This is a genomic window from Aeromonas allosaccharophila, assembly GCF_016026615.1.
GTDB classification, from domain to species: Bacteria; Pseudomonadota; Gammaproteobacteria; order Enterobacterales; family Aeromonadaceae; genus Aeromonas; species Aeromonas allosaccharophila.
Window position 1 is genome coordinate 2,824,280 of record NZ_CP065745.1, and the last position, 56,148, is coordinate 2,880,427.

At 59.7% G+C, this 56,148-nt stretch carries 54 protein-coding genes (2 of these 54 only partly in view); 27 read left to right on the top strand and 27 right to left on the bottom strand.

Annotated features, from left to right (window positions below):
* The 4 genes from I6G90_RS12800 to I6G90_RS12815 form a co-directional block, all read left to right on the top strand.
* Positions 1–1,771: the 3' portion of an exoribonuclease II gene (locus tag I6G90_RS12800; protein WP_197927779.1), read on the top strand. The gene continues 266 nt to the left of window position 1, outside the view; the window shows 1,771 of its 2,037 coding nt (coding positions 267–2,037); its start codon lies beyond the left edge, outside the window; it ends in the stop codon at positions 1,769–1,771.
* A 255-nt stretch (positions 1,772–2,026) separates the two neighbouring features.
* Positions 2,027–3,667, top strand: a complete 1,641-nt coding sequence (locus tag I6G90_RS12805) for a sensor domain-containing diguanylate cyclase (protein ID WP_197927781.1) — start codon at positions 2,027–2,029, stop codon at positions 3,665–3,667.
* A 5-nt stretch (positions 3,668–3,672) separates the two neighbouring features.
* Positions 3,673–4,776 carry an EAL and HDOD domain-containing protein gene (locus I6G90_RS12810; RefSeq protein ID WP_197927783.1) on the top strand — a complete coding sequence of 368 codons (1,104 nt, stop codon included), beginning with the start codon at positions 3,673–3,675 and terminating at the stop codon, positions 4,774–4,776.
* A 66-nt stretch (positions 4,777–4,842) separates the two neighbouring features.
* The gene (locus I6G90_RS12815; protein WP_197927785.1) at positions 4,843–5,433 is read left to right on the top strand and encodes an HAD family hydrolase; all 591 of its coding nucleotides are present in this window, start codon (positions 4,843–4,845) and stop codon (positions 5,431–5,433) included.
* Positions 5,434–5,565: 132 nt separating this feature from the next.
* Here the strand turns inward: I6G90_RS12815 and hfq are convergent, their stop codons facing one another.
* Entirely contained in the window at positions 5,566–5,925 is a 360-nt protein-coding gene (gene hfq, locus I6G90_RS12820; protein WP_005335772.1) for an RNA chaperone Hfq, read from the bottom strand.
* A gap of 176 nt (positions 5,926–6,101) precedes the next feature.
* Here hfq and I6G90_RS12825 point away from each other — a divergent pair, with 176 nt between their 5' ends.
* Genes I6G90_RS12825 through I6G90_RS12835 form a run of 3 tightly spaced genes read left to right on the top strand, consistent with a single transcriptional unit; the run spans position 6,102 to position 9,581 of the window.
* Positions 6,102–7,373, top strand: coding sequence for a PqiA/YebS family transporter subunit (locus I6G90_RS12825; RefSeq protein WP_197927786.1), 1,272 nt, complete (start codon positions 6,102–6,104; stop codon positions 7,371–7,373).
* A complete protein-coding gene (gene pqiB / locus I6G90_RS12830; protein WP_182969780.1) occupies positions 7,366–9,015 on the top strand; it encodes an intermembrane transport protein PqiB in 1,650 nt (549 codons plus the stop codon). Before I6G90_RS12825 ends, pqiB begins: the two co-directional genes overlap by 8 nt.
* The gene (locus I6G90_RS12835; RefSeq protein ID WP_197927787.1) at positions 9,012–9,581 is read left to right on the top strand and encodes a PqiC family protein; all 570 of its coding nucleotides are present in this window, start codon (positions 9,012–9,014) and stop codon (positions 9,579–9,581) included. Before pqiB ends, I6G90_RS12835 begins: the two co-directional genes overlap by 4 nt.
* 263 nt (positions 9,582–9,844) lie before the next feature.
* Here the strand turns inward: I6G90_RS12835 and rlmD are convergent, their stop codons facing one another.
* Positions 9,845–11,197 (bottom strand): 23S rRNA (uracil(1939)-C(5))-methyltransferase RlmD, encoded by a 1,353-nt coding sequence (gene rlmD, locus I6G90_RS12840; RefSeq protein ID WP_075113190.1) that lies wholly within the window; start codon positions 11,195–11,197, stop codon positions 9,845–9,847.
* Positions 11,198–11,470: 273 nt separating this feature from the next.
* Between rlmD and I6G90_RS12845 the strand changes: the two genes are divergently transcribed.
* Entirely contained in the window at positions 11,471–13,195 is a 1,725-nt protein-coding gene (locus I6G90_RS12845) for a proline--tRNA ligase (protein ID WP_197927788.1), read from the top strand.
* A 92-nt stretch (positions 13,196–13,287) separates the two neighbouring features.
* Here the strand turns inward: I6G90_RS12845 and I6G90_RS12850 are convergent, their stop codons facing one another.
* The 3 genes from I6G90_RS12850 to I6G90_RS12860 form a co-directional block, all read right to left on the bottom strand.
* Positions 13,288–13,968 (bottom strand): SDR family oxidoreductase, encoded by a 681-nt coding sequence (locus I6G90_RS12850; protein WP_197927789.1) that lies wholly within the window; start codon positions 13,966–13,968, stop codon positions 13,288–13,290.
* Positions 13,969–14,085: 117 nt separating this feature from the next.
* Positions 14,086–14,715, bottom strand: a complete 630-nt coding sequence (locus tag I6G90_RS12855) for a TIGR04219 family outer membrane beta-barrel protein (RefSeq protein WP_182938266.1) — start codon at positions 14,713–14,715, stop codon at positions 14,086–14,088.
* Positions 14,716–14,809: 94 nt separating this feature from the next.
* A complete protein-coding gene (locus I6G90_RS12860; RefSeq protein ID WP_197927790.1) occupies positions 14,810–15,259 on the bottom strand; it encodes a copper chaperone PCu(A)C in 450 nt (149 codons plus the stop codon).
* A gap of 90 nt (positions 15,260–15,349) precedes the next feature.
* On the opposite strand from I6G90_RS12860, the gene I6G90_RS12865 reads away from it, so the two are divergent.
* On the top strand, positions 15,350–16,099 hold the full coding sequence (locus I6G90_RS12865) for an enoyl-CoA hydratase-related protein (protein ID WP_197927791.1): 750 nt from the start codon (positions 15,350–15,352) through the stop codon (positions 16,097–16,099).
* Between the two features lie 17 nt (positions 16,100–16,116).
* Here I6G90_RS12865 and I6G90_RS12870 read toward each other — a convergent pair whose 3' ends face one another.
* A complete protein-coding gene (locus I6G90_RS12870; RefSeq protein ID WP_197927792.1) occupies positions 16,117–16,545 on the bottom strand; it encodes a DUF2753 family protein in 429 nt (142 codons plus the stop codon).
* Between the two features lie 283 nt (positions 16,546–16,828).
* On the opposite strand from I6G90_RS12870, the gene I6G90_RS12875 reads away from it, so the two are divergent.
* On the top strand, positions 16,829–17,488 hold the full coding sequence (locus tag I6G90_RS12875) for a CatB-related O-acetyltransferase (RefSeq protein WP_197927793.1): 660 nt from the start codon (positions 16,829–16,831) through the stop codon (positions 17,486–17,488).
* A 94-nt stretch (positions 17,489–17,582) separates the two neighbouring features.
* Here I6G90_RS12875 and I6G90_RS12880 read toward each other — a convergent pair whose 3' ends face one another.
* Entirely contained in the window at positions 17,583–18,290 is a 708-nt protein-coding gene (locus tag I6G90_RS12880) for a ParB-like protein (RefSeq protein ID WP_197927795.1), read from the bottom strand.
* Positions 18,291–18,474: 184 nt separating this feature from the next.
* On the opposite strand from I6G90_RS12880, the gene I6G90_RS12885 reads away from it, so the two are divergent.
* The 3 genes from I6G90_RS12885 to I6G90_RS12895 all read left to right on the top strand — a co-directional run bounded on the left by I6G90_RS12885 (position 18,475) and on the right by I6G90_RS12895 (position 22,199).
* Positions 18,475–20,079: a peptide ABC transporter substrate-binding protein gene (locus I6G90_RS12885; protein WP_197927797.1), complete on the top strand. Its 1,605-nt coding sequence runs from the start codon at positions 18,475–18,477 to the stop codon at positions 20,077–20,079.
* A gap of 130 nt (positions 20,080–20,209) precedes the next feature.
* Positions 20,210–20,509, top strand: a complete 300-nt coding sequence (locus I6G90_RS12890; RefSeq protein ID WP_042062966.1) for a hypothetical protein — start codon at positions 20,210–20,212, stop codon at positions 20,507–20,509.
* A gap of 130 nt (positions 20,510–20,639) precedes the next feature.
* Positions 20,640–22,199, top strand: a complete 1,560-nt coding sequence (locus tag I6G90_RS12895) for a methyl-accepting chemotaxis protein (RefSeq protein WP_197927799.1) — start codon at positions 20,640–20,642, stop codon at positions 22,197–22,199.
* Between the two features lie 66 nt (positions 22,200–22,265).
* On the opposite strand, the gene dusA is transcribed toward I6G90_RS12895, so the two are convergent.
* Entirely contained in the window at positions 22,266–23,252 is a 987-nt protein-coding gene (gene dusA, locus I6G90_RS12900) for a tRNA dihydrouridine(20/20a) synthase DusA (protein ID WP_197927801.1), read from the bottom strand.
* Positions 23,253–23,389: 137 nt separating this feature from the next.
* Here dusA and zur point away from each other — a divergent pair, with 137 nt between their 5' ends.
* Genes zur through I6G90_RS12915 form a run of 3 tightly spaced genes read left to right on the top strand, consistent with a single transcriptional unit; the run spans position 23,390 to position 24,534 of the window.
* Entirely contained in the window at positions 23,390–23,848 is a 459-nt protein-coding gene (gene zur / locus I6G90_RS12905) for a zinc uptake transcriptional repressor Zur (RefSeq protein ID WP_182969788.1), read from the top strand.
* On the top strand, positions 23,838–24,299 hold the full coding sequence (locus I6G90_RS12910; RefSeq protein ID WP_042656408.1) for a chemotaxis protein CheX: 462 nt from the start codon (positions 23,838–23,840) through the stop codon (positions 24,297–24,299). The genes zur and I6G90_RS12910 overlap by 11 nt, the downstream gene beginning before the upstream one ends.
* A 4-nt stretch (positions 24,300–24,303) precedes the next feature.
* Positions 24,304–24,534: a hypothetical protein gene (locus I6G90_RS12915; protein ID WP_042656409.1), complete on the top strand. Its 231-nt coding sequence runs from the start codon at positions 24,304–24,306 to the stop codon at positions 24,532–24,534.
* Between the two features lie 73 nt (positions 24,535–24,607).
* Here the strand turns inward: I6G90_RS12915 and brnQ (I6G90_RS12920) are convergent, their stop codons facing one another.
* The 3 genes from brnQ (I6G90_RS12920) to I6G90_RS12930 form a co-directional block, all read right to left on the bottom strand.
* Complete coding sequence (gene brnQ / locus I6G90_RS12920) at positions 24,608–25,885, bottom strand: branched-chain amino acid transport system II carrier protein (protein ID WP_232254460.1); 1,278 nt, start codon at positions 25,883–25,885, stop codon at positions 24,608–24,610.
* Between the two features lie 442 nt (positions 25,886–26,327).
* Positions 26,328–27,587, bottom strand: coding sequence for a branched-chain amino acid transport system II carrier protein (gene brnQ, locus I6G90_RS12925; RefSeq protein WP_232254359.1), 1,260 nt, complete (start codon positions 27,585–27,587; stop codon positions 26,328–26,330).
* A gap of 236 nt (positions 27,588–27,823) precedes the next feature.
* A complete protein-coding gene (locus I6G90_RS12930) occupies positions 27,824–28,534 on the bottom strand; it encodes a tRNA1(Val) (adenine(37)-N6)-methyltransferase (RefSeq protein ID WP_182932959.1) in 711 nt (236 codons plus the stop codon).
* Between the two features lie 119 nt (positions 28,535–28,653).
* Between I6G90_RS12930 and srmB the strand changes: the two genes are divergently transcribed.
* Positions 28,654–29,877, top strand: coding sequence for an ATP-dependent RNA helicase SrmB (gene srmB / locus I6G90_RS12935; protein WP_197927805.1), 1,224 nt, complete (start codon positions 28,654–28,656; stop codon positions 29,875–29,877).
* A gap of 72 nt (positions 29,878–29,949) precedes the next feature.
* Here srmB and I6G90_RS12940 read toward each other — a convergent pair whose 3' ends face one another.
* The 4 genes from I6G90_RS12940 to rnr are packed head-to-tail and all read right to left on the bottom strand — an operon-like array spanning position 29,950 to position 34,178.
* Positions 29,950–30,405, bottom strand: a complete 456-nt coding sequence (locus I6G90_RS12940; RefSeq protein WP_197927807.1) for a GNAT family N-acetyltransferase — start codon at positions 30,403–30,405, stop codon at positions 29,950–29,952.
* 56 nt (positions 30,406–30,461) lie between these two features.
* Positions 30,462–31,031: a Crp/Fnr family transcriptional regulator gene (locus tag I6G90_RS12945; protein WP_197927809.1), complete on the bottom strand. Its 570-nt coding sequence runs from the start codon at positions 31,029–31,031 to the stop codon at positions 30,462–30,464.
* Between the two features lie 7 nt (positions 31,032–31,038).
* Positions 31,039–31,788, bottom strand: a complete 750-nt coding sequence (gene rlmB / locus I6G90_RS12950; protein WP_042062953.1) for a 23S rRNA (guanosine(2251)-2'-O)-methyltransferase RlmB — start codon at positions 31,786–31,788, stop codon at positions 31,039–31,041.
* Positions 31,785–34,178 (bottom strand): ribonuclease R, encoded by a 2,394-nt coding sequence (gene rnr / locus I6G90_RS12955; protein ID WP_042062952.1) that lies wholly within the window; start codon positions 34,176–34,178, stop codon positions 31,785–31,787. The genes rlmB and rnr overlap by 4 nt, the downstream gene beginning before the upstream one ends.
* 134 nt (positions 34,179–34,312) lie before the next feature.
* Between rnr and I6G90_RS12960 the strand changes: the two genes are divergently transcribed.
* Positions 34,313–35,335: a GGDEF domain-containing protein gene (locus I6G90_RS12960; protein ID WP_042062951.1), complete on the top strand. Its 1,023-nt coding sequence runs from the start codon at positions 34,313–34,315 to the stop codon at positions 35,333–35,335.
* A gap of 130 nt (positions 35,336–35,465) precedes the next feature.
* On the opposite strand, the gene ompA is transcribed toward I6G90_RS12960, so the two are convergent.
* Both ompA and I6G90_RS12970 read right to left on the bottom strand, forming a co-directional pair.
* On the bottom strand, positions 35,466–36,503 hold the full coding sequence (ompA, locus tag I6G90_RS12965; protein WP_197927811.1) for a porin OmpA: 1,038 nt from the start codon (positions 36,501–36,503) through the stop codon (positions 35,466–35,468).
* A 267-nt stretch (positions 36,504–36,770) separates the two neighbouring features.
* A complete protein-coding gene (locus I6G90_RS12970; protein ID WP_042062948.1) occupies positions 36,771–37,808 on the bottom strand; it encodes an SGNH/GDSL hydrolase family protein in 1,038 nt (345 codons plus the stop codon).
* Positions 37,809–38,062: 254 nt separating this feature from the next.
* On the opposite strand from I6G90_RS12970, the gene I6G90_RS12975 reads away from it, so the two are divergent.
* Positions 38,063–38,449: a YgiW/YdeI family stress tolerance OB fold protein gene (locus tag I6G90_RS12975; RefSeq protein WP_197927813.1), complete on the top strand. Its 387-nt coding sequence runs from the start codon at positions 38,063–38,065 to the stop codon at positions 38,447–38,449.
* Between the two features lie 85 nt (positions 38,450–38,534).
* Here I6G90_RS12975 and mltC read toward each other — a convergent pair whose 3' ends face one another.
* The 3 genes from mltC to mutY all read right to left on the bottom strand — a co-directional run bounded on the left by mltC (position 38,535) and on the right by mutY (position 41,091).
* Entirely contained in the window at positions 38,535–39,638 is a 1,104-nt protein-coding gene (mltC, locus tag I6G90_RS12980) for a membrane-bound lytic murein transglycosylase MltC (RefSeq protein ID WP_111806250.1), read from the bottom strand.
* Positions 39,639–39,757: 119 nt separating this feature from the next.
* Entirely contained in the window at positions 39,758–40,030 is a 273-nt protein-coding gene (locus I6G90_RS12985) for an oxidative damage protection protein (RefSeq protein WP_058056466.1), read from the bottom strand.
* Between the two features lie 8 nt (positions 40,031–40,038).
* Complete coding sequence (gene mutY / locus I6G90_RS12990) at positions 40,039–41,091, bottom strand: A/G-specific adenine glycosylase (RefSeq protein ID WP_197927815.1); 1,053 nt, start codon at positions 41,089–41,091, stop codon at positions 40,039–40,041.
* 237 nt (positions 41,092–41,328) lie between these two features.
* On the opposite strand from mutY, the gene I6G90_RS12995 reads away from it, so the two are divergent.
* Entirely contained in the window at positions 41,329–42,567 is a 1,239-nt protein-coding gene (locus I6G90_RS12995) for a multifunctional CCA addition/repair protein (RefSeq protein WP_197927817.1), read from the top strand.
* Positions 42,568–42,684: 117 nt separating this feature from the next.
* Here the strand turns inward: I6G90_RS12995 and I6G90_RS13000 are convergent, their stop codons facing one another.
* Entirely contained in the window at positions 42,685–44,283 is a 1,599-nt protein-coding gene (locus tag I6G90_RS13000; protein ID WP_197927819.1) for a BCCT family transporter, read from the bottom strand.
* A gap of 9 nt (positions 44,284–44,292) precedes the next feature.
* Positions 44,293–44,820: a hypothetical protein gene (locus I6G90_RS13005; RefSeq protein WP_197927821.1), complete on the bottom strand. Its 528-nt coding sequence runs from the start codon at positions 44,818–44,820 to the stop codon at positions 44,293–44,295.
* 163 nt (positions 44,821–44,983) lie between these two features.
* Here I6G90_RS13005 and I6G90_RS13010 point away from each other — a divergent pair, with 163 nt between their 5' ends.
* Positions 44,984–45,463, top strand: a complete 480-nt coding sequence (locus I6G90_RS13010; RefSeq protein WP_021231719.1) for a MarR family winged helix-turn-helix transcriptional regulator — start codon at positions 44,984–44,986, stop codon at positions 45,461–45,463.
* A 71-nt stretch (positions 45,464–45,534) separates the two neighbouring features.
* Here I6G90_RS13010 and I6G90_RS13015 read toward each other — a convergent pair whose 3' ends face one another.
* A complete protein-coding gene (locus I6G90_RS13015) occupies positions 45,535–46,116 on the bottom strand; it encodes a YjaG family protein (protein ID WP_182969802.1) in 582 nt (193 codons plus the stop codon).
* A 162-nt stretch (positions 46,117–46,278) separates the two neighbouring features.
* On the opposite strand from I6G90_RS13015, the gene I6G90_RS13020 reads away from it, so the two are divergent.
* On the top strand, positions 46,279–47,223 hold the full coding sequence (locus tag I6G90_RS13020; protein WP_058052328.1) for a D-2-hydroxyacid dehydrogenase: 945 nt from the start codon (positions 46,279–46,281) through the stop codon (positions 47,221–47,223).
* 72 nt (positions 47,224–47,295) lie between these two features.
* Here I6G90_RS13020 and mepM read toward each other — a convergent pair whose 3' ends face one another.
* Positions 47,296–48,633: a murein DD-endopeptidase MepM gene (gene mepM, locus I6G90_RS13025; protein WP_042656426.1), complete on the bottom strand. Its 1,338-nt coding sequence runs from the start codon at positions 48,631–48,633 to the stop codon at positions 47,296–47,298.
* A gap of 260 nt (positions 48,634–48,893) precedes the next feature.
* Here mepM and I6G90_RS13030 point away from each other — a divergent pair, with 260 nt between their 5' ends.
* Together I6G90_RS13030 and I6G90_RS13035 are read left to right on the top strand one after the other, a co-directional pair.
* A complete protein-coding gene (locus tag I6G90_RS13030) occupies positions 48,894–50,192 on the top strand; it encodes a LapD/MoxY N-terminal periplasmic domain-containing protein (protein WP_139407284.1) in 1,299 nt (432 codons plus the stop codon).
* Positions 50,189–51,130 (top strand): TAXI family TRAP transporter solute-binding subunit, encoded by a 942-nt coding sequence (locus I6G90_RS13035; protein ID WP_139407286.1) that lies wholly within the window; start codon positions 50,189–50,191, stop codon positions 51,128–51,130. The genes I6G90_RS13030 and I6G90_RS13035 overlap by 4 nt, the downstream gene beginning before the upstream one ends.
* Here the strand turns inward: I6G90_RS13035 and I6G90_RS13040 are convergent.
* Together I6G90_RS13040 and znuA are read right to left on the bottom strand one after the other, a co-directional pair.
* Positions 51,125–51,799 (bottom strand): transglutaminase-like cysteine peptidase, encoded by a 675-nt coding sequence (locus I6G90_RS13040; RefSeq protein WP_042062932.1) that lies wholly within the window; start codon positions 51,797–51,799, stop codon positions 51,125–51,127. The two genes, I6G90_RS13035 and I6G90_RS13040, sit on opposite strands and share 6 nt — an antisense overlap.
* Positions 51,800–51,866: 67 nt before the next feature.
* The gene (znuA, locus tag I6G90_RS13045) at positions 51,867–52,820 is read right to left on the bottom strand and encodes a zinc ABC transporter substrate-binding protein ZnuA (RefSeq protein WP_197927823.1); all 954 of its coding nucleotides are present in this window, start codon (positions 52,818–52,820) and stop codon (positions 51,867–51,869) included.
* 93 nt (positions 52,821–52,913) lie between these two features.
* Here znuA and znuC point away from each other — a divergent pair, with 93 nt between their 5' ends.
* Complete coding sequence (znuC, locus tag I6G90_RS13050) at positions 52,914–53,690, top strand: zinc ABC transporter ATP-binding protein ZnuC (protein ID WP_005354861.1); 777 nt, start codon at positions 52,914–52,916, stop codon at positions 53,688–53,690.
* Between the two features lie 21 nt (positions 53,691–53,711).
* Positions 53,712–54,491, top strand: coding sequence for a zinc ABC transporter permease subunit ZnuB (gene znuB / locus I6G90_RS13055; RefSeq protein ID WP_005354863.1), 780 nt, complete (start codon positions 53,712–53,714; stop codon positions 54,489–54,491).
* 9 nt (positions 54,492–54,500) lie between these two features.
* Here znuB and I6G90_RS13060 read toward each other — a convergent pair whose 3' ends face one another.
* Positions 54,501–55,391, bottom strand: a complete 891-nt coding sequence (locus I6G90_RS13060; protein ID WP_005354865.1) for a LysR substrate-binding domain-containing protein — start codon at positions 55,389–55,391, stop codon at positions 54,501–54,503.
* 91 nt (positions 55,392–55,482) lie between these two features.
* Between I6G90_RS13060 and I6G90_RS13065 the strand changes: the two genes are divergently transcribed.
* Positions 55,483–56,148, top strand: the 5' portion of a protein-coding gene (locus I6G90_RS13065) for a DMT family transporter (protein ID WP_042656431.1). 192 nt of this gene lie beyond the right edge of the window; only the first 666 of its 858 coding nucleotides appear in the window; its start codon is at positions 55,483–55,485; its stop codon lies beyond the right edge, outside the window.

The window sequence follows — 56,148 nt, forward strand, 5'->3', positions numbered from 1 at the left end:
GGTCAAGATGTTCCGTGACCGCCTCAACGTGGTCGCCGATCACCCGCTGATCAAGGATGCCATCAAGGCCCGCGTCAAGAAGGGTCTGGATGAGAAAGAGTTCAAGGAAGGGGACTGGGTAGTGGCCACCCTCAAGCGCCATGCGCTGGTTGACGGCAACTTCTCTGCCGAGATCATCCAGAAGATCGCCGCCCAGGAAGATCACAATGTGCCCTGGTGGGTGGTGCTGGCGCGCCACAATCTGGCCCAGATCGAACCGGCTGATTTGCCGGAGTGGAAGGTCATCGAAGAGGAAGAGCTGCCCCGCACCGATCTGACCGATGTCCCTTTCTTCACCATCGACGGTGCCAAAACCAAGGACATGGATGACGCCCTGGCTATCCGCAAGCTGGATAACGGCTGGGAGCTGCTGGTCGCCATCGCCGACCCGACCGCCTATGTGGCCGAAGGGAGCGAGCTGGACAAAGAGGCCGCCCAGCGTGCCTTTACCGTCTACATGCCGGGCCGCAACGTACCGATGATCCCGCGCACCCTCTCCGACGAGCTCTGCTCCCTGAAAGAGGGCGAGGAGCGCAACACCCTGTGTGCCCGTCTGCACATCGCCGAAGATGGCCTGCTGATGGAGGAGACCGAGTTCTTCGCCGCCCGCATCTGTTCCCACGCCCGCCTCAGCTATGACGATGTCTCCGACTGGGCCGAACACGGCAAAGCGCTGACCATCGATGCAGGTGTGCTGGCCCAGTTGCCGCTGATGAAGGCGATGACCGAAGCGCGCATCGCATGGCGCACCGAGCACGCGCTGGTGTTCCCGGATCGCCCGGATTACGACTTCGAGCTGGGCGAGAATGGCGAAGTGCTGGCCATCCACGTCGAGCCGCGCCGCATCGCCAACCGCATGGTGGAAGAGTCGATGATCGCCGCTAACATCTGCGCCGGTCGAGTACTGGGCAAGAGCGTCGGTTACGGCATCTTCAACGTTCACACCGGCTTTGACGAAGAGTCCCTCGACGGCGCCATTGATCTGCTGAAAAGCGCCGAGGCCCCGTTCGAGCGCGACGAGATCGCGAGCCTGACCGGCTTCTGCGCCCTGCGCCGCTGGATCGACAACCTCGACACCCGCTGGCTGGATGGCAAGATCCGCCGCTTCCAGAGCTATGCGCTGATGTCCTCCGAACCGGGTGCCCACTACGGCCTGGGTCTGGATGCCTACGCCACCTGGACCTCCCCGATCCGTAAATACGGCGATATGGTCAACCATCGTCTGCTCAAAGCGGTCATCGCTGGCAAGACCCCGGGTGAGCGCCCCAGCACCGAGCTCACCGAGCACCTGACCGCCTGCCGCCGCCTGCACCGCATGGTAGAGCGCGACATCGGTGACTGGCTCTATGTCCGTTATCTGAAAGCCGCTGCTGGCACCGACAAGGTGTTCAACGCCGAGATCATCGACGTGATGCGTGCCGGCCTCAAGCTGCGTCTGCAGGAGAACGGCGCCGTGGTCTTCATGCCTGCCCGTCATATCCTCGACAACAAGGATCGGCTGGAGTGCAACTGGGACAACGGTCGCGTCTATCTGGACAAGACCGAAGTGGTCTATGAGCTGGGCCAGATCATCGAGGTCAAGCTGAACGAAGCGGTGGAAGAGACCCGCTCCCTCATCGCCAAGCCGGCGGTCGCCCTGGTACCGGGCCCGGCACCGGAAGCGCCGGTGGCCGAGAGTGCGCCAGCCGATAGCAGTGAAACGCCTGCGGACGCTGCCCCCAAGGCAGAATAAGCCGCGCAGAGTCATCTGATCTGCCCGTGAGCCCGCCATCGTGCGGGCTCTCTTTTTGCTCCGCATCCTGCCCAGCTCGCGGCCAAAACCACCGCCACGGGGCACGGTTTTCACCGCGATGGGCGGAGAACTCAGTGAATGTGTCTATGAGCCGCACTGAATGCAACCGTTATGTGCGCCACCTCTCCTTTCTGACATATTAATCAAAGAGAAATATCTATATACTCGCTTGGGTACACCCCAAGGGATATTGGTATGCAGGAATGGGACCCGGAACACTTCACAAACTTCGCTCAGTTATGCGAAGTGAGCCTCGCCACCATCCGTGAAAAAACCGATGCCGAACGCCTTTACCTCTGGCTGAAAGCCCCCGAACCGCAACTCTACAGCTTTCAGCTCGATCAGGGGCTGACCAGACTGGCTCCCGCTCATCTCGAACAGCTGATCCTGCCCCACCATCTGATCGACAAGGCGATGGGCAAGGGGCAACTGGTGATCGAGCAGATCTACCAGCCGCCAGACTCCGCTGAAAATGTCGAGCCAGCCCAGCAACGGCTGCGCGCCTGCTTCCCCCTCAAACGGCACATGAAACTGGAAGGGGTCATCTATCTGGAGACCCACCGCCGCATCGACCGCCTCTCCTCTCGCCAGCGTCAGGGCATCCAGCTGCTTATTCACTATCTGACTGCCGAACTGAGCAATCACCTGCTCTCCTGCCAGGTGGATCAGGAGCGGGATCAACGGCTCCATACCCAGACCGATCTGGTGCAGAGTCAGGCGCTGCAGGGCTCCTTCCTCAATATGCTGCAGGCGCTGCACATGGTCAGCGTCACCCTCTCCCGCAGCCGCAGCGAAAACGAGTTGCTGCGGGACGCCGTGCTACTGGCCCGCAAGGATCTGCAGTTCGACCGGGTCGCCATCTTCCTGATCGAGCCCGATGGCAAGACCATGCGCGGCACCTGGGGCACCAGCGAAGAGGGCGAGCTGGTCGACGAACATGGGTTCATCAGCCCCATCCCGGATCACCCCACGGTACAGGAGGCGCTCAGGCGCAAAGACTACGTGCTGGTGCTGGAAGATACCCCGCTCTACTACGAGAAGCAGCAGGTAGGCCGTGGCTGGAACGCCATGGTGTCGCTGTGGGATGGCTCCACCCCCATCGGCTGGATCGCCGCCGACAACCTACTCTGGCACCGACCGCTCAAGGCCTATCAGAGCGAAATTTTCAAACAGTACGCAGCCATCCTGTCACAGCTGCTGATCCGCCAGCGCACCCAGGAGCAGCTGGAAACCCTCAATCGCCAGCTCGAAGCGCGAGTCACCGAGCGCACCATGCAACTGGCCGAGACCAACCGGGCGCTGGAAGAGGCCAACCGGCGCCTCTCCCTGCTGTCGCTGGAGGATCCCCTCACCGGCATCGCCAACCGGCGCCAGTGGGACATCACCATGCAGCGGGAGTGGGAGTGGGCACGGCGCACCCAGAACCTGCTGGCGGTGCTGATGATCGACGTCGACGAGTTCAAGGCCTACAACGACCACTTCGGCCACGCCAAGGGGGATGTTTGTCTGCAACAGGTGGCCCATGTGCTGCGGGATGCGGAGCGGCGCAGCACCAATCTGGTGGCCCGTTACGGCGGGGAGGAGTTCGTCGTTCTGCTCTGCGCGCCCCAACCCGGTGAGGCCGAACAGCTAGCCGGACGGATCCACGATGGACTGGCCCGCTTAAAACTGCCCCATCCCGCCTCGCGGGTTGCTGATTTCATTACGGTTAGCATAGGATTTAGCTATCTGGTTCCCTCTCCGGACGAGGCATGGCAGACCCTGACCGAACAGGCTGACCAGGCGCTCTACCACGCCAAGTCACAAGGGAGGGCCCGCACTCTGGCCTATCGGTGATCTCCATGCTGTTGCGTCGTTATCCCATCTTCAATCGTCGCCTGGCTCTGGTGGCCAACGGCATCGACTATCAACTCAGCTCACCGGCCGAATGGCCCTCACTGGCGCAACATTGCCGCCTGCTGGCGCAGGGGCGTCAGTATCTGGTGCCGTTCACCCACGAACAGCTCGATGAGCAGCGCCCGCTGCTGTTTGATCAAGATGTGATCCCGCTGGTTGAGGCGTCGAGCGAACGGCTGCCCGGCTCGTTTCCGGTGCTGGAGCAGTGGCGTGACAGTCGGCGCAGACTGGCGGTACACGGCGCCAACCGCGATCCACGCTGGTTCGGCGCCAGCCGCCTGCTGGTGTTCTGGATGGGCGAAGAGGGGATCTGCCAGCCCACCGAGCACAAGCGGATGGCACTCGATATCGCAACCTGGGAGGATTTTCTCCCGCTGCGAGAGGCCGGGGTCGACTTCTTTGCTGGCGGTTTTCTCGCCCGCCCGGAACTGGTCAATCAGCGGACCAACCAGCCCGACATGGCGCTGGTACAGCAGATCCTCCAGCTTATCTGCCACGAGGAGTTCTCCTTCGCCCAGGTGGCCCGCCTGCTGGAGCAGGATGCCTCGCTGCCCGGCCAGCTGCTCACCTATGTCAACGCACCGGGCTTTGATCATGCCAGCCCCATCACCTCGGTGCCCCGCGCCCTCTCCTATCTGGGGGAGCAGGAGATCCGCAAGTTTGTGCTGATCAACGGGCTGGCCCGGGTGAGCCAGCATATGCCGGAGGCCTGCACCCGCATGGCCATCGCCCGCGCGCGCTTCTGCGAGCTGATTGCCCTCACCGCGCTGGGCAAGGCGGAGGCAAGCTGGGCCTTTCTGGTCGGGCTGGTCCTCGACGGCTCCATGCTCTCTGCCCCCCTGATGGCCCACCTGCCCAAGAGTGTGAAACGGGCCATCGAGCTGCATGAAGGGCCGCTGTTTCATCTGTTCCAGCTGGTCAGCACCTACGAACAGGGCAACTGGGCGCTGCTGGAGCAGCTTGCCCCCAAATATCAGCTCGACCCGAGCAGACTCACCCCCGTCTATTTTCAGGCGCAAATGTGGGGGCAAGCGTTTCTCACCAGTTAGGAGATGGCAGGACGGTGAGCCACTGGCTAGAATGGGCTCCCTTTTTGCCAGAGGCTCACCCGCACCATGACTCTTTCCGGATTCCAAGGCCTGGTCTTTGACCTTGATGGCACCCTGGTCGACTCCATGCCGCTGCACCTCGCGGCCTGGGAGCACACCGCCCGCGAGTTTGGCTTTCACTTCGATTCTGACTGGTTCTATGAACTGGGCGGCATGCCGAGCCGCAAGATTGCCCTGCTGGTGGCACAGGAGCAGCAGATCCCCCTCGACCCGGTCGAAGTGACCCGCTGCAAGACCGCCCACTATGTGGCCAACCTGCACAAGGCGACCATCTTTCCCGCCATGCAGGCACTGGTCGAGCGCTATCACGGCGTCATCCCGATGGGGATCGGCACCGGCTCGCCCCGCGTCAACGCCGAGGCTGTGCTGCGCAATACCGGGCTGGATCGCTACTTCTCCGTGGTGGTCACCGCCGACGATGTAGAGCAGCACAAGCCCAATCCGGATACCTTCCTGCTGGTCGCCCGCAAGCTGGGTGTCGAGCCGTCAGGCTGTCTGGTGTTTGAAGATACCGGCATTGGCGTACAGGCAGGGAAAGCTGCTGGAATGCAGACCTGCATGGTCAAAGAGGGGAAACCGGTCGGTATAGCGGAGTGATGCGGAAAAAAATATCGCCCTGCAAGGGGCGATAAGCGGAACCGGCTCTCATACGGGACATGAATGACAATGAGAGCGGGCTCCGTCAGCCGCTGACGCAGGGCGCGTCAACGGGGCGTGCGGGGCAGACGATTACTCGTTGTTGCCGCCGCCCTGATTGTCATCATAACGACCCGGCGCACCGTGGGGGCGCGGCGCCATGGAGACACGCGGCTTGCGAGCACGCTGGATATTCACCTGCGGACGGCCGGTGTGCATGGCGATGGTGGAGATCTTGGCCTTGTAGACCAGCTGCTGGTTACCATGGGCATCGGTCAGCAGCACGCTGTACTGGTCGAACCCGCTGATGGTGCCTTCCAGCTTGATGCCGCTCACCAGAAAAATAGCGACCTGACTGCGGTTCTTGCGCAACCAGTTGAGGGCAGAATCTTGCCCGTTCCCGAGGGAGAAGGCTTGCTCGATGGTGGAGTAGCTTGGGGATTCAGTTGTCATAAATTATTGTCCCGCGGAAAAAAAGTGGCGTTTGATTGTGCTAAATGGGCACTGGCTTGTCAAAGTCATTCTCACTCCCGCCAGCAATAGCGGCCTCCGGGGGCTGGTCGCTGACCAGTACAACTGCGATAATCGCCAGCTCTGGCTCCACCACGGGCCTTATCTGGGGTTTTATCTTGCATCCGGCTTCACACCAACACCACACCACCTATGTCCATGATGCCACTGCCTGCGAAGAGTGTGATCTGCTGATACCGGCCACACCGCTCGAGGTGGGGCAGGCCAGTTGCTGTCCCCGTTGCGGACACACTCTGAGTCGCCACCTGCCGCAGCAGGAGTTGCGCCCGATCGCCTACGGTTTCGCGGCGCTCATCATGTTCGTGCTCGCCAATGCCTTTACCTTCATGTCCTTCTCGGCCAAAGGGATAGGACAGGAGATGACCTTTCTGCAGAGCATCACCACCCTGGTGGATGAGGGCTATCTGTTTCTCGGCGCGGTGCTGAGTCTGACCCTGATCGGCCTGCCGCTGGTCTATATGGGCTCCATCATGCTGGTGCTGTGGCGGGTCGATAAAGATCTGCACAGCAATGCCCTGCGCTCCCTCGGCCGCCTGCTCTGCCGGATCAAACCCTGGCTGATGGTGGATGTCTTTCTGGTAGGGGTGCTCATCTCGCTGGTCAAACTGATGGGGATGGCCGACATCAAGATGGGGCTGTCGTTCTGGGCCTTCGTCGGTTACACGGTGTTGCTCATCAAGATGATCTCCTCGCTGGATCAGATGTGGCTGTGGCAGCGGCTGTTCGGCCCCACCGCACCGCGCGAGATCGACCCGGAAGCGGGGGCACTGGAATCCGGTCTGGTGGGCTGCCACATCTGTGGGGCCCTGAGCGAGGTGGACAGCCACAGCTGCTCCCGTTGTGGCGGTTACCTGCATGCGCGCAAGCCGGGCGGCCTGAACCGTACCTGGGCGCTGCTGTTTACCTCCGCCATTCTCTATGTGCCCGCCAACCTCTATCCCATCATGGATACGGTGTTCCTCGGCGATGACAGCCCCTCCACCATCCTCGGTGGCGTGGTGCTGCTGTGGGCCATGGGTTCCTACCCCATCGCAGCGGTGATCTTTTTCGCCAGCGTGGTGGTGCCGCTGGTGAAAATACTGGCGCTATTCTGGCTTTGCTATATGGTGCAGCGCGGCAATGTCACCTCCCCCCTCGGCAAGCTCAAACTCTATCGTATGACCGAATTTGTCGGACGCTGGTCGATGATCGACGTCTTCGTGGTGGCCATTCTGGCGGGCCTGATCCGGCTCGACAATCTGATGACCATCTACCCCGGCCCTGCGGCCGTCGCATTTGCAGGTGTGGTGCTGATCACTATGGTCGCCGCCATGAGTTTCGACTCCCGCCTGATCTGGGATTTACAACAAGGAGAACGCGAACGTGAGTGAGCGTAAAAAAAGGTGGAAACCGGGCTCTGATTTTCTGAGCTCTGCCGCCGCAATCTGGATGGTGCCCCTGCTGGCGCTGTGCATCGGCATCTGGATGCTGTTCCAGCACTGGTACTCCCAGGGCCCGAGCTTCACCCTGACTGTTGCCACCGCCGAGGGCATCGTTGCCGGCAAAACAGTTATCCGCTCCCGCGAAGTGGACGTCGGCCGCATCGAGGCCGTAGAGCTGAGCGAAGACTACAGTCACGCGGTACTGAAGGGGCGGCTGAACAACGCCGCCTCCGGCATGCTGCGCGGTGACAGCCAGTTCTGGGTGGTCAAACCCCGGGTTGGTCGTGAAGGGATCTCCGGCCTCAGCACCCTGCTCTCCGGCGCCTATATCGAACTCGCCCCCGGCAAGAAAGGGCGGGCGAAGGACGAGTACGCCATGCTGGACAAGCCGCCGCTCGCCTCGCTGGATGCCAAGGGGCTGCGCCTCACCCTCAGCAGTCGCGACACCCGCGCGCTGGGGGAAGGCTCCCCCATCAACTATCAGGGCTTCACCATCGGTCAGGTGGAAGAGGCGAAGTTCCTGCCAGAAAAGAGCGAGATGCAGTATCAAATCTTCATCAACGCCCCCTATGACATTCTGGTGAGCAGCAACTCCCGCTTCTGGATGACCCCGGGCTTCGAAGTCTCCATGAGCAGCGAGGGGATGAAGGTGAAGATGGATTCGCTGGAGAGCCTGCTCGACGGCGGCATCACCATGGGCCTGCCTGCCGGCTGGGCACCGGGTGATCCGGTCAAGCAGAACGACGATTTCACCCTGTTCCAGGATGAGGCGAGCGTGCTGGCCGGTAGCCTGGATCAGTTCATCGACTACGTCTTCCTGTTCGATGACAACGTGGCTGGCCTGCACCCGGGCGCCGCCGTGCAGTACCGCGGCATCCGGGTCGGTACCGTCATCTCGGCGCCCTACATGATCGAGGAGAAGGGGGTTCGCATCTTCCAGAACCGCCAGATCCCGGTACTGGCCCGCATCGAAGTGCAGCGCCTCTCCCACCGCTTTGCCAAGGCGGAGAAGGATCAGTGGCGTGCCCTGTTCGGCAAGCAGTTCAAGGAGGGGTTGCGTGCCAGCCTCAAGACCTCGAGCCTGCTGACCGGCGGCAAGATCATCGACCTCAACTTCTATCCGGACGCGCCGCGCTTCGAGCAGGCCAAGCTGGCCGGTTATCAGGTCTTCCCCACCGTGCAGGGCGGGCTGGATCAGATCGAGCGCAAGGTGAACCTCATCCTCGACAAGTTTGTCGACATGGACATGGCGACCACCCTGACCAAGGTCAACGGGTCACTCACCACCCTGGATGGCACCCTGAAGAACATCAGTGCAGTCAGCGCCAACCTGAACAAGCTCACTGCCAAGGATTCCACCCAGCAGCTGCCCGCCTCGCTCAACGAGAGCCTCAAGCAGTTGCAGGAGACCTTGCAGGCCTATGATGCCCAGTCGCAGACCAATCAGGACCTGCGTCAGTCGGTGCAGACCCTCAATCAGTTGATGCGCGAACTGCAGCCGCTGGTGCACTCCCTCAACGAGCAGCCCAGCTCGCTGATCTTCGATCGCGCGCATCCATCGGACCCTGAGCCCAAGCGAGGCAAACAATGAAAAAAGAGATCCTGACGCTGGCCCTGTTGGGCCTGCTGGCGGGGTGCAGCAGCCAGCCAAGCCTGCACTACTACTCGCTCGATGCCGACAGCCAGCAACCCGTGACGGCCCCGGCCCAACCGCAGCACCAGCTGGTGCTGCGCCCGGTGGCGCTGGCAAGCCAGCTCGACCGGATCAGTCTGGTCTATCAACTGGAAGGGCAAGAGCTGCACTTCACCGAGTACCATCGCTGGGCCGGTGCGCTGGACGATCAGCTCAACCAGCTCACCCTCAATGGCCTCTCCACCCGCCTGCCGGGCTGGGTGGTACGGCAGGATGGCGCCCGCAAGGGGCCGGTGCTGACCATTCTGGTGGAACGCTTTCAGGGCCGTCATGACGGCAGCGCCGTGTTGAGCGGTCGCTGGCGCCTGCTGGCGGAGGATGGCACCGTGCTGCGCGATGCGCCCTTCCGTCAGGAACGGGTACTGCCGGCCGATGGCTACAACGCGCTGGTGAACGAACTGGGTCAGGGCTGGCAACAGCTGCTCGACCAGATCGCCGATGAGGTGCGCCAGAGCGCCAGCTAACCGGCCATCAGCCGATTGCAGAGATAAAAAACGACGCCAGCTGGCGTCGTTTTTTTATATGCGAGTGTCAGGCGATGACTCACGCCTTGGCGGGCAGGCTCAGGCGGGCAACCGCTTCGACGTGCATGGCGTGGAGGAGGAACATGTCTATCGCTCCGCGCCAATGTCCGCTCATGCTTTCGCTGGCAGGCTCAGATGGGCAACCGCTGCCACATGCATGGCGTGGAGGAGGAACATGCAAATCCCTCCACGCCAGTGTCCGATCACGCTTTCGCTGGCAAGCTCAGACGGGCAACCGCTTCCACATGCATGGAGTGCGGGAACATATCGACCGGCTGTACCTCGTCCAGCACGAAACCCTGCTTGACCAGCCAGGCGAGGTCGCGGGCCAGGGTCTGCGGGTTGCAGGAGACATAGACCAGACGACGGGGCGCCATGGCGACCAGGGTCTGCAGCACCGCCTTGTCACAGCCCTTGCGCGGCGGATCCATTACCACCACGTCAGCGGTCACGCCCTGAGCGTGCAGCTCGGGCATCAGCTGCTCGGCCTTGCCGACGTGGAATTCGGTGTGCTCGATGCCGTTGAGGGCCGCGTTGCGACGGGCATCGCTGATGGCGCTCTCGACCGACTCGATCCCCACCACCTTGGCGGCCTTGCCTGCCAGGAACAGGGAGATGGTGCCGATACCGCAATAGATGTCGAACACCGTCTCGTTGCCGGTCAGCTCAGCATACTCGAGGGCGCTGGAGTAGAGCACATCGGTCTGGGTCGGGTTGTTCTGGAAGAAGGAGAGCGGCGAGATCTCGAACTCGAGCTCGTGGATCTTGTCGCGGATAACCCCTTCGCCCAGCAGCACCCGGTTGGTTGCGCCCAGAATGCGGTTGGTGCGCTCATCGTTGATGTTCTGCACCAGGGTAGTAACCGGCAGATCGCTTAAGCTCGCCAGCAGCTCGGCTTCGAACGGCAGCGCCTCACCCAAGGTTACCAGCACCACCATCAGCTCGCCACTCTTGAAGCCCTTGCGGGTCATCAGGTTGCGCACGCAGCCGGTGTGGTTCACTTCGTCATAGGCCGCGATGTCGTGCTCGCGCATCCAGTTACGTACCCGGGCGTTCAACTCAACGTGCAGTGAGTCTTGCACCGCACAGTCATCGGCGGTGATGAGATCGTGGGAGTGCTTGCGATAAAAACCGATCTCGGCACCCGCTTCACAGCTGCGCACCGCATATTGCGCCTTGTTGCGATAGGCGAACGGGCTTTCCATGCCAAGGATATCCTTGACCGGAGTGTCACCCAGCCCGGCCTGCTCCAGTGCGCTCTGCACCAGTGCCTGCTTGAGCTTGAGCTGGGCCGGATAGGCCAGCGGGCGCACCTGACAGCCACCGCACTCGGTGTTGGGGCAGAAATCGGCAACCCGATCGGCAGAGGGCTGGAGCAGCTCGGCAACCTTGCCGTGCAGATAGTTCGGCTTGACCTCGGTCAGCTCCACCAGCGCCTGCTCACCGGGCAGCAGACCTTCGACAAACAGGGGGCGATCGAACAGGCGTCCTTTGCCATCTCCTTTGTCGGTCAGTTCCAGGATCTCGATCTGGTGTTGATGTCCCACTAACGGCATGAGCGGCTCCAAAAGTACTAAAAATGGGGGGTGATGAACGCGGCAGAGCCATGCCCATCGAGAAAAGGTGGCAGAGTTTAGCGGAGATCCGGCCAAATTGCAGGCATAAAAAGCCTGCTTGTTGTAATGGTCATTACCCTGACCATCTGCCGGGCGTTGCCACCTTTCGGGTTGCGGCAAATTTAGCCCTTGGGCCATAACGCCCAGCCTGTTAAAATTCCGCCCTTGAAATTATCCTGGGCCCCGCGCCCGTTCTAGCTAAGGTCTACCGCGATGCGTACCAGCCAATATCTGCTTTCCACTCTCAAGGAAACCCCCTCCGACGCTGAAGTTGTCAGCCACCAGCTGATGCTGCGCGCCGGGATGATCCGTAAACTGGCCTCCGGCATGTATGCCTGGTTGCCAACCGGTCTGCGGGTACTGAAGAAAATCGAGAACATTGTTCGCGAAGAGATGAACAATGCTGGTGCCGTCGAAGTCTCCATGCCGGTGGTTCAGCCTGCCGAACTGTGGCAGGAGTCCGGCCGCTGGGACGACTACGGTCCCGAGCTGTGCCGTCTGACCGACCGCCACAACCGTCCCTTCGTGCTGGGCCCGACCCACGAAGAGGTGATCACTGCGCTGGTGCGTTACGAAGTGAACAGCTACAAGCAGCTGCCGCTCAACCTCTACCAGATCCAGACCAAGTTCCGCGACGAAGTGCGCCCCCGTTTCGGCGTGATGCGTGGCCGCGAATTCCTGATGAAAGATGCCTACTCCTTCCACATCGACAAAGCGTCTCTGGTCGATACCTACGAGAAGATGCACGCCGCCTACTGCAAGGCGTTCACCCGCATGGGTCTGAACTTCCGTCCGGTGCAGGCCGATACCGGCTCCATCGGTGGTACCGGTTCCCACGAATTCCAGGTGCTGGCCGAGAGCGGTGAAGACTTGATCGCCTTCTCCGATACATCAGATTACGCCGCCAACATCGAGATGGCCGAAGCGCTGGCGCCGGCGGGTGAGCGCGCTGCCGCCACCGCAGCCCTGACCAAGGTTGCCACCCCGAATGTTCACACCATCGACGAAGTAGCCGCTTTCCTGAACGTGGCACCGACCGCCATCGCCAAGACCCTGCTGGTACTGGCAGAGGAAGATGAGCACGGCAAACAGGCCGTTATCGCGCTGGTACTGCGTGGCGACCACGAGCTGAACGAAATCAAGGCCGAGAAACTGGCTGGCGTTGCCAACCCGCTGACCTTTGCCAACGACGAGCAGATCAAAGCTGCCGCCGGTTGCGATGCAGGCTCCATCGGCCCGGTCGGATTTGCCGGTCGTATCATCGTCGATCGCAGCGCCGCCCATCTGGCGGACTTCGTCTGCGGCGCCAACGAGACCGGTTTCCACCTGACCGGTGCCAACTGGGATCGTGACATCGCTACCTATGAAGTTGCCGACCTGCGCAACGTGGTGGAAGGCGACCCGAGCCCGTGCGGCCAGGGCAAGCTGCTGCTCAAGCGCGGTATCGAAGTGGGCCACATCTTCCAGCTGGGTACCAAGTACTCCGAAGCGATGAAGGCGAGCGTGCTGAACGAAGGCGGCAAGTCCGTCACCATGGAGATGGGTTGCTACGGTATCGGGGTTTCCCGTCTGGTGGCTGCGGCCATCGAGCAGAACAACGACCAGTACGGTATCATCTGGCCGGATGCTATCGCTCCGTTCGAAGTGGCCATCGTGCCGATGAACATGCACAAATCCGAGCGCGTGGCCGAGCAGGCACAGCAGTTCTACGCCGAGCTGAAAGCGGCCGGTGTCGATGTGCTGTTCGACGACCGTAAAGAGCGCCCGGGCGTGATGTTCGCCGACATGGAGCTGCTGGGCATCCCGCACGCCATCGTCATCGGCGATCGCGGTCTGGACAACGGCGTGGTGGAGTACAAGTGCCGCCGCACCGGCGAGAAGCAGGAAGTGGCCATCAGCGACATCATCGCCATGCTCAAGGCCAAGCTGGGCCGTTAATTCCGCCCTCTTCCCGATATAAAAAAGCGCGCCATTTGGCGCGCTTTTTGTTTCTGTGTGCTGACGACGGCAACCGGATGGCGGGCTTCGCCTCAGGGATTGCGACCGATAAAGAGGTCGGTCACGTGGCAGCTGCTTCTGGCTTCCAGTGCGTCGAGCATATAGGCCGCCGCATCTTCCGGGGTCATGAAGCCGCTCGGATCAACGTGATCCGAGTTATCCCAAAATTCGCTGCGGATCCCGCACGGATAGAGGTTGACCAGCCGCAGTGGCGAGCCTTTCAGCTCGGCGCGCAAGGATTCGAGAAAGCCGCGCATCCCCCATTTGGAGGCGCAGTAGAGGCTCTCGTTGGCCTTGCCCACCTGAGCGGCGGAGGAGAGCACATTGGCCAGCACTCCGCCTTTCTCACCGATAAGCCGCACCGTCTGCTGAGCCACCAGAATGGTGGAGATGAGATTGCTCTCCACCACCCGGCGGATCTGCTCGGCGGTGTAGACACCGACCGGGCCGAATTCGCCCACCCCGGCGCAGTGCAGCACCAGCTCGGGCAAGCCGCCCCACTCCACCGCAGCGGCGAAGGCGACATCGACCTCTTCATGGTGCGCCAGATCGGCAGCAATACCGATCACCGCGCTGCCGAGCAGTTGCTCCTGCTCCTGCAGTCGCTGATAACGGCGCCCCATCATGGAAACCTGATGGCCCCGCTCAACCAGACCTATGGTCAGGGCCCGGCCAAGACCTGAACCGGCGCCAGTGACTATGATGTGCCCCATTATCCCTCCTCGTTGCCAGCTGACGGCCAGATTGGAAAATAAACTCACAGTCCATAAACCAGCTGACCGTCAATGCGCTGCTCGATGTTGGCGACGCGTCGTCAGACCACCGTCAGATTAGAAAGTGAATTCGCCACCCATGAACCAGCCGTCGATAGACTGATCGATATTGTCGAAATCGACTTTGGCTTCACGCCAGCCGGCGCGCAGCTTGATCGGCATGGAGGAGAACTTGTATGCGCCACCCAGACGGTAGTCATAGTTGTCTGCATCGTGGGTACGCAGGTCGCCGAAGAAGGAGATACCGGTGCCCGGGATCTTCACTTCGCTGCCGGCATAGGCCATCAGGGTATCTTCTTTATAGCCCTGGCGGCCCCAGTAAACCTGCTCGCCATCGTAGTGACGACCGGTCATACCCAGATCGATCTTGAACAGATCGTTGTTGAACAGACGGTAGTAGAGGCTCAGATCGTAGGCGGTCAGGTCATTTTTGAACGCACCACCGGAGGTACTGAAGTCGGAGACTTCAAACTTGGCGTTCGGCAGGAAGATGATGCCGTGTTCCAGTTGCAGATAACCGTTCCAGTTGTAGTTGTCATCATAATGATTGGCACTCTTGCCATATGCCTGACCACTGCCCTGAGAAGCCCATACGTCAGCACCGGCGGCAAAACGCCAGTCGTCAGCGGCCATGGCACTCTGGCTGCACAGAGCCAACACAAAACCGGCAATCAGTGTCTTCTTCATCACTTCACTTCCTCTTGCATACATGGAAAGGGCACTATTTTACTCGGCACAGCCAAAATACCCAGCGGGAATGCTGAACAAGCGACGACAAATGTCAGTGCTTCATATGATCCATCTGTGCCATCGGCTCAATCGGCTTCACCGGCAGCGACAGATCCAGCTTCTGACCATCATCCATGGTGAGGGTGAGCGGAACAGGAGTCTGCTCGGAGAGCGTGTCCACCTCGAACAGCATGATGTGCAGGCTGCCCGGTTTCAACACCGCTTCGCCCTTGGCCGGGATCTCGATGCTCTCGACCTGACGCATCTTCATCACACCATTCTCGTGCAGATGAGTGTGCAGCTCGGCACGCCCGGCCGCAGCAGAAGCGGCCGCCACCAGCTTGACCGGCTGGTCGGCGTCATTCTTGAGCACCATAAAGGCGGCGGTGTTGGGGGAACCCGGCGGCAGCAAGCGCACATAACCATCGACGGCCTCGACCTTGGCCAGTGCTGGCGCCGTCATACCCAGAACCAGCAGAGAATAAAACGCACGTTTAAACATGGTTGAAATCCTTTTATGATGTTGTTAAACGGCCCAGAGGTTACCCCAACGGCAACCTTTTTTGCACCTTTCAATAACAAGGATTTAGACATGGCCCCCATTCTCATCGCTGAGCAGCAGGATGGCTTGCTCACCCTGACCCTCAACCGCCCCGACAAGCGCAACGCCCTCAATACCGAGTTGTATCAACAACTGGTCGCGGCGCTGCGAGAGGCGGCGGCCGATGAGGAGGTGCATGTCCTGCTGCTGCAGGGGCAGCAAGATTGCTTTACCGCGGGCAATGATCTGGCCGACTTTATGGGCAAGAGCGCGCTGGAGCCCGACGACCCCATCCTGCAGTTCCTCCACACCCTGGCCGATTTCCCCAAACCTGTGATCGCCGCCGTTGCGGGCCCTGCGGTGGGGATTGGCACCACCATCCTGCTGCACTGCGATCTGGTCTATCTGGCGAATAACGCCCGCTTGCAACTCCCCTTCGTCGAGCTGGGGCTGGTGCCGGAGTTTGCCTCCAGCCTGCTGCTGCCGCGCCTAGTGGGGCACCTCAAGGCGGCCGAGCTGTTGCTGCTGGCCGAAGCCATTGATGCCGAGCAGGCGCTGCGGCTCGGGCTGGCCAACAAGGTGGTGGCGGCAGATGGATTGCTCTCCTTTGCCCGCGAGCAGGGGCTGAAGCTGGCAGCCAAACCGCCCAGGGCGCTGCAAAAGAGCAAGGCACTGCTCAAGCAGGAGCTCAAACAGGCGGTGCACTTTGTCATCGATCTGGAGGCGCGCGCCTTCGCGCAGGCGCTGCAAGGGGAAGAAGCGCAGCAACGGATCGCCCAGAAACTCAAACGGCGGGGCTGAGCCGCGCCAAAATCCGCTCAGTTGAGGCGAAAACGGCCGATCAGCTCGCAACCCTGCACCTTGTCCTGTAGCTGGATCAGCCGGGCAATTTCCGGATTGGGGTGGCGCTTGAGAAAGGCGAGCAGGGCACCACGGCAGCAACCCAGCTCGCTGATCAGTGCCTCGCACTCCCGGTTCGGGCATTGTGGCACCAGTGCCGTGACCAGCTCGGAGGCGAGCTTCAGGTAGCGCAGCTCATAAGTCGGCTCATCCATCGCCCGCCAGAAGTCGGCCAGCCGGTGACAGGTGGCGACCCGCATGGTGGCCAGTTCGGTCAACTCGACCTGGGTCATCTCGTAAACATCCCCCAGCGCCTGCTGATAAAAACAGATCGCCGCCCCCAGCGAACCGGCCTGCCAGGCTCGCTCCGCCTCCAGCATGTATCGTTGCCAACTTTGCGGTATCATCTCGCTCTCCCGAGTCCGTTATGGTGGGAGTGTTATCATGGCTAATTGAGAATAAATATCAACCAGAGGGTTAGTGCAGGATCTCTTCTCACCTTGGCAAAGCATGTGCCCGACCTTATGATCGTGCCCTTCCCCCTTCTTTGGAGCACACCACAATGCGACCACACCTCCCGCAGATGCTGGGCTGCTCCCTGCTCTGCGTGCCTCGCATGCTGGTCTGGATCTATTAGCTGCGCTCAAGCGAACGCAACCAACCCGATCCATTCAGCAAAGGAGTACCAACATGAACACCTGCCAACACTGGTCGCAGGTCGAATACCTGCACCTGACGGTGACCAACCCCAATATCCGCCTCAAGGGTCAGCACAGCTACTACTCGGGCGCCTGGGATGGCCCCTTCGAAGAGGTGGCGGTGCGCTACCTCCATGGAGATCCCTTCAGCCGCAGCCCGGAAACCGGCTGGGAGCCACTCTGGCATATCGACCAACTCCATATCGGCGACTATGTGCAGCTTGCCGCCGGGGTGAAGATCATCATGGGGGGCAACCACACCCACAACACGGCCTTCATCAGCACCTATCCGTTCTCTGATCTGGCGGCGCTCCAACGCAGCTACCGCCCTGCTGGCGATACCCGTATCGGCAACGATGTCTGGATCGGCATGGAGGCGATGATCATGCCCGGCGTCACCATCGGCGATGGCGCCATCATCGCCGCCCGTTCGCTGGTCAATCAGGATGTGCCACCCTATGCCATGGTGGCAGGAACCCCGGCCAGGGTGGTGCGGATGCGCTTTGGCGAGGAGGAGATTGCCCGGCTACAGGCCCTCGCCTGGTGGGATTGGCCGGATCAACAGGTCAACGATCTGCTACCGCTGATCCAGCAAGGTGAAGTCGCCCTGCTTGAACAGGCAGCCGCCCGCTGGGCTGAGCGCCATGAGTGACCACCGCTAACCAGTAGCTGACAGCATAAGGGCGACCCCGGGGTCGCCCTCTTTTATCTCCGGCATGCTCTGGATGCCGTCATCGCTCATCCACTCACTGCGCGCTTTTGGATTGGTTGAGGCTGCACTGCTTGCCGGGATAACCGGGTAGATCCTTGGCATCGCTGCCGCAGGCGAGCCGTTTAGCCTGTTGCAGCCGGGCTGCCAGATTGGCGCTGTCCACCGGCATCCACTGCATCTGCTTGCCGAGCCAGCTGGCCCAGGCAAACTCGACGAAATAGACCTGTTTATCCTTGCGAAAGTAGCCCGCATTCTGCAGCAGTCCGGCGAGGGTGCGATAGGGGTAATCAGGCAGCTTGTCGATGCTGCTCGGCAACTGCTCCGGGGTCAGTGGTTGCCCCTTCTCATCCTTGAGCCAGGCCCAGTGGTTGTTCTGCATCTGGCTCCAGAAGTTGGCTTTATCCTGCAGGCGGCCAATCACCTTGACCCGGGCATCCTTGACGCCCTGCTGCCATAGCGCCTTGGTGAGATGGTGTCTGTCCACCAGCCAGTAGCTGCCATCCGGCGCAATCACTACAGGAATCTCTTTCTTTTTCATCAACTTGCCGAGCTGCTTTGCGCTCATGCCAGCCAATGTGGCCTGGGTCTCATCAACCTGGATCTGGCCGACGCCCCCCTGAGTCGGGTGCAAGGCATCGATGCCGATCTCGCACCAGTTGCCCACCGCCGTGTCGCTCTGGCACGGGGCCAACGCCCAGGCACTCTGGCTCAACACACAGGCCAGCACTAACCATGCTTTCATCGTTTGACACTCCTCACCACATTGAACTGCACTGACGCCGGGAACGCTCTGCTACCCCGATTGGGAGTGAGAGTCGAATGCTGGCGGTCAGACCAGCAAACGGGATATCATGATTTCCCATCTGTCGGCGATATTTTCTCGCCGAGTTTTCTCCCCGCTTCACACTATTTGAAGGATCCGACCCATGAAAGGATGGAGCCCCTTGCTGGCCCTGCTGGGCTGTGCTGCTGTCCAGGCTGCCGATATTCCCGCCGGAACACAACTCGCCGCCGAGCAGATTGTCGTTCGCCACCTCAAGGATGAACCTGCGAGCCTGAGCCCGCTCAAGCTGGTCGGCCTGCCGGAGTTGCAGGTACTGCGGGATCTGTTCGAGGGGCTGTTGACCCAGGGGCCGGATGGCAAACCGGTTGCCGGGGTGGCGGCCAGCTGGGAGAACAAGGGCAACCAGTTCTTTACCTTCCATCTGCGCCCGGATGCGCGCTGGTCCAACGGCGATCCGGTCAAGGCCGGCGACTTCGTCTACGGCTGGCGCAAGCTGGTCGACCCGAAAGAGGCGGCCACCTTCGCCTGGTTTGCCCAACTGGCCCGTTTCGACAAGGTGGACGAAATAGTCGCTGGCAAATTGCCTGCCAGCAAGCTGGGGGTCAAGGCACTCGATGACCACACCCTGCAGGTGACCCTCTCCCAGCCGGTGCCCTACTTCCTGAACCTGCTGAGCCACCCCAGCCTGTCGCCGCTCCATCAGGCCAGCATCGAGCAGTACGGCAACCAGTGGACCCAGCCCGGCAAACTGGTGGGCAACGGTGCCTTTGTGCTGAACAACAGGGTAGTCAACGAGAAGCTGGAGCTGACCCCCAACGCCCATTACTGGGATCAGGCCCATACCGTATTGACCAAGGTGATCTTCATGCCGATCAATCAGGAGAGCGCGGCCACCAACCGCTATCTGGCTGGCGATCTGCATATCACCGAATCCTTCCCCAAGGAGCAGTACGACAAGCTGAAGCAGCAGATCCCGAATGAGGTCTATACCCCGGATCAGCTCGGTACCTACTACTACGCCTTCAATACCAAGCAGGCCCCGCTGAACGATGTGCGGGTGCGCAAGGCGCTCTCCTACACCATCGATCGCGCGCTGATCGCCGACAAGGTGCTAGGCACCGGCGAGAAACCGGCTTATCACTTCACTCCAGATGTGACCGCCAGTTTCACCCCGGCCGCCAACCTGCTCTCCACCAGCAGCCAGCCAGCACTGGACAGCAAGGCCAAGGCCCTGCTCAAGGAGGCCGGTTACGGCCCGGGCAAGCCACTCAAACTGACCCTGCTCTACAACACCGCGGAAATTCACAAGAAGATGGCGCTGGCGATTGCCAACATGTGGAAGCAGAAGCTGGGCGCCGAGGTCGAGCTGACCAATCAGGAGTGGAAAACCTATCTCGACAGCCGCCAGAGCGGTCAGTTCGAGGTGATCCGCTCTTCGTGGGTCGCCGACTACAACGACCCGTCAGCGTTCCTTGGTCTGTGGGGCTCTCGTCACAGCGGCAATATGGCAGGCTTCGCCAATGCCCGTTATGACCAGCTGCTGGCAGAGGCGGCCAGCACTCAGGATGCCGCCAGCCGCAGCAAGCTGTTTGGCGAAGCAGAGGCAATCCTGCTGGATCAGGCCCCCATCGCCCCCATCTACCAGTACACCAATGCCCGCCTCATCAAGCCATGGCTCAAAGGCTACCCCATCAACAACCCGGAAGATGTGGCCTACAGCCGCCAGCTCTATCTCGTCAAACACTGAACTGGCCGTCAACGCTGAAACCGAAGAGGGCCGCCTGCGGGCGGCCCTCTTATTGATACTGTTCATGCTCAAGTTTTAGGCATAAAATGCCGCCCTTCTAGTGCACTCCCCCTCTTATCATCGGTCGAACATGCGTTATCTGTTACTGCTCCCCCTGTTGTGGACCTTGCCTGCGCAAGCCAATAGCGAATCCCAATGCCAGCAAGAGTTTGTCGGCTGGATGCTGCAACAGCAGCAACAGTTCAGCGATCGCAAGTCTGACAAGATGGAGCGACGCCGGGCAGAGCGCGCCATCGAGTTGGCCCGTCAGGAGTACGACAAGCAGGCCAGCTTCTGCAAGACCATGCAACTGGTACGCAGCTACAAAGATGGCGATCCGCGCTTTAAACCGAGAACCGGCGAAATTCACGATTTCGCCCCAGCCAGCTGACGCTCACTTCATCAATTCATTGTGTTGATTAATTGACCCAAGCCAAGTTCGGGTCACTGAAGAGCCTTAGAATGATTAGCTGAAAATAAAAAGATATTTATCAGTTAGTTGGCTTTTTCAGGAACGACACATGACCACACTCCATCAGGAGGGGGAGATACACTTCCCCGACAACATCGCACTGATCTCGACCACGGATCCCGCCAGCCATATTACCTACGCCAACCAGCACTTCTGTGATGTGGCCGGGTATGGTGCTGCCGAAATGGAAGGGGTGCCCCACAATCTGGTACGTCACCCCGATATGCCCAAGGCGGCCTTCGCCGACATGTGGCAGCGGCTGCGACAGGGCAAAAGCTGGATGGGGCTGGTCAAAAACCGCGCCAAAAGCGGTCAGTTCTATTGGGTAAACGCTTACGTCACCCCGATCCTCAATGCACAGAAGGAGATCGTCGAGTACCAGTCGGTACGCACCAAACCCGCCGCCAGCGATGTGGCCTGGGCCGAGCAGCTCTATGGCCTGCTGCGCAGCGGCAAGGCGCTTCCCTGGCTGAGCCGGTTTCACATTGAACCGGGTCAGCTGACCCTCTGGCTCTCAATTGCTACGTTGCTTACCACCCTTGCTACTTTTGCCACCGGCAACCTGTGCTGGCTGCTGCCCACCGCCCTGTTGCTGCTGGCGCAGGCAACCCATGGCTGGCGCTTGCAGCAGCGGCTGGCTCATCTGCTCACCCTTGCCGATCAAGACAAGGGAACCCGCCTCTGTCAGGTGCTCTACACCCGGCGGCGCGACACCCTGGCTGCCGTTGAACTGGCCTTGCGGATGAAGCAGGCCGAGCTCAAGGCCGTGGTAGGGCGTAGCGCCGACACCAACCAGCAGATCCTGCAGGCAGCCGAAGATGACCGGGGCAATATCCAGACCATCGATACTCATCTGCAGCAGCAGCGTGCCCACAGCGAACAGCTGGCTACCGCCATCACCGAGCTGAGCCACTCCATTCGCGATGTAGCCCACAGCGCCCATGAGGCGAGCAATCTGGTCACCGAGGTGCAACAGGTCTCCGCCGAGGGGCTGCAAGCTCTGGCGACCACCCAATCCTCCGTCAACCAACTCCATCAGGAGCTGGATGCCAACCACGCCGTGCTGGCCCAGCTCACCAGCGACAGCCAGAAGATCAGCGGCATTCTGGAAGTGATCAGCCAAATCGCCGATCAGACCAACCTGCTCGCCCTCAATGCGGCCATCGAAGCGGCCCGGGCTGGCGAACAGGGGCGCGGTTTTGCAGTGGTGGCAGACGAAGTGAGAGCGCTGGCCCAGAAGACCCGCGCCTCGACCAGCGAGATCCACGAGATGATCCAGGCGCTGCAACAGACCACCCGACAGCTGTCGGACGGGATGGCACAAGGGGCACAGACCTCGGAGCGCTGCCAGCAGCACGCGGGCACCACCGCCGACGTGCTCACCCAGATCAACCGGATGCTGGGACAGGTGACCCGCACCAGCGACGAGATCGCCCAGGCGGTGAGCCAGCAGGCCGATGTCACGGCGACACTCGACGAAGGGGTACACCAGATCCACCAGCTGGCCAGCCACACCGCCGACAACAGCAGGCAAGCCCTCGATGGCATCACCCTGCTGGTGGAGCGGCTGCAGGATCTCTCGCGGCTGATCAACCAGTTCAGATATTGAAGCGACAGCGATCAAAAAAGCGCGTCAACTGACGCGCTTTTTGTGGTTCTTGCTGCTGACAGCGGCTTATTCGGCTGTCTCGTTGCTGGCAAACTCCGGCACCTTGGCCATGGCATCCAGCACCACCTGAATACCGGCGCCCGGTTTGCAGGCGTTCTCGCTCAGGTGACGGCGCCAGGCGCGGGCTCCCTGCATGTTCTGGAACAGCCCCAAAATGTGGCGGGTCATATGGGAGAGGTAGTTGCCCTTGGCCAGCTCCTGCTCGATATAGGGCAGCATCATCCGCACCACCTCGTGGCGACTCGGCACGGCGTTATGCTGGCCGAACACCAGGTTGTCTACCTGCGCCAGAATGTAGGGGTTCTGATAGGCTTCACGCCCCATCATCACGCCATCAACATGCTGCAGGTGCTCGAGAGTCTGCTCCATGGAGGTGACGCCGCCGTTGAGGGCAATGGTGAGCTCCGGGTAATCCTGCTTGACCCGATAGACACGGGGATAATCGAGCGGCGGGATCTCGCGGTTCTCCTTGGGGCTCAAACCACTCAGCCACGCCTTGCGGGCATGGACGATAAAGGTGTCGCAACCGGCATCGCGCACCTGTTCGATAAAAGCCTGCAAAAATTCGTAGGAGTCCTGATCGTCAATACCGATACGGGTCTTCACCGTCACCGGGATATCGACCACATCGCGCATCGCCTTGACGCAGTCAGCCACCAGCACCGGTTCACCCATCAGGCAGGCACCAAAACGGCCGTTCTGCACCCGATCGGAGGGGCAACCAACGTTGATGTTCACCTCGTCATAGCCGCGCTCCTCGGCCAGCTTGGCGCAGTGGGCCAGATCGGCGGGATTGCTGCCACCCAGCTGCAGGGAGATGGGGTGCTCCTGCTCGCTGTAACCCAGATAATCCCCCTTGCCATGGATGATGGCGCCAGTGGTCACCATTTCGGTATAGAGCAAGGTCTGGCGACTCATCAGTCGATGAAAGTAACGGCAATGCCGATCGGTCCAGTCCAGCATGGGGGCGATGGAAAAACGCTGCGCCTGCATAAAAATCATCCGGGTTGGCTAAAGAAAGGGGCGGATTTTATCACAACGTGAAGCAGCCCCAGAAAATGAATTTTGTCGCCGCGCCATGCGAGGCCCTGTGATAGTATCCGGCTAATAGAAAGGGTATCTGCGCGATCATGAATCAAGACCAACTTTTACAACGAGCCGAGCGACTCTGTATACAGCGAGGGATCCGCTTCACCCCGACCCGGCGTCAGGTATTTCGCCTGCTGGCGGCACACGGCAACGCCATCAGCGCCTATGATTTGTTAGCCCAGCTGCAACAAACCGAAGCCAATGCCAAGCCGCCAACCGTCTATCGGGCACTCGATTTTTTGCTCGAACAGGGCTTTGCTCACAAGGTGGAATCGCTCAACGCATTTATCTTCTGCTGCCACTTCGATCATGCTCACCCGATGCAGCTACTGATCTGCGACGAGTGTGGCGATGTGGTCGAGCTTCACGATACGGCCATAGATAGCGCGTTTTCCGAGCAAGCCCACTTGCATGGTTTTACGATTACCAATAAGACAATAGAGGCACATGGCCAATGTGCTCGCTGTACGCCCACTGTAGGAAATCATCATGAAGGCTGATTTTGTAAATCCGTTCCTGCTATCCCTGCTCAATGTGCTCTCCACCATGGCACAGCTGGAACTCAAACCGGGCAAACCGAAACGCAAGATGGATGAGCTGGCGCGCGGCGACGTCTCCGGCCTGATCGGCATGGTCGGCCCGCAGACCCGCGGTTCTCTCTCCATCAGCTTCGAGAAGGGGCTGGCGCTGGAGATCATGCGCCGCATGCTGGGGGAAGCCCCCGCCAACATCAACGAAGAGGTGACCGACATGGTCGGTGAAATCACCAACATGGTAACCGGTGGCGCCAAGCGGATGCTGGGTGAGAAGGGTTACGAGTTTGATATGGCCACCCCCATCATCGTCTCCGGAGCCAACCACACCATCACCCACCGGGCCGATGGCACCAAGATCATGATGCCGTTCGAATCAGATTACGGCCGCGCCACCATCGAAATCTGCTTCGAGTAACCCTATGTGGAAAGCATTGAAATGGATTTTCATCTGCTGGGCCCTGTTGTTGATCCTGTCGGATATCCAGATCAGCACCTCCCTCTACAAATACGAGGATAACCGGGTGCTCATCAACTTCCCCCGCTGGGAAGCCAAGCAGCCCTGGGGCACCTTCGAGTGGCATGCCGGACGGGTGCAAACCCACTGGTACGGTCTGGACGGCAAACCCAAGCCGACAGGCCCGCAAATCTGACTTGTTAACGGATCCGGCAGAAACAGAAGAGGCCAGCAGCTGCTGGCCTCTTTGCTATCTCGTTGTTCCAGAATCAAGCCGCTTCGGCAGCCAGCTTTCCGCTTGGCCGCACCAAAATGCCAAGGCCGCAGGTCAGCAGGGTCGGCAGCAACCAGGCGAGGCCCTTATCGAACAGCGGCAGGAAGGCGAACGCATCCATCTGCATACCGGCAGCGCCCAGTCCGTCCAGACAGCCGAACAGGAAGGCCACCAGCAGCACGGTGCGAAACACCAGACGTGGCCGACCGAAACTACCCTGAGCAAAAGTCACCAGCACCAGCGCGATGGCAACCGGATAGATGGCCACCAGTACCGGAATAGAGAGCCTGATCAGCTCGCTCAACCCCACATTGGCCACCAGGATGCACAAGCAGCCCATCAGCAGCACCCACTTGCGGTATGTCCAACCAGCCAGACTGTGGAAGAAGTCGGCACTGGCGCAAAGCAGACCGACCGCACTGGTAAAGCAGGCCAGGGTGATGATGGCCGCCAGAATGAACTGCCCCGGCTGACCAAACAGGCTCAGGACGTAGGCATTGACGATGGCGCCGCCATTGCTGGTATCGCTCGCCACTCCGGCGGCGCTGTTGCCAAGGTAGAACAGGGAGATATAGACCGCCGAGAGTCCGGCTGCAGAGATCAGGCCTGCGATGGTCAGGTATTTGAACTGGCTCGGGTAGTCTTCAATACCCTTGCGCCGCAGCAAACCGATGATAAGCGCACCGAACATCAGGGAGGCCAGGGTATCCATGGTGTTGTACCCCTCCAGCATCCCCTTGATGAGCGGGGTCCCGACATAGTCGCCGCTGGCATCGGGCATAGTGCCCTGTGGCGCCATAAAGACCCCGACCGCCAGAATAAGCAGCATCACCATCAGGGCCGGTGTCAGGTATTTGCCCACCGCATCCAGCAGTCGGCCCCGATTCAGCGAGACCAGGATCACCAGAGCAAAGAAGAACAGGCTATAAAGCAGCAGCCCGTGTTGGCCAGCCTCGCCAAGCCAGGGCTTGAGCCCCATCTCGTAGGCGACCAATCCGGTGCGTGGTGTGGCAAAGGCCGGTCCCATGATGATGTAGATGGCGATGGCCAGCGCTGTGGCGGCCCAGCCCGGTAGATAGCGGGTCATCCCGGTCCAGCCACCCGCGCCGCCACCCGAACTCCCCTTGGCCACCGCAATCAGGGTGATCAGCGGCAAGCCCACCGCCGTCAGCAAAAAGCCGCTCATGGCAGCCAGCAGATGCTCACCGGCCATGAAACCGGCCAGCGGCGGAAAAATGATATTGCCTGCCCCCAGATAGAAGGCAAACGTCATAAACCCCAATCCGAATACATCGGACAACTTCAATGATTTCGTCAAACCCAACCTCATCTGCCTTATCAGCTTGTTATTGATTGCACCCACTGCCTGGCAGATAACCGGTAACAATACCTCTTGCTTCTTTCTCGTCCTGAGACAGGACAAGAATCACTCACTCAGCATAAAGAAAATGAATAAAAGCTCAATCTCAAATTAATATATTGAAACAATTTAACTATGCAGAGTTAATCACCAAGAAATTTGGCAATCTCAAAAGGATACAAAACAGAGGTTGCACCAAGAGGGGAGCATGGGCGATAAAGGAGTGGAACTGACGAACGTCGCCGACAGCGATCATCACGACACTACGGCACACACTCCAGCACAGACTGCAGAAAGATGAAAAACAAAAGAGCCTGCACGGGGCAGGCTCTTGGCAACATCACATCGGGCGTGATCAGGCGGCTTCGGCGGCCAGCTCGGTCGGACGCACCACCATGCCTACTACGCAGGCCAGCAGGGTCGGCATCAGCCAGGCGAGGCCCTTGTCGAACAGCGGCAGGAAGGCGAACGCATCCATCTTCATGCCGGCAGCACCCAGACCATCCAGGCAACCGAACAGGAAGGCCACCACCAGCACCGCACGGAACACCAGACGGGGACGACCGAAGTAACCCTTCAGGAAGGTGACCAGCACCAGCGCCACGGCAACCGGATAGATGGCAACCAGCACCGGAATGGAGAGGCTGATCAACTGGCTCAGGCCCACGTTGGCCACCACGGCGCAGACAACGCCCAGCAACACCACCAGCTTCTTGTAGCTCATGCCGGTGAGATTGTGGAAGAAGTCTGAACAGGCGGAGATCAGACCCACGGCAGTGGTGAAGCACGCCAGGGTGATAATGGCGGCCAGGATCAGTTGACCGGGCTGACCAAACAGGCTCAGCACGTAGGCGTTGACGATGGCGCCACCGTTGCTGACATCCGTCGCCACACCGGCCGCGGTGTTACCCAGACGGAACAGGGAAACATAGACCACGCACAGACCAATGGCGGAGATGAGGCCGGCAATGGCCAGATACTTGAACTGGCTCTTGTAGTCGTTGATGCCCTTCTGGCGCAGCAGGTCGACGATCAGGGCGCCAAACATCAGGGACGCCAGGGTGTCCATGGTGTTATAGCCTTCCAGGATCCCTTTCACGAAGGGGCTGTTCTGATAGTCACCGGACGCATCCGGCATGGTGCCTTGCGGCGCCACGAATACCCCGACCGCCAGGGTCAGCAGCAGCAGCATCAGAACCGGTGTCAGGTATTTGCCGATGGCATCCATCAGCTTGCCCTGGTTCATGGAAACCAGCATGGCCACGCCGAAGAAGATCACGGTATAGGCCGCCAGACCCGCCTGACCCATGTCACCGATGAACGGCTTGAGGCCCATCTCGTAGGCCACCAGACCGGTACGGGGCGCAGCAAAGGCCGGGCCGATGATGATATAGATGGCCACGGCCAGCGCGGTCGCGACACCGGCAGGGAGCAGTTTGGTCATGCCCGCCCAGCCGTTACCGGCTTTCGCCACAGCCAGAATGGTCACCAGAGGCAGGCCTACGGCAGTCACCAGGAAGCCGAACATCGCCAGGGAGAGGTGCTCACCGGCCATGTAACCGGCCAACGGCGGGAAAATGATGTTACCGGCGCCCAGGTAGAAGGCGAAGGTCATAAACCCTAATCCGAGTACATCGGACAATGTGAGTGATTTCGTCAAGTTCAACCTCGTCTGTCTTGTAAATTATTGCTTGTTATAGTTTTTATCGGTCGCTGACCGGGTGTGTTCAGGGGGGATAAAAAAAGAGCCCCGCGTGTTTTTTCATCACAACCAGTGGTTTTAGCTGGTCTGGAGCGGGCGCTCGATCTGGAACCAGCATAATGGCGTGAAAAAATAGTTCAAGACGAAATTTACATCTTCAAATAGAAGGGGCTGGTCAGTTGGATATATCTGTCGGAATAGGCTCCATCAGCAGAATGGATCACAATCTCACCCCTCTCACACCTGTTTAATCCTCTGCCAAGTAGCAATAAAACACGATTTGCCTCTTTACCCTCTCTGGTGATAACAGCTGTATAACAAATCCCATGCAGATCATAATGCGCCGAGATGCATAAAATTTCATCGGCCATCGCCGTCGGCAGCACCAGCGCCACCTGACCATTCCGGCTTAGCAAACGATTGCAAGCTGCCAGTAATCCGTGACTGTCGAGGGCGCCGGTATGACGGGCCAACGCACGCGCCGGATCGCTAAATGACTGGCCTGCCACGAAATAGGGGGGGTTGGAGACGACAAGATCGTAGGGGGCTGCCTGATAATCCTGAATGGCACTCTCTATGATGGTCACCCGATCGGCCCAGGGAGAGGCCGCCGCATTCTCCCGCGCCTGGCTGGCCGCATTAATATCCAGCTCGACCGCATCGAGACGACAGTCAGATCTGCTGCGCTGGGCCAGCATCAGGGCGATCAGGCCACTGCCGGTGCCGATATCGAGCACCCGGTGCGCCTGTTCAACCGGCGCCCAGGCACCGAGCAGAATGCCATCGGTGCCTACCTTCATGGCGCAGCGATCGTGATTGATATGGAACTGTTTGAAGGTAAATCCGCGACTACGCCCCATCTGGCCCCCGTCATCTGCAAAAATGGTGGGCGATTATAGCGGCTAAGACACACTCACCAATAGGAGCCGACGAGATAATCGCCTATAATCTGCCGTTTCCTTAATGACCGAGTATTGCCATGAGCCAGTCCTTTGATGATTTCGACCTGCACCCCGCCCTCAACCGGGCCTTGGCCGAGATGGGATTCACCCGCCCCACCACCATCCAGCAGATGGTGCTGGAGCCAGCCCTGGACGGCCGCGATATTCTGGCATCCGCTCCGACCGGTACCGGCAAGACCGCCTCTTTCCTGCTGCCAGCACTCCAGCACCTGCTGGACTTCCCGCGCCGCAAGCCGGGCCCCTGCCGCATGCTGATCCTGACCCCGACCCGCGAGCTGGCGCTGCAGGTGACCGCCCACGCCAAGGCGCTGGCGGTGCACACCAACCTCAGCATCGAGACCATCATCGGCGGCGTCAGTCATGAAGAGCAGTTGCCTGCCCTGACCAAGACCACCGACATCGTGGTCGCCACCCCGGGTCGTCTGCTCGAGTACATCGAGAAAGAGGAGTTCGAGAGCCACGACATCGAGGTGCTGGTGCTGGACGAAGCGGACCGCATGCTGGACATGGGCTTTATCAAGGATGTGAACCGCATCGTGGCCGAAGCGCGCTATCGCAAGCACACCATGCTGTTCTCCGCCACGCTTGAAGGAGCTGGCCTTGAGAAGTTCGCCAACGAGATCCTCAACGATCCGGTCGAACTGCACGCCGAGCCGCCCCGCAGCGAACGTCGCCCGATCACCCAGTGGGTGCATCTGGCCGATGATGCCGCCCACAAGCTGGCGCTGCTGATCCATATCCTGAAAGATCCGGAAACCCAGAAAGCCATCGTCTTCGTCAAGACCCGCGAGCGTCTGGCGGAGCTCTCCGGCCAGCTGCAGGCTGCGGGCATCCCGTGCGCCTGGATCCGTGGCGAGATGGAGCAGAGCAAGCGCGTCGAGTCGATCCGCAAGTTCCACGCAGGGGAAGTGCCCTTCCTGATCGCGACCGACGTTGCCGCCCGTGGCATCGACCTGCCCAACGTCAGCCATGTCATCAACTATGACATGCCCTACGGTACCGACGTTTACGTCCACCGTATCGGTCGTACCGGTCGCGCTGGCAACCGTGGCTGCGCCATCAGCCTGGTAGAAGCCCACGACATGGCGATGGTTGCCAAGATCGAACGCTACACCGAGGAGCGCCTCAAGCGCCGGGTCATCGACGAGCTGCGCCCGAAACACAAGGAAGCGCGAGTACCGGTGAAGAAGAAAAAGCCGGTCGACAAGAATAAGTCCGCCAAGAAGAAAAAGAAGAAGTAATCGCCAAGCGCTAAAGAGAAGGGCCATCCCACGGGATGGCCCTTCTGCATGCGGTATCACCTTGCCTGATGGTCAGGCCACGGCTCTGCGCATCCCCATATGGGGGATATCATCTTCGACATACCCCTCCCCTTCAGCCACAAAACCGTGCTGGCCATAGAAACCCTGCAGATGGGCCTGCGCGCCTAGCCAGATGCTGTGAGTCGGCCAGCGGGCCTCGCAGGCTGTCACCGCCTCGCCAATCAGCTGGTGACCGAGGCCACCGCCACGCGCTTTGGGCGAGGTGACCACCCGGCCGATGGCGGCACCGCTCTCATCACCGATACCGGGCGCCATGATCCGCGCGTAAGCAGCAAGCTGTTCGCCCTGATAACCGAGTAGGTGCCAGACCCCCTCGCGGCGATCCAGCCCATCCAGATCCTGGAAGGGGCAGGTCTGCTCCACCACGAACACCTCGGCCCGCAATGCCAGCAACTCGTACAACTCGTCAGTGGTCAGTTCAGACCAGGGTTTCAGGATCCAGTTCATCGGCGACTCCTTATCAATTCGGCCTGCCAGCATAATCTTGACGCCAGCGCCCTGCATTAACCTTTGTTAAGTTCTTTCAGTCGTTTGCGAATGCGGCTCAGGCTGATGGGAGTAATGCCGAGATAGGCGGCGATCTGGTGATCCGGCACTCTGGCATCCAGCGCGGGGAAGTATTTCAGAAAGTGCTGATAGCGGGCCTGTGGACTCCCGGTCAGCAGCAACAGCTCCTTCTCCTCCTTGATGCGCAGCTGTACCTCCAGCAGATGTCGGTACCAGATTGGCCAACAGCAGAGCTGACGCAGGTCGGTCAGCTGGAACAACTGCAAGCGGCAGGGTTCTAACGCCTCCACGCTGTAGCGCGCGGGGTCACCACTGAGCAGGTGGTGGAAGTCGAGAAACTCGTCCCCCTCCCAGTAGAACTCCTTGATGTACTCGCGGCCATCCGCCAGCACCACTTTGGCCCGCAGCAGCCCCTGCTCCACTCTGACCAGCAGATCCGGGCTATCGCCGGCATGCCAGAGGCAAGATCTGGGGGGCAGGGTCAGCGAGCGGGCAAAAGAGAGGAGGCGCGCGGCCTCCTCTTCATCTGCGACCTGCGCCCAACTGAAGGGAGGTCTGTCGGTCATCACGGCATTAACTGCGGCGTTGACGCACGGCTTCGAACAGGCAGACGCCGGTCGCCACCGAGACGTTGAGGCTGGATACCGCCCCCGCCATCGGGATACTCACCAATTCGTCGCAATGTTCACGGGTCAGACGGCGCATCCCCTTGCCCTCTGCGCCCATCACCAGCGCCATCGGGCCGGTCAGCTTGGCTTGATAGACATCGTGATCCGCCTCACCGGCAGTGCCGACGATCCAGACGCCGCGATCCTTCAACTCCCGCAGACTACGAGCCAGATTGGTGACCTGGATCAGCGGCACCACTTCGGCGGCGCCACAGGCGACCTTGCGTACCACCGAGGTCAGGCCGGTAGCCTTGTCCCGCGGCACGATCACCGCATGGACCCCAGCCGCATCGGCGCTGCGCAGGCAGGCACCGAGGTTGTGCGGATCAGTCACGCCATCCAGCACCAGCAGGAAAGGCTGGGTCTGTTGTTCGGCCAGACTGTCCAGCAAACTGGCCAGATCGTGCTCGGCCAGCTTGGGCGCTTCGATCACCTTGGCCATGATGCCCTGGTGATTGTTGCCCTCGGCTTTATCATCAAGCGTCTTGCGGTTCACGCTCTGCACCTTGAGACCGAGGGATTCAAGCTCGGTCAGCAGGGGTTGCAGCCGGTCGTCATCGCGCCCCTTGAGGGCCCACACTTCGATGAAACGCTCCGGGGTGCGCTCCAGCAGCGCGGATACAGCGTGAATGCCGTAGATCAGTTCAGTACTCATTTAGTGCTCTTGGCCTTATCGCGAGCGTTTTTGCTCGGTCGTCTGTTGCTGGGCTTGGCGCGGCCACCCTTGTCGGATTTGCCGTGATCCTTGCCCTCTTTGCGTTTTTCGTGGCGCTGGGCGCTCTTGGCCTTCTCTTTCTTGATTTCGGCCTGCTTGCGCGCCATCTCTTTGGCATTCTTGCCGGTGGCCTTGAGCGGCTCTTCCACCATCACGAAGTCGATCTTGCGATCGTCCAGGTTAACGCCCATCACCTTGACCCGCACCTTGTCACCCAGACGGTAGCGACGGCGGAAGTTCTCGCCGATCAGCTGCATGTGCAGGGGATCAAACTGGTAGTAGTCGTTGGTGAGGGTGCTGACGTGGACCAGACCATCGATGTGGATCTCCGCCAGACGGACGAAGAAACCAAAGCCGGTGACGCTGGCGATCACGCCGTCGAACTCGTCACCCACGTGATCCAGCATGTACTCGCACTTGAGCCAGTCGGCTACGTCGCGGGTCGCATCATCGGCACGGCGCTCGGTCATGGAGCAGTGCTCGCCCATCGGGTCCACTTCTTCCAGCTGGTAGTGATAACCACCGCTCGGGGTCCACTTGTGGCGCAGGTTGCCCTGCTGCTCTTTTGCAGTCTGGTACTTGATGGCACGATGCAGGATCAGGTCGGGATAGCGACGGATCGGCGAGGTGAAGTGCGCGTAGGACTTCAACGCCAGACCGAAGTGACCGATGTTGTCAGCCTGATAGACGGCCTGACGCATGGAGCGCAGCAGCATGGTGGAGAGCAGCTCGGCATCCGGGCGCCCTTCAAACTTGGCGGCCAGCTCGGCAAAGTCTTTCGGCTCGGGTTCGAGACCGCCTTTGAGCTCCAGACCCAGTTCGGCCAGGAAGTCGCGAAAACCGGTCAGACGCTCTTCACCCGGACGGTCGTGCACCCGGAACAGGGCAAAGGCTTCGTTCTTCTCGATGTAACGGGCCGCGGCCACGTTCGCCTGGATCATGCACTCTTCGATGATCTTGTGGGCATCGTTGCGCACCAGCGGCACGATCTGGTCGATCTTGCGCTGGGCGTTGAAGATGAAACGGGTCTCTTCGCTCTCGAACTCCACCGCACCACGCTGGTGACGGGCGTGCTTGAGCGCCTTGTAGAGGTTGTTGAGCTCTTCGATATGGCCCACCAGCGGATCATATTGCTGACGCAGCTTGGGATCACCATCCAGAATGGCCGCGACCTTGCTGTAGGTCATCCGCGCATGGGAGTTCATCACCGCTTCGTAGAACTTGTAACCGGACATGCGGCCAGCGGCGGAGATGGTCATCTCGCACACCATGCAGAGACGGTCAACCTGCGGGTTCAGGGAGCACAGCCCGTTGGAGAGCACCTCCGGCAGCATGGGCACCACGAACTCGGGGAAATAGACCGAGTTGCCGCGCTGATAAGCTTCAGCGTCCAGCGCAGTGCCGGGCTTCACGTAGGCGGAGACATCCGCAATGGCAACCCACAGGCGCCAGCCGCCGCCACGCTTGGCTTCACAGAAGACGGCGTCATCGAAGTCGCGGGCATCTTCCCCGTCAATGGTGACCAGCGGCAGGGCACGCAGGTCGATACGACCCTCTTTGGCTTTTTCCGGCACCTGTTCGCCGAGACCGGCAACCTCCTTGGTCACCTCCTCTGGCCAGGTATGCGGGATACCATGGGTACGCAGGGCGATCTCGATCTCCATGCCCGGGGCCATGTTCTCGCCCAGCACGTCCAGTACGGTACCGACCGCGTTGATGCGGGAGTTGGCGCGCTGGTTGATGCGCACCACCACGACCTGGCTCTGGCGAGCACCCTTGTTTTCACCTTCAGGGATGATGATGTCCTGACCGATACGGCTGTCATCCGGCACCACGAAACCGACACCGTTCTCGACGAAGTAACGGCCGACGATGTCTGCCTCACGGGGCTTGAGCAGGCGCACCAGACGTGCTTCCTGACGACCCTTGCGGTCAATCTCGGTCGGCTGCACCAGCGCATAGTCACCGTGCATCAGGCGCTGCATCTCGCGGTTGTTCAGATACAGATCCGGTCCACCACCTTCCGGGCGCAGAAAACCGAAACCATCTTTATGGCCGAGTACATACCCTTTGACCAGATTCAGGCGATCCGGCAGGGCGTAACATTGGTTGCGAGTGAATACCAGCTGCCCATCGCGCTCCATGGCGCGCAGACGACGGCGCAAAGCTTCCAACGGCTCTTCGTCAGTCAGCTTGAGTGCCTTGGCCAGCTCTTCGCGGGACATCGGCTTTTCATGACCCTTGATGAGTTCGAGGATCAGCTCGCGACTGGCGATGGGGTTTTCGTATTTTTCGGCCTCGCGTTGGAGGAAAGGATCTTTTTGAGACATAAGCAGGCCTTAGGGTAGGTAATAACCCAGCCATTATATCGAAGGGGGGGGCGAATGGCATCCATCGGCTGCCTTTTGGCCAATCTCTCTGTCATACTATCTTCAGTTCGCTGGCATGATGAGACACGGAACTCATGAGTAAGGACACGTTTGCCCAATCTGCCGCCTATCTCAAGCAGGCGGTACCCTTGATGATCAAGTACCAGATCCCCACGACGCCGGACAATTACCACCTGTGGTACAACTATGTCTCGGCCAGCATGCCCGAGCTCAACCAGGCGATCGATCAGGCCGTCAAGCTGCAGGGAACCTGCTCGCTCACCACCTGCGAACGGCTCTATCACCAGTATCTGGCCGCTCAGGATGAGAAGCAGATGGAGGCAATGAAACTGAGTCTCGCCGCCATGGCCAACGAGCTCGGTCACTCCATGCAGGACGCCATCTCCGATACCGGCATGTTTCAGGAGATGCTCGACAAGAGTTTTGACAAGCTCAGCCGCATCGATGACGAGGGCTTCAGCCTGGAAGACACCATGGGGATCCTGCGGGAGCTGGTGCGCGAATCGCGGGACGTGCGGATGTCGACCATGCACTTTCGCAATCAAATCAGCAATGCCGAGAAAGAGATCAAGGAGCTGCGAGCGGCACTCAACGAGACCCGCAAGCTGGCCAACGAAGATGCCCTCACCAGCCTGCTCAACCGGCGCGCCTTCGATCTGGAGCTGGAAGGGCTGATCCGCAGCCAGCATCCCTTCTCACTGATCCTGACCGATATCGATCGCTTCAAGAACTTCAACGACGAATATGGCCATCTGCTCGGCGATCAGGTACTGCGTGCCTTCAGCAAACGGCTGCGTGACGCCTGTCAGGAGGGGGTGACCGCTTATCGGATCGGCGGAGAAGAGTTCGCCCTGCTGGTTCCCCATCGCGCTCTGGCACTGGCCAGACAGATGGCGGAAAGCATGCGCCGGGCCATCGAGCGGATGTCGATTCTGGATCGCAAGTCGGGTCGTCGTATCGACCATATCACCGCCTCGTTTGGCGTGGGTGAGTTCAACGGTCAGGAGAGCGCGGACTGTCTGGTCGAACGTACCGACAAGCTGCTCTACAAGGCCAAGGAGCTCGGCCGCAACCGGGTGATGCCGCTGCCGTCCTGATAATGCACCCTTCATAACGCCTTGCTCCGCGAAACGAAAAAGCCAGTCAGATCAAATGACTGGCTTTTTTTGCATTTCACAACCAACGAGGCGGCCTTGTCACCGCCCCGCAAGAGGCTGGTTCAGCAGATTATTGCTGAGCCTCGGCAACCCCTTCTACCTTCACTTCAACACGACGATCCGGTGCCAGGCAGACGATCAGCTCACGCTTGGATTTGCTGACACAGCTGTCGCCGGCAACCGGTGAGGATTTACCACGCCCTTCTACATTGATCTTGGCGGCCGGGATCCCTTTACCAACCAGATAGTTGGCGACGGTCTGGGCACGCTGCTCGGAAAGCTTCTGGTTGTAGGCATCGGAACCGATACGGTCAGTGTGACCAATCACGGTTGCTACACCATCCTTGGGTCGTGCCTCTTCAATCTGGGTATAGAGGCTATCCAGCGCCTGACTAGCCTCTGGCTTGAGAGTCGCCTTGTTGAAGTCAAACAGCACGTCGGAGCTCAGGGTGAACTGCTTCTCAACCATAACAGGCGCGGGAGCAGGTTCCGGAGCCGGGGCGGGCGCCACAGGGGCAACCTGACCAAAGCGATAAACCGCCGCCAGCGACAGCAGGCCGTTATCCATTCTCACGCCGGTGTCATCACGGTCGCCATACGGTGTGGTGTACTGGTACTCCAGGCGAGCAGCCCAGTCGAGGTTGAATGCATACTCGGCACCCAGTGCGCCGACCATGACAAAGCGGCTGTCATCTTTGTAGACATCGCTCTTGGTATCAGCCCAACCATAACCGCCACCGACACGACCATACAGATCCAGATTATCGGTAACCGGGAAACCCAGTTTCAGGGTCAGTTGAGCCAGCTGTGCAGTCACCTCATCGCTAAAAGCAGCACCGCTCTTCACTGCGTCGTATTTATATTTGCCCAGGTAGTCGTAACCCAGCTCCAATCCCAGATTCTGGTTGATCTGATAACCGCCAAACACGCCTGCACCCAAGGCATCGTTGGTCTCATTGCCAAGCGTCAGGGCATTGCTTTCATCAATGCCGTAGAAGTTGGACCAACCCAGTTTGGCACCGCCATACCAGGTGTTGTCCTGACCGGCAGCCTGGGCATTGGCCGCCAGCAAGCCGGTAACCAGCAAGGTAATCAATGTTTTTTTCATGTCTGAGCCTCTGCAACTTTATGTAGGAGGAGGTTGATTGATATCACCTCGTCTTATAGGTGCAACCACCCAAAAAGCGATCGCAGCATATCAACGTTAGCCTATTTTCAAGTCACTGATATCAATTAACAAAAAACACTGTAACGCAAGTGTGTTACAAAAACAGCAACAAATGTTTGTTATTTGAACTAAGTGTGACGCAAAAAGACGCATTGATCTGGGCTCGGGGGAGAACAGGGGCCAGCAGCATGCTGGCCCTGTGAGGTATCAGTGACGAACAAACTCGTAGTTCCGGTCAATAAAATCAGCCACGCGCTGACTCAGTGCCGTGTGCACGGTTTTGGTCGGATGCACCTGATCCCAGAACATATGCTCGTTGCAGTTGAGGGCTGCGGCACTACGTTTTGCCTGCGGGCTCACCACCGCCTGCGCCAGGATCGGGTTACCGGCGATCGCCACCCTCTCGGACAGACTCAAAGCCGGAGCCGGGGCAACCTCGGCGGCGCTACCGGAGAAGGGCTTCCACATGTAGCCGCCGTCATAACAGGCGTGCTCGGTGTCGCTCAGGCCAAACAGCTGGGGATCGCGCACCATCTCGTCAAACTGTTTGTCGACCTCGAACAGCTTCACAATGCCAAGGGGGGCCAGCTCGCGGGTGAGGTTCTGCAGCCGCTGGTTGTGGTAGCTGGCCACATGGCGCACCTTCTCCACCACCTTCATGCTGCGGGCCGACGGGGTCTGCCCCAGATCCGGGATGTTGAACAGCAGGATCTGCTGCGCACCGTTGAGAACCAACCGGTTGGATGCCAGCCGGATGGTATCGATCACCCGATCCGCATCCCGCTCGGTGTTCCAGCCATAGGCCAGATAGTCATTGGCACCGACCCAGATCACCACCAGATCATCGGGGCGGAACTTGTCCTTTTTCAGGAATTGATCGATCTCGTAATCGAGGTTGTTGATCACCTGATATTTTGGATCCCAAGACCAGAAACCGAGCCAGCCGTTGAGGGCGCCTAGATGGTTATATGCCACCGCCGTCGCGCCGCCTTCCGCCTCGTTGGCCACGACCAGACCGGGGAAATGCTGGTCACGCAACTGCTCCAGCCACACCGGGCCATTGCTGAAGCGCCCGTTGAAGTAGGGTGGGCTGGAGGGGAGATACCCCCGCATCTTCTTGTACATCTTGCCGGTGTCGGAGAGGCTGTCACCAAACATCACGACCCGGGAAAAAGGCTGGCGTCCCTCTGCCGCTTGCGCGGTCAATGCCATTAACCCCAATAAACAAACAAGCCATTTTTTCATATTGTTATGCTCTTCGATTAAGCAGGTGAGACCTGCGGACTTCCCCTCGAATGGCGGCAAGCACGGGAAGAGTCTGCCACCACTGACTTCTGGTGAAGGCGACAGATTACAGTTCCAGATGAAATCACACATGTTCCATCACCGATGAAATCGCTTGCGCTCACAAAACAGACAATCACAGCTGCGTATTTCTTTCACGCTTGTTTCACGCCCCGCGCGGCACAATGCCCTCATACCAACGACAGGAGTATGAAATGAACAAGGTAAGCGCAAGCGTAATCGGACTGTTGACCCTGATGTCTGTCTCCTCTTTTGCCATGGCGGCCTATACCGGCCCGCAGGAGCAGAACAAGGTCTCCGTTGCTCAACTGAAAGATCTGGCCGATGACAGCTGGGCCACGCTGGAAGGGAAACTGGTCAAGCACCTGGGCGGCGAGAACTATCTGTTCCGCGATGCCAGCGGTGAAGTGGAGGTCGAAGTGGATCAGGATGTGTGGCGCGGCACCGAAGTGGGCCCGGACGATCTGATCCGCATCCGTGGTGAAGTGGACCACAGCTGGAACAAGACCGAAGTGGAAGTGAAAACCCTGGAGAAAGTGGGCGCAGCGCCGCAGACCAAGGGCGGCTTTATCGCCAAATAAGGCAACTTCACCGACGAACTGGCCAGACGTAAAAAGGGCGCTTGCTATCAAGCGCCCTTTTGCATGGTTAACGCAGCGTCACCGCTTAACCGGCCCGACCAGAAAAGGTTCTTTTGAACCCCTTCTCGGCCTGGTTGACCTTGTAGAGGTAACGGCGCGCCTCCTCTTTGGGATGCTGCTCGGTCAACACCTGATAGACAGCCTCGGGGGAAAGCTGGTTGATCCGGCCCGGCGCCGCCTTGCGATCGCTGGAGAAGGTGTTGAGCACCCCGCCAGCGCCACCGTTATAGGCGGAGATCACCGCATAACGACGGGAGCGCGGGTCTTCGATATCCGCCAGATAGACGGTCTGCAACAGGTGCAGATAGGCGGTACCGACATCGATGTTGTAGGCCGGATTGAACAGCTCCTCCCGGGTCGGCTGGCCATTCTTGCCCTTGACCCGCACATAGACGTCACGACCGGCAGTGGCCGGAATCACCTGCATCAGGCCATAAGCATTGGCATGACTCACCGCATAGGGGTTGAAGCTGCTCTCGGTCTTGATCACCGCATAGATCAGACTCTCCGGCACGCCGTATTTGCGCGACGCTTCCCGAATAATCCCCGCATACTTGTAGCCCCGCCTGTCTTCATGGTTGGCCACCATGGGAATATCGACGAAGAAGATGGTACGAATACCCAGGGTACGCTTCTTCATCGCCGTGCTGAGCAGGTAGTCGGCATAGCGTTCGGCGCGCCAGGAGGCGCGAATTGGCTGGCGCTGATTATCCAGCACCTGACCGTAGAGGAAAGGCTCGCCGCCGGTCAGGATTTCCCGATCGGAGTAAAGATCCACTTCGGCCGGATCATCCGGGGTCAGCAGGGTCTCGATGATGGCGCGACGCAGATGCGCACGCGGATCGACGCCAGAGACCGTCTCCACCATGATGTGGCCGCTGGAGAAGTCGATGTGGGCCCGACTCTTGTACTGATCCGTGTATTTGACGTAGTCAAACTTGCCCGCAAACAGCGCCTCCCGCCCCCATATCTCGTTCACGTTATGGGAGAGCGCGCTGATCATGTGTTCAAAACCGCGGATGTCCTTGCCGTTGACCAGATCATCATCCTCACTCCCGCTGGGCTTGGGGGAGGATGAGCAGGCAGAGAGAAACAGCAGGGTGCACAGCAGCCAAAAAATTCGGCCCATAGGATCCTCAAACCGGGCAGCAGAGCTGCCCATCATTCATTTGCTGCGACTTCAGGAGCGGTCACGCCAGCCAGTGGCGCCATGCCCGCTCCGGTTCACACGAACAACAGCCGGAGAGCTTACTTGGCAGGCGGGGTGTAACCTTCGATCTGCACTTCACCCGCGTCAAACAGGTAGCTGACCATCTCTTTTTCCAGCAGTTGGCGATGCTCAAGATTCATCATGTTGAGCTTTTTCTCGTTGATCAGCATCACCTGCTTCTTCTGCCACTCGGCCCAGGCTTCCTTGCTGATGTTGTCAAAAATCCGCTTGCCGAGCTCACCGGGATAGAGTTGAAAATCCAGACCCGGGCCCTCTTTTTTCAGGCGTTGGCAAAATACAGTACGGCTCATGTTGACCTCTATGGTTGTAACTCTGGATAGGCGAGCAGACGGGCCGTGGCGGCCGCCAGCCCCACCTCGGCAGGATGGCGTAAGTTATACCAGAGTCGGTTATCTGCTTCCATGAGCCGCAGCGGCTGCGCCTCATCAATGTCAATCAGCAGCGGCTGAATATCGAGATGGAAGTGGCTGAAGGTATGGCGAAAACCGGCCAGTTCACGATAACCGTGATGGCTCAGGCCGAGGGATGCCAGCAGACCATCCACCTCCGCCAGCGAGGCCACCTGCGGGAAGCAGTAGAGCCCGCCCCAGATCCCCTGCGGCGGCCGCTTCTCCAGCAGCAACTCATCGCCATGGCGGATCAGCAGCATGATGCCATCGCGGGCCGGAATGCTCTTTTTCGGCTTGCTGTTGGGATACACGGTGGGCTTGCCTTGCGACAGCCCCTGGCAATCTGCCCGTACCGGACAGCGATCACAGGCTGGCTTGCTGCGGGTACAGATCGTCGCCCCGATATCCATCATCGCCTGATTGTATTGCGCCACCCCCAGCTTGGGAGTGAGCCGGATGGCAATCTCCCACAGCTCGTTCTCCACCTGTTTCTGGCCGGGCCAGCCCGGCAGCGCCAGCCAGCGGGTGAGAACCCGCTTCACGTTGCCATCAAGGATGGCGTGGGGCTGACCCAGAGAGAGCGACAACACGGCCCCGGCGGTTGAGCGACCAATCCCCGGCAGCGCCATCACCTCGTCAAAGCGCTCGGGAAAGAGGCCGTGGTGGTGATCGCGGATCTGCTGGGCCGCCTTATGCAGGTTGCGGGCCCGGGCGTAGTAGCCCAGCCCGGTCCAGTGGTGCAGCACCTCGTCTACGGGGGCATCGGCCAGCGCCACCACATCGGGGAAGCGCGCCATAAAACGCTGGTAATAGGGGAGCACGGTAGCGACCTGAGTCTGCTGCAGCATGATCTCCGAGACCCAGACCCGGTAAGGGGTCTTCTCCTGCTGCCAGGGCAGGGTTTTGCGGCCATGAAGCTGGTACCACTCCAGAACCCGGCTTGCGAAGGTTGATTGATTCACGTTGTTCTCATGTCGTTGATATAAGGGGAACTCTGCGGTTCCTTTGGCTCATCTGGCCAGCGCGGGCATAACACCATCACGCAACACAGCGCCAGCTGTCTGGTGCGGCAGCGTAAGGCCTCGTCCCGCCCAAGTCAAAGCCACGCTGACTGGCGCTGCGGCCAGGTGGTGGTCAGGCAGCAAAGCGGTAACAAAGACGATATACTCGGCCCCACAATTGATGACGGGAGAGACGGTTTGCAGACTTATCTGGTTGGGGGCGCAGTGCGGGATCGCCTGCTGGGATTGCCGCAGGGAGACAGGGATCATCTGGTGGTCGGCGCTACCGTGGAGCAGATGCTGGCGCTGGGTTTTACCCAGGTCGGTCGCGACTTCCCGGTGTTTCTCCACCCCAAAACCCAGCAGGAGTATGCCCTCGCCCGTACCGAACGCAAACAGGGTCAGGGCTACACCGGCTTTGTCTGCCACGCCGCCCCCGATGTGACGCTGGAGCAGGATCTGCTGCGCCGGGACCTCACCATCAACGCCATCGCCGAAGATGATCAGGGAGAGCTCCATGATCCCTACGGTGGCATTGAGGATTTGGAAAAGCGGCTGCTGCGCCACGTCTCCCCCGCCTTTGCCGAAGACCCGCTGCGCATCCTGCGGGTCGCCCGCTTCGCCGCCCGCTTCCACGCCCAGGGCTTTACCATCGCGCCGGAGACACTCGCCCTGATGAGCGAGATGACGGCCGCCGGCGAGCTGGCCCACCTCACGCCGGAGCGGGTCTGGAAGGAGCTGGAAAAAGTGCTGCTGGGGCCGACCCCGCAGATCTTTATCGAGGTGCTGCGCCAGTGCGGCGCCCTCAAGGCGCTGTTCCCCGAAATCGATGCGCTGTTTGGCGTGCCCGCCCCGGCCAAGTGGCACCCGGAGATCGACACCGGCATCCACACCCTGATGGTACTGGAGCAGGCGTGCCGGATCTCCCCCGAGCTGACGGTGCGCTTTGCCGCCCTCTGCCACGACCTTGGCAAGGGGATCACCCCCAAAGAGTTCTGGCCCAGCCATCACGGTCACGGTCAGAAGGGGCTGCCGCTTATTCGCGCCCTGTGCGAGCGGTTCCGGGTACCCAACGAGTGCCGGGATCTGGCGCTGCTGGTGAGCGATCTGCACACCCACATCCACATCGCTTTTGAGCTCAAGCCCGCCACCCTGCTCAAGGTGTTCGACAAGGCAGATGCCTGGCGCCGCCCCGAGCGCTTTTCCCAGCTGCTGGATGCCTGCCGCGCCGACTTCCACGGCCGCACCGGTTTCGAGGAGCGGGTCTATGCCGAGCCGGACTATGTGGCCGAGGCGCTGGCTGCTGCCCAGGCGGTGCCGGTGAAAGAGATAGTAGCGGCCGGTTTCAAAGGAGAAGAGATCAAGGAGCAGCTCGCCAAAAAGCGCACCGATGCCATCAGCCGCATCAAGGATGAGTGGACTTTTATCGAGGAGTAACTTAGGCCCCATAACAGACGGCCGCCCTGATGATGAGCTCCGCAAGGAGAGCATCGCCAGGGCGGCCGTTTTGCATTCAGATTTATATGTGAAGGGCGCTAACCCCTGCTGATGCCGTTATGCCGGACCAATTCGCTCCATCAGGCTCATATGGGATGAGCCATCATGGCGCTTGAGGTTCTGACGATATTCGAACTGGCGCTGGCTCTCCTGCTTGAGTCCCAGCATCAGCGAATAGCACATCGCCAGCATGATCACCGAAAACGGCAGCGCGGCTATGATGCTGGCTGCCTGCAAAGCTGCCAGGCCGCCGGAGACCAGCAGGATGGCGGCAACCAGCCCCTGTCCCAGCCCCCAGATGGCGCGGTGCAGCACCGGCGGCTCCTGATCACCGATGGAGAGCAGGGTGGTGATGACCAACGTACCCGAGTCACTGGAGGTGATGAAGTAGGTACAGATGAGCAGGGTCAGCACGGCCTTGGCGATCCAGCCGAAGGTATCCCAGTGCAGCAGCTCGACCGTCTTGTAGAGCGCCAGCGTCACATCCTGATTGACCGCAGCGACCACACCGCCACCGCCAAACAGCTCCAGATTCATCGCCGTACCGCCAAACACGGTGAGCCAGAACATGCCGAGCAGCGAAGGCACCAGCAGCACGCCAAGCACAAACTCGCGAATGGTGCGCCCTTTGGAGATGCGGGCGATAAACATGCCGACAAACGGCGCCCAAGCAATCCACCAACCCCAGTAAAACGCCGTCCAGCTCGACTGCCAAGCAGAAGTGCCATTGGCCTCGGTGTTGGTCCAGAAGCTCAGTTTGACGATGTTCTGCAGGTAATCACCGATGTTCTGCACATAGGCGTTGAGGATGTAGGTGGTCGGCCCCAGCACCAGAAAGAGGCCCAGCACGAAGACACTCAGCCAGATATTGAGCTCGGAGAGAATCTTCACCCCGCGCCCGACCCCGGAGACCGCCGACAGGGTGGCGATCAGGCTGATACCGCCAATCAGCCAGAGCTGGTTGGACTGCGACACCGCCATACCAAACATCTGGTTGAGGCCGGTATTCATCTGGGAGACCCCCAGACCAAGGGAGGTCGCCACCCCGAACACGGTGCCGAACACGGCCAGCACATCGGCTGCATGGCCCCAGAAACCGTATATCCGCTCGCCGAGGATAGGGTAAAGCACGGAGCGAATAGCCAGCGGCAACTTGCGACGATAACTGAAAAAGGCCAGCGACAGGCCAACGATCACATAGATGGCCCAGGGGTGCAGGCCCCAATGGAAAAAGGTGAGGCGCATGGCGATCTGGGCCGCTTCCGGGGTCATCCCTTCGGTAATGAACGGATTGCCCTGCAGATGGTTCATCGGCTCGGCGATGCTCCAGAACACCAGACCGATACCCATGCCCGCGCTAAAGAGCATGGAGAACCAGGCGAAGTAGCCGAAATCCGGTACCTGGTCGTCGTCACCCAGTCGGATGCTGCCAAAACGGCTGAACATCAGGTAGACAGCGAAGAACAGGAACAGGGCGACTACCAGAATGTAGTACCACTTGAACCCGGCAATGATCTGATCCTTGGCACCGACAAACCAGGCGGCCGCGGTATCGGGAACAAATACGCCAAACAGCAAAAACAGGGTGATCACGGTGAGGGCCGTCATGGCCATGGTGGGATTGAGGCCTTTCAATAGCCCTTTGCTTGCTCGCATCCAGCCTCCTTAGTCGTTGTTGAAAAAGTCTTCGCCCACATGATCACCGGCACCGCCGATGGCGCGATAGACCAGTTTGCCGGCCGCCTGCTCGCGGTGATCCACCAGCGAAACCGAGGGTTGGCCGTTCACGGCGTGACGCTTGCCAAGGAAGATGGCCATGGGGACGCCCAGATTGGAGACACCGCTGGTGATCCAGAGCCGGTTGAAATCGTAGGAGCCACCGATGAACTCCAGCTGAGCCAGGCCAGTATCGAGGCCGGTCAGATAGAAGTTCATGGCACTTTCGTCAGGAAAGAGGTGCACCAACACATAGGCGTAGCGCAATTCATTCACCAACTCCTTTAGGTTGAAAGTACCTGTATCACTACAGGAGAGCGGCAGTTCGCCATCATAGTGGTGCACCTTGAGGGTATTGGGGTCCTCTTCATAGGCAGGCTGATAGCGCACAAAAGCCGAGGTATCAGGCAGTTCATAGCGCACTCTGACCACGCGTAACTCGGCCACCAGAGACTTGATATCCAGCTCGTTGTTCATCATTTCGCTCCTCAAATGTCAGGGTGAATTCCGTGAAATGCCCGACAACCTAACACAAAATTAATTAGAGCAGAAATGATTACAGCAAAAACCATATTGACCTTGTGACGAATTAGGCGGAAAATTTTGCGCCTCTCCATAGCCCTCCAATGACGCACACCCCATGGAAAAACATGATGAAGTGCTGGTCGCCCTGCGCCAGATTATTCGTGCCATCGACATGCACTCCAGGCGCCTGATCAAAGAAGCCGGGCTCACCTCCCCGCAACTCTTGCTGCTCAAAGGGATCGATGAGCTGGGACAGATCTCCATGCGCCAGCTGGCCGATCACACCAACATGAGCCAGGCTACCGCCACCACCATCATGGACCGATTGGAGAGCCGCCAACTGGTGCAGCGCGTTCGCAGCAATACCGACAAGCGCAAGGTTCACGCGACACTGACTGACGCAGGCCGCGCCCTGCTGGCCCAGGCCCCCACCCCGCTGCAAGAGCGCTTCATCCAGCGTTTTCAGGCGCTGGAAGCGTGGGAACAGACCCTGCTGCTCTCCTCCCTGCAGCGCATCTCCGCCATGATGAATGCCGACGAAATCGACGCTGCCCCGGTGCTGAGCGTCAGACCCCTCACCGAAGAGCAGGCATAAACTACTGAACAATTTCAGGCATAAAAAAAGCTCCCGAACGGGAGCTTTTGTCTATCAGGAGCTGGAGAGAATTACTCTTCCAGGCTGATCCCGATATTGGAGACGCCATCCTGAGAGGCGAATGTTCTGATAGCCAGGATACGATCGCTATCGCGTTCATGGGCAACCCGTTTGAGCAGTTCAACCTGGAACTCCAGCTCTGCTTCCATGTACTCGTGCTCGTAGAGCTCCTCTTCGGTCAGATCCCGCTCTTCCAGCAGCTCGATAAAACCGGCCACGGTACCGACTGACGCGTGGCTGGCATCGTTGGCTTCTTCGCCAACCCGGCAGATCACCGAGTTGTAGGCGCAGCCCAGCGCAACACAGGCATCCAGCGCGGGATAGGCGCCGTAGGATTCAAACTTGCGGGGATCCGGAATGTGAGACTCGAACTCTTCGAGAATGGCACCCAGATTGACCCGGGATCCCTTGACGGTGAGGTAGACCCACAGCTGATCCAGCGCATGCCGGAAGGCGCTTGCATTGCCAAAGCCGGAAGCCTGACAGAACAGGGCATAGTTGGGGTACATGCGCTCTGCCAGCGCCAGGGTGTAGACGGTCTGTTGCCAAGGCTGTAGCTCGGCCAGTCGCTTATAAAACTTGTCACCAAACACTGGAGTCGGATCCTTTGCAAAATGTGGGGCAGATTGTAGCCCACGAGGGGCGCGGCGAAAACGAAAAAGCGCCCTGGTCGGCTATGTTGCGAGATGAAGTCAGGTAAGATGGGACGAAAGCGGCATCTTGTTGCGCCGCAAATTCTGATAAGGAACAAGAGTATGAGCCAACGTACCCTTCTTTTGCTCAGCCAGGATAATGCTCACTACGAACGGCTGCTCAAGGCCGCCAACCTCCCCCATCTGCGCATTCTGCGGGCCGATAATCCGGGCGATGCCGAGAAACTGATTGGCGAAGCCCATATTCTGATGGCCGAACCGGCCCGCGCCAAACCACTGCTGCCCAAAGCCAACAAGCTGAGCTGGTTCCAGTCAACCTATGCGGGAGTCGATGTGCTGCTCGACCCTGACAGTCGCCGCGACTATCAGCTCACCAATGTGCGCGGTATCTTCGGCCCGCTGATGAGCGAGTATGTCTTTGGTCATCTGCTCAGCCTGATGCGCCAAATCCCTCTTTATCGGGAGCAGCAGAAGCAGCGGCTGTGGCAAAGCCACCCCTATCAGGGCCTCAAGGGGCGCACCATGCTGATCCTGGGTACCGGCAGCATTGGCCAGCATATCGCCCAGACCGGCAAACATTTTGGCATGAAGGTGCTGGGCATCAGCCGCAGCGGTCGGGAGCGGGCCGGTTTTGATCAGGTTTATCAGCTGCCGGCGCTCAACAAGATGCTGGCGCAGGCCGATGTCATCGTTAGCGTGCTGCCAGCCACCCGCGATACCCGTCATCTGTTCAATGCCGCCCGCTTCGAACACTGCAAACCGGGCGCCATCCTGTTCAACGTCGGTCGCGGCAGCGCCGTTCACTCTGGCGATCTGCTCACCGCGCTGCGTACCGGCAAGCTGGCGATGGCGGTGCTGGATGTGTTCGAGCAGGAGCCGCTGCCCGCCGACAGTCCGCTGTGGGGACAACCCAACCTCATCGTTACCCCCCACAACAGTGCCTACAGCTTCCCAGAGGATGTGGCCCAGATCTTTGTGCGCAACTACATCCGCTTTATCGACGGCCAGCCACTGGATGGCAAGATCGACTTCGACAAGGGTTACTGACCCTCACTGCGCATGCAAAAAGGCCCCGCCAATCTGGCGGGGCCTTTTCATTTCAGACAGTGACGACAGGTATCAACCCGCGGCCAGCTCCTTGCGGTAGCTCTTCACCTTGGCGAGGAACTGACGACGCTCCTTGCCGCTCAATGGTTCAGCCATCGGCAGCTTGGCGGTCATGGCATTGACCGGGCGGTTGTTGATCCGCAGCTCGTAGTGCAGGTGAGCACCGGTAGAACGACCGGTATTGCCGGAGAGGCCGATCTTGTCGCCCATCTTCACCCGTTGGCCCGGCTTGACCAGCAGCTTGCTCAGGTGCAGATAACGGGTCGCCAGGGTGCGGCCATGTTTGATAACCACATAGGTGCCTGCCAGCGGGTGGCTGGTCGCCTTCTGGACGACACCGTCACCGGTCGCCAGCACCGGCGTGCCCACCGGCACCGCGAAGTCGGTCCCTTCGTGGGGACGGATCGCACCGGTCACCGGATGCTTGCGCGCGGGGTTGAAATTGGAGCTGATCCGGTAGCGGCTGTGAGTCGGGTAGCGGCGGAATCCGCGCTCCAGACTGTTGCCCTGACCGTCATAATAGTTGCCATCTTCAGCCAGCCAGGCTGACACATTCTTGCCCTGGCTAATCACTTCCACGCCCAGCAGCTGGCTGTTGCCGGTGCTCTTGCCTTCCACCGTCTCCTGGCGGACCAGCACCTTGAACTTGTCGCCCTTCTGCAGATCCTTGGCGAAATTCATTCGCCACTGGAACAGGTTGGCAATCTTCTGGATATGGTTGGCCGGAATGCCCGCATTACGGGCACTGACATAGAAGCTGCCGTTGATCACCCCGTTGTAACGCTGCGGTTGCCACTCGACCTTCTCATTGATCATGGAGGCGGTGTAGGCATCGTCACTGCGCGCCATCACCAGCGTCTGCTTGATGTTCAGGCGGATCTTGAGTTGCTGCAGGATGTTGTCCTGATCGATCAGCAGCTCGATATTCTGGCCCGGCTTGAGGCGCGCCAGATAGTTCTTGTTGTCCGCGTCCAGCACCTTGTAGAGGGTGGTGGTGGAGAGACCGAGATTGTTAAAAATGGCGGTCAGGTTTTCGCCATTGCGAACCCGGTAATCCTGCCACTGGGGGGTGGTATCGACCGGGATGTCGTCATCCGGTGCACTCTGATCAACCAGTTCGTGATCTGGGATTTCGTTAAAGTCGGTGTTGTTTTCGTTGGTTGCCGTACCGGCGGTATCAATGGGCAACTCAAGACGCAGCGGCCGCTCGAGGATGTCCCCCGGAGCTGGCAATAATGCCACTGCTGACAGGGTCATGGCCGTCAGCATCAGCATGGCGTAAAAGTGTTTGCGGGGAACCGGTGGTTCCCAATTGGCAGCCTGTACTACCAAGGGACGGAGACGTTTCATCCGCTATCCTGTATTTAGATCTAAAGAGTGTGAGTTGCGATGTCAGTTGTGACAAAACCGTATAAAACTGTTTGTTGGACAAAAAAAGTTACAAATAGTTCATCGCAATCTGCATGAACCTCACATTTTATGCATAACCCGCCCGGATGGGCAGAAATGATCGTCTTTTTTAACCATTTTTTCCTATTTTTAAGAACCGGGTCGGACTCGATTCTGAATAGAAACCCAAAATGTTGCGATAACTTTTCCATGGAGTGGATATGTCGTTAGCAAAACTGTTAATCAGAATAATTGTCGTCCTGTTCCTGATAGGTGCGGCGCTGCTGTTCGCACTGGAAGTCACGACAGTCCGCCAGTCCATCCTCGACCAGATGTCAGCCAATCTGGAAACCGCCATCACCGCCCTTGGACTGGTCTTGCAAGGAACCTTGTTAAATGACGACAAGGTGCTGGCGGAGACCATCGTTAACGCCATGTTTGATGGCGGCTTCGTCAGCTCGGTCACCCTGATCGATCCCGATGGCCAGTTGCTGTTTCAGAAGGTCTTCCACTCGACCCAGCAGAATGTCCCCGGCTGGCTTCCCTCGGTTATCGGCATGCCGCCCGTCAAAATTGAGCAAGAGTTGACCGATGGCTGGCGCATGCTGGGCACCCTGACACTGGAGGGGCATAGCGGTTACGCCTACCAGCATCTGTGGAATGCCATCAGCCGCACCGGTCTGGCGCTTCTGGCGGGGCTGTTGGTGTTTACCCTGGTGATCTCCCTAGTCTGCAAACGCCTGCTGCATCCTCTGGAGCAGATCAACCTGCAGCTGATCCGGGTCCGCAAACACCAGTTCAACAGCACCCTGCCCACCCCCTGGTTGCAGGATCTCAAAGAGGTGGCGATCTCCATCAACCAACTGGTCTCCGAACGCAAACGGGATCTGTTGCAACAACGGCTCAAGATCACCCAGCTGGGCAAACAGCTGCCACTGACCCACCCACAGCCGCTGCAAGGGCTAAGCCCGTTGCCGGAAGGCGGGCAACTGCAAAAATTTGTCTCAACTCAAGGGGATATCGCGCTCTATCAGCGCTTCTTGCCCAACCAGCCCCTCGGTGCAGACAGCGATCTCGCGACTATCCAGACCGCTCTGCAACAGTGGCAACACTCCCATATTGAGGGGATCTTGCTGCCCCTCTCCCTGCTTAATCATCCGCAATGGTCAGAGATCGTCCCCCTGCTGAGCCAGGGACGCGGCAAGACGCTGGATTGGCGCTGGGATGTGGCCACGTTCCCCGCCCACGGCCAGTCCACATTGGCCGCGCTACAGGAACAGGGGTGTGAGCTCGCCTTCAGCGCCATTCCCCTCAATGCAGATACCTTCAATCAACTTGACCCGCTCAACCCCATCTTTATCAGCTGCCAGCTGACCGATGCGCCGCTCTACTGGAATCTGCTCTCCCAGACCATGCATGCCGCCGGTTATACCCTGCTGGCGGAATCGGGAGAGTGCCGCGACATCGACAAACTGCGGACCTGGGGTATCGATGGTTATGCCAGGGAGGCGCAATCATGAAAAAGCTCGCCATACTGTTGCCCCTGCTGTGGCAACCCGACCTGATGGCTGAAACCGTGACTATCGCCACCGGTGGTGAGCAGGGAATTTACCATCAGATAACCAAAGAGTTTTGCCGGCTGGCCCACGAGGTCGATGAACAACTTGAGTGCAAGCTACAAGCCACATCGGGTTCAATAGAAAACCTGCAGCGACTGAAGAGCGGCGAGGCCTCCTACGCCATGGTGCAGTCCGACTGGCTGTATCAGGCCAGCAAGGGCTTGGGCCCCTTTGCCACGCAGCCGCAACCTGAGCTGCGCACCCTGTTTGCCACCCATGCCGAGCCCTTCACCATCGTGATCCGTGCCGATGGCGATATCACCTCACTGGAACAGCTCAAGCTCGCCCCCATCGACATGGGGCTGAAAAGCTCGGGAACCCGCCAAACGGCGCTGGCCCTGTTCAACATCTTGGGAGCGAAAGAGCAGGACCTCGACCTGAAGAGCATGGCCAACCTGCCGGATGCGCTCTGCAGCAAGCAGATCGACGCATTTGCACTGGTGATGGGGCACCCTAACCGGATCGTGCTGGATACTGCCAAGCGCTGCCCCGTCAGCTTTCTTGCCATAGAGGGAGCCACCCGGGATCAGTTGCTCAAGGGTGTCAGTTACTACCAGCGCAGTCAGGTGCCCGCCCGCATCTACCCAGGCAATCTGAAGGCGACGCCAACCTTTGCCATCGCCGCCACCCTGGTCACCAATGCTGCCATGCCGGAAGCGTCTGTCTATCGCCTGACCAAGGCCATGCTGACCCAGCAGACCAAGTTCAATGAACAGACTTATGGCTACGCCAATATGTTTCACCGGGCGCGCAATAAAACCGGCCCGGTGCTGAGCATTGAACAGCATCCGGGCGCGGCAAAATATTTCGAGGAGTTGAAAGCGGCGGGCAAGCTATAGCTGACGACGGGGAGAGCGCAGTTGCTCGCTGGAGAAACGAGTCTTCATCGATGTCCACTGCGCCAACCGATCGGCACTCCCCGCCAGCGTCCCTTCCCGGCGTGACTTCATTATCCAGATGCTTTTGGCATCGAAGCTGTACACGGGGATGAGATCGGTACGCTTGCTACCGGGCAGGATCCGGCTGTTGATGTTGTCGAGCACCAGCGGGTCAGATTTGGGGGTCGGGAAGTAGAGCGTCACCATGTGGAACTGGTTGTATTTGACTGCCTTGACATAAGCCAGCCGCAGCCTCTTCTCATCCACCCCCAGCTCCATCAGGGTGTAGTACTTGGCGATGCTGTAATCCTCGCAATCCCCCCCGCGGGCACCGATGAACTCCAGTGGATTGGCCCAATAATCCTCATCCCCCCACAACCTGGGATCCTCGCTGTAGGTCAGATTGTTGAAGTAGTTGTTCACCAGCTCGATCTTCTGCTGGTCGGTAGTGCCCGCTCTGGGGGCCAGCAGGCGAGAAAAAGCCTCGGCCCGCTGAATGGCGCGGCCACCATACACTTCCTGCAGCTTGGCCCGCAGCTCCGGACTGGCAATGTACTCGGAAAGACGCGATGCCTGCACACTGGCGCAACATAGCGCCAGGGTGCAGGCCGGGATCAACAACCATTTCATACCAGACACTCCATGTCAGATGCTGGAGGTCAGTATAGTCCGTCCGGATGAGAGGCTCAGCCGGTGATCAGCGACACTGGGCGAATGCGTCAGCCAGTTGCTGCATGAATTGGGGATAACCATCCGGACCGAGCGGCACCTGTTCACCCACCTCATCCAGCAACAGCACCTTGGCGCCGGTATTGCGCGCCACCGATTCGATCACTGCCGGTGAGAATTGCGGCTCGGCATAAATGCAGCTCGCCTGCTTCTCTTCCAGTGCCTTGCGAATATCCACCAGCGTTTTGGCGCCCGGGCGACGCTCCGGACTCACAGTAAAGTGACCTTTTGAATTCATGCCGTAGTGGCGCTCCCAATAGCCATACGCCTCGTGGAAGACAAAGTACCCCTTCTGGTTCACCGCCTTCATCTGCCCGGCAATCACCTTGTCCTTGGCATCCACCTTGGCATCAAATGCCGCGAGGTTGGCGTCATAGCGAGCCTGATTGGCCGGATCCAGCTTGCCCAATTCGCTTGCGATCGCCTTGGCAATCACCTTGGCCTGCGTCGGGCCAAGCCAGATATGGGGATCGACTCCTTCGTGATGATGTCCCTCATGCCCTTCATGCCCTTCATCATGCTCATGGTCACCGTGCTCGTGGGCAGCGTGGTCGTGATCGTGCGCATCATGATCATGGGAGTCATGACTATCCTGAGTCGCGTAGTTGAACAGCGGCATTCCCTCAACCTGAGTCAGGGTCAATGCATGGGGATGATTGGCCAGCGGCTTGGCCATAAAGCCTTCCAGCTCGGGGCCGACCCACACCACCAGATCGGCACTGTTGATGCTGCGAATATCGGAGGGACGCAGGGAAAAATCGTGGGGAGAGGCACCGGTCGGCAGCAATACCTTGGGCTCGCTCACCCCGTCAGTGATCGCCGCGGCGATGAAGCCGAGCGGCTTGATGGTGGTCAGTACCTCAATGGCACGAACAGGCAAACTCACCGCCAGCAGGGCAGTGAAAAGCGCAATAATTCTCATTGATGAATCTCGTCAGGGGATGAGTATGTGATAATATAACAGCCGCTTTTTGTTATATTATAACTCTCACTGGCTGTAAACCCCGGAGTTGTCATGAGCCAACTGGTAGAGCTGAAAGAGGTCTCTCTCTCGTTTGATGGACGCTCTGTGCTCGACAAGGTCTCCTTTACCCTCAATAAAGGCAAAATCACCACTTTGGTCGGCCCCAACGGGGCGGGCAAGAGCACCCTGAGCAAGCTGGTGCTGGGTCTGCTCACGCCGGATTCGGGCAAGATCACCCGCAGTCGCGACCTGCGGGTTGGCTATGTGCCCCAACGCCTCTATCTGGATCCCACCCTGCCGTTGACGGTGCGCCGTTTCCTGCAACTGGGTAAAAACAGCCGCCTCTCCATCGAGGAAGCGCTGGCCCGGGTTGGCGCAGAAGGATTGCTTGAGAACCGGATGCAAAAACTCTCCGGCGGTGAGATGCAACGGGTGCTGCTGGCCCGCGCCCTGCTGGTCAAGCCCGAGCTGCTGGTGCTGGACGAGCCGGTGCAAGGGGTTGATATCACCGGCCAGATTGAGCTCTATGCCCTGATCGGTCAGCTCGCCGCCGAGTTCAATTGCGCCGTGCTGATGGTCTCCCACGACCTGCATCTGGTGATGGCCAGCACCCACGAGGTGATCTGCCTCAATCGCCATGTCTGCTGTCATGGCGAGCCGGAGAGCGTGGCGCGCCACCCCGAATTTGCCCGTCTGTTCGGGCGACCGGAGCAGGAGGTGCTGGCGGTCTATACCCACCATCACCACTGCGACGGCGAACACCATCATCATGAACCGCAGGCTCCCGTCATCCGCCTGCCCTCTCGCAACAACGCTCACAGCAAATAGCGCAAGCAACAGGACATTCAAGTGGACAGCTTTCTGTTATACGCCCTCGCGGCCGGTCTCGGCATCGCCCTGCTGGCCGGCCCCCTCGGCAGCTTCGTGGTATGGCGCAAGATGGCCTATTTTGGCGACACCCTCTCCCATGCCTGTCTGTTTGGCATCGCGCTGGGCATCCTGCTGCAGGTCGATCTCACCCTGGCGGTGGTGGTCTGCTGCCTCGCCATGGCGATGCTGCTGGTGATCATGAGCCGCAACCAGCAGGTCGCAACCGATACCTTGCTCGGCATTCTGGCCCACAGCGCCCTGTCCCTCGGTCTGGTTACCTTGAGTTTTATGGATAACGTGCGGGTGGATCTGATGGCCTACCTGTTTGGCGACCTGCTCTCGGTACAACCGATGGATCTGCTCTGGATCTACGGCGGTGGCGCGCTGGTGCTGCTCACCCTATGGCGGTTGTGGGATCCCCTGCTCTCCATGACTATCTCGGAAGAGCTGGCGCGGGTAGAAGGGATCCGGGTCGATGTGCTGCGCTGCGTGCTGATGCTGCTGATCGGGCTGGTGATCGCCGTGGCAATGAAGTTTGTCGGCGCGCTGATCATCACCTCCCTGCTGATCATCCCCGCCGCCACCGCCCGCCGCTTCAGTCAGACGCCGGAACAGATGGCCGGCTTTGCCGCACTGATCGGCTGCCTCGCCGTGCTGGGTGGATTGACCCTCTCCTGGTATCAAGACACTCCGGCAGGCCCCTCGGTCGTCGTCTGCGCCACCAGTCTGTTTGTGCTGAGCCAGTTCAAGAGAGCGTAACGGCGCAGGCTAGAGCGGCATGCTCTGGCGTGTCTCCATCATCAGCCACTGGCGCAACCGGCTGATGGCGGGCTCATGGGCCCGCGAGCGCTTGCAGGTAAAGTAGAAGGCATCCCCCGTCTCCAGCTGGTGTACTGGCAAAGCTACCAGCTGGGGATCATCGGGCCGCAGCATGTAGTCATTCACAAATGCCACCCCCTGATCCCAGGCCGCCGCCTCCATCGCCAGCAACACATGGCTGAAGTGGTGCATCCGCGCCTCGTCCGGGATCACCAGCCCGCCCGCCTTGGCCCAGCGCTGCCAATCCTCGCCCCGCGCCTTGTAGATGGACTGCACCGACAGCAACGGCAACTGCCAGATGGCATCCGGCCACTCCCCGCTGACCTGCTGCAACAGGCGGCGACTGCAGACCGGAAAGAGCCGCTCCTGATAGATAAGATCGTGGCAATAGCCCCGCCCGTGGGGCGACACAGTGATAAAGCAGTCCGCCACCCGATCAGAGAGCTCGGGGTCTTCCGCCACCATCTCCAGACTCAAATCCAGTTCCGGGTAAAGCTGGCGCAACCCAGCCAGACGGGGGATCAGCCACTTCACCGCAAACGAGCTGTAGACCGCGAGCCGGACTCGCATCTCGCCGCCACCGCGCAGCTGTTCGCTGCTCTGGGCAATCTGGCTGAGCCCGGCGGCAATCCCCTCGAAATAGCTCTCCCCCTGCGGCGTCAGGGAGAGCAGCCGCCCCTGACGCAGCAGCAAGCGCTCACCCAGAAAATCCTCCAGCAGGCGGATCTGGTGGCTGACCGCGCTCTGGCTGACGTTCAATTCAAGGGCGGCACGGGAGAAGCTGAGCAGGCGGGCGACCACTTCAAAATATTGTACGGCACGCAGGGGTGGCAGCTTCATTATCTAAATATCTCATGAGTGGTCATTTTTTATCATTTTACTGGATAACGGCCCCCGCGCTACCCTCCCCTCATCTGAAGTGGGAGGTGGTATGAATGCAGTAGGGATCGGCATCCTTTATCTGGTGCTGGGCAACATGGTGGCGGTCTTTTCCGATGCACTGGTCAAGGTACTGGAGCCGGATCAGCCCATCTTCCAGTTTGTCTTTTTTCGCCAACTCTCGGCTGCCCTTCTGCTGATGCCCTGGCTGCTCTGGTCATGGCGCCGCAACCCGCCGGTGGCGATCAAGTGGCACCTGCTGCGGGCCCATATCTGGGCGGTTGGCGTCTGCCTGATGGTGGTCGCCCTCACCCGCTTGCCGCTCGCCACCGCCAATGCCTTGTTCTATGCCGCGCCGCTGATGATGGTGCCGCTGGCGGTGTGGATGGCGGGAGAGGCGATCTCGCGCCAGAAGGTGCTGACCGCGCTGCTCGGTTTTATCGGGGTGCTGATCGTGCTGCGCCCGACCGAGGTGAACTGGGCCGCGCTGGCGGCGCTCGGGGTGGCGCTCTCCATGGCGCTCAACAACCTGCTGATCAAGCGGATCCCGCTCAAGCAGCCCATCGCCCAGACCCTGTTCTTCACCAACGTGCTGAGCATGCCCTTCATTCTGGCGCTGGCATTGTGGGAAGGGGGGGACTGGCAGTGGCAGATGTGGTGGCCCGCCTTCGGCTCTTCGGCGCTGATCATGGTCTATGCGGGTTTGTGCGTGGTGGCC

What these genes read in the sequence shown, in the direction of transcription:
- I6G90_RS13010 (WP_021231719.1), top strand. Translation starts at nt 44,984, where the DNA reads ATGGAAAAACATGATGAAGTGCTGGTCGCCCTGCGCCAGATTATTCGT.
- dusA (WP_197927801.1), bottom strand. Translation starts at nt 23,252, where the DNA reads ATGCAGGCGCAGCGTTTTTCCATCGCCCCCATGCTGGACTGGACCGAT.
- I6G90_RS12975 (WP_197927813.1), top strand. Translation starts at nt 38,063, where the DNA reads ATGAACAAGGTAAGCGCAAGCGTAATCGGACTGTTGACCCTGATGTCT.
- I6G90_RS12945 (WP_197927809.1), bottom strand. Translation starts at nt 31,031, where the DNA reads ATGACCGACAGACCTCCCTTCAGTTGGGCGCAGGTCGCAGATGAAGAG.
- I6G90_RS13030 (WP_139407284.1), top strand. Translation starts at nt 48,894, where the DNA reads ATGTCGTTAGCAAAACTGTTAATCAGAATAATTGTCGTCCTGTTCCTG.
- I6G90_RS12855 (WP_182938266.1), bottom strand. Translation starts at nt 14,715, where the DNA reads ATGAAGAAGACACTGATTGCCGGTTTTGTGTTGGCTCTGTGCAGCCAG.
- I6G90_RS12805 (WP_197927781.1), top strand. Translation starts at nt 2,027, where the DNA reads ATGCAGGAATGGGACCCGGAACACTTCACAAACTTCGCTCAGTTATGC.
- I6G90_RS13005 (WP_197927821.1), bottom strand. Translation starts at nt 44,820, where the DNA reads ATGAACAACGAGCTGGATATCAAGTCTCTGGTGGCCGAGTTACGCGTG.
- brnQ (WP_232254359.1), bottom strand. Translation starts at nt 27,587, where the DNA reads ATGACCTTCGCCTTCTACCTGGGCGCCGGTAACATCATTTTCCCGCCG.
- I6G90_RS13000 (WP_197927819.1), bottom strand. Translation starts at nt 44,283, where the DNA reads ATGCGAGCAAGCAAAGGGCTATTGAAAGGCCTCAATCCCACCATGGCC.
- I6G90_RS13035 (WP_139407286.1), top strand. Translation starts at nt 50,189, where the DNA reads ATGAAAAAGCTCGCCATACTGTTGCCCCTGCTGTGGCAACCCGACCTG.
- mepM (WP_042656426.1), bottom strand. Translation starts at nt 48,633, where the DNA reads ATGAAACGTCTCCGTCCCTTGGTAGTACAGGCTGCCAATTGGGAACCA.
- brnQ (WP_232254460.1), bottom strand. Translation starts at nt 25,885, where the DNA reads ATGACGTTTGCCTTCTATCTGGGGGCAGGCAATATCATTTTTCCGCCG.
- srmB (WP_197927805.1), top strand. Translation starts at nt 28,654, where the DNA reads ATGAGCCAGTCCTTTGATGATTTCGACCTGCACCCCGCCCTCAACCGG.
- I6G90_RS13040 (WP_042062932.1), bottom strand. Translation starts at nt 51,799, where the DNA reads ATGAAATGGTTGTTGATCCCGGCCTGCACCCTGGCGCTATGTTGCGCC.
- znuA (WP_197927823.1), bottom strand. Translation starts at nt 52,820, where the DNA reads ATGAGAATTATTGCGCTTTTCACTGCCCTGCTGGCGGTGAGTTTGCCT.
- I6G90_RS12845 (WP_197927788.1), top strand. Translation starts at nt 11,471, where the DNA reads ATGCGTACCAGCCAATATCTGCTTTCCACTCTCAAGGAAACCCCCTCC.
- I6G90_RS12860 (WP_197927790.1), bottom strand. Translation starts at nt 15,259, where the DNA reads ATGTTTAAACGTGCGTTTTATTCTCTGCTGGTTCTGGGTATGACGGCG.
- zur (WP_182969788.1), top strand. Translation starts at nt 23,390, where the DNA reads ATGAATCAAGACCAACTTTTACAACGAGCCGAGCGACTCTGTATACAG.
- rlmB (WP_042062953.1), bottom strand. Translation starts at nt 31,788, where the DNA reads ATGAGTACTGAACTGATCTACGGCATTCACGCTGTATCCGCGCTGCTG.
- I6G90_RS12915 (WP_042656409.1), top strand. Translation starts at nt 24,304, where the DNA reads ATGTGGAAAGCATTGAAATGGATTTTCATCTGCTGGGCCCTGTTGTTG.
- I6G90_RS12970 (WP_042062948.1), bottom strand. Translation starts at nt 37,808, where the DNA reads ATGAAAAAATGGCTTGTTTGTTTATTGGGGTTAATGGCATTGACCGCG.
- I6G90_RS13020 (WP_058052328.1), top strand. Translation starts at nt 46,279, where the DNA reads ATGAGCCAACGTACCCTTCTTTTGCTCAGCCAGGATAATGCTCACTAC.
- rnr (WP_042062952.1), bottom strand. Translation starts at nt 34,178, where the DNA reads ATGTCTCAAAAAGATCCTTTCCTCCAACGCGAGGCCGAAAAATACGAA.
- I6G90_RS12880 (WP_197927795.1), bottom strand. Translation starts at nt 18,290, where the DNA reads ATGAAAGCATGGTTAGTGCTGGCCTGTGTGTTGAGCCAGAGTGCCTGG.
- I6G90_RS12865 (WP_197927791.1), top strand. Translation starts at nt 15,350, where the DNA reads ATGGCCCCCATTCTCATCGCTGAGCAGCAGGATGGCTTGCTCACCCTG.
- znuC (WP_005354861.1), top strand. Translation starts at nt 52,914, where the DNA reads ATGAGCCAACTGGTAGAGCTGAAAGAGGTCTCTCTCTCGTTTGATGGA.
- I6G90_RS12870 (WP_197927792.1), bottom strand. Translation starts at nt 16,545, where the DNA reads ATGATACCGCAAAGTTGGCAACGATACATGCTGGAGGCGGAGCGAGCC.
- I6G90_RS12850 (WP_197927789.1), bottom strand. Translation starts at nt 13,968, where the DNA reads ATGGGGCACATCATAGTCACTGGCGCCGGTTCAGGTCTTGGCCGGGCC.
- I6G90_RS12930 (WP_182932959.1), bottom strand. Translation starts at nt 28,534, where the DNA reads ATGGGGCGTAGTCGCGGATTTACCTTCAAACAGTTCCATATCAATCAC.
- rlmD (WP_075113190.1), bottom strand. Translation starts at nt 11,197, where the DNA reads ATGCCGTTAGTGGGACATCAACACCAGATCGAGATCCTGGAACTGACC.
- ompA (WP_197927811.1), bottom strand. Translation starts at nt 36,503, where the DNA reads ATGAAAAAAACATTGATTACCTTGCTGGTTACCGGCTTGCTGGCGGCC.
- I6G90_RS13060 (WP_005354865.1), bottom strand. Translation starts at nt 55,391, where the DNA reads ATGAAGCTGCCACCCCTGCGTGCCGTACAATATTTTGAAGTGGTCGCC.
- I6G90_RS12895 (WP_197927799.1), top strand. Translation starts at nt 20,640, where the DNA reads ATGACCACACTCCATCAGGAGGGGGAGATACACTTCCCCGACAACATC.
- I6G90_RS12815 (WP_197927785.1), top strand. Translation starts at nt 4,843, where the DNA reads ATGACTCTTTCCGGATTCCAAGGCCTGGTCTTTGACCTTGATGGCACC.
- I6G90_RS12960 (WP_042062951.1), top strand. Translation starts at nt 34,313, where the DNA reads ATGAGTAAGGACACGTTTGCCCAATCTGCCGCCTATCTCAAGCAGGCG.
- hfq (WP_005335772.1), bottom strand. Translation starts at nt 5,925, where the DNA reads ATGACAACTGAATCCCCAAGCTACTCCACCATCGAGCAAGCCTTCTCC.
- I6G90_RS12810 (WP_197927783.1), top strand. Translation starts at nt 3,673, where the DNA reads ATGCTGTTGCGTCGTTATCCCATCTTCAATCGTCGCCTGGCTCTGGTG.
- I6G90_RS12940 (WP_197927807.1), bottom strand. Translation starts at nt 30,405, where the DNA reads ATGAACTGGATCCTGAAACCCTGGTCTGAACTGACCACTGACGAGTTG.
- I6G90_RS12910 (WP_042656408.1), top strand. Translation starts at nt 23,838, where the DNA reads ATGAAGGCTGATTTTGTAAATCCGTTCCTGCTATCCCTGCTCAATGTG.
- mltC (WP_111806250.1), bottom strand. Translation starts at nt 39,638, where the DNA reads ATGGGCCGAATTTTTTGGCTGCTGTGCACCCTGCTGTTTCTCTCTGCC.
- I6G90_RS12890 (WP_042062966.1), top strand. Translation starts at nt 20,210, where the DNA reads ATGCGTTATCTGTTACTGCTCCCCCTGTTGTGGACCTTGCCTGCGCAA.
- I6G90_RS12835 (WP_197927787.1), top strand. Translation starts at nt 9,012, where the DNA reads ATGAAAAAAGAGATCCTGACGCTGGCCCTGTTGGGCCTGCTGGCGGGG.
- I6G90_RS12885 (WP_197927797.1), top strand. Translation starts at nt 18,475, where the DNA reads ATGAAAGGATGGAGCCCCTTGCTGGCCCTGCTGGGCTGTGCTGCTGTC.
- I6G90_RS12875 (WP_197927793.1), top strand. Translation starts at nt 16,829, where the DNA reads ATGAACACCTGCCAACACTGGTCGCAGGTCGAATACCTGCACCTGACG.
- I6G90_RS12985 (WP_058056466.1), bottom strand. Translation starts at nt 40,030, where the DNA reads ATGAGCCGTACTGTATTTTGCCAACGCCTGAAAAAAGAGGGCCCGGGT.